The 54,829-nt window shown below is 59.0% G+C and carries 61 protein-coding genes (2 of these 61 only partly in view); 38 read left to right on the top strand and 23 right to left on the bottom strand.

Annotated features, from left to right (window positions below; genetic code table 11):
- Positions 1-559, bottom strand: the start of a protein-coding gene (locus LOY36_RS00555; RefSeq protein WP_019651177.1) for an acyl-CoA dehydrogenase. Its footprint begins 623 nt before the window's first position; only the first 559 of its 1,182 coding nucleotides appear in the window; its start codon is at positions 557-559; its stop codon lies off the left edge, out of view.
- 157 nt (positions 560-716) lie between these two features.
- Here LOY36_RS00555 and LOY36_RS00550 point away from each other — a divergent pair, with 157 nt between their 5' ends.
- From LOY36_RS00550 to LOY36_RS00505, 10 genes are all read left to right on the top strand, one after another.
- Positions 717-1,616 carry a LysR family transcriptional regulator gene (locus tag LOY36_RS00550; RefSeq protein WP_258671843.1) on the top strand — a complete coding sequence of 300 codons (900 nt, stop codon included), beginning with the start codon at positions 717-719 and terminating at the stop codon, positions 1,614-1,616.
- A 433-nt stretch (positions 1,617-2,049) separates the two neighbouring features.
- Positions 2,050-3,171, top strand: a complete 1,122-nt coding sequence (locus tag LOY36_RS00545) for a Re/Si-specific NAD(P)(+) transhydrogenase subunit alpha (RefSeq protein ID WP_018927228.1) — start codon at positions 2,050-2,052, stop codon at positions 3,169-3,171.
- Positions 3,172-3,186: 15 nt separating this feature from the next.
- Complete coding sequence (locus LOY36_RS00540; protein ID WP_007940759.1) at positions 3,187-3,510, top strand: NAD(P) transhydrogenase subunit alpha; 324 nt, start codon at positions 3,187-3,189, stop codon at positions 3,508-3,510.
- On the top strand, positions 3,510-4,958 hold the full coding sequence (locus tag LOY36_RS00535) for an NAD(P)(+) transhydrogenase (Re/Si-specific) subunit beta (protein WP_018927229.1): 1,449 nt from the start codon (positions 3,510-3,512) through the stop codon (positions 4,956-4,958). Before LOY36_RS00540 ends, LOY36_RS00535 begins: the two co-directional genes overlap by 1 nt.
- Before the next feature lie 188 nt (positions 4,959-5,146).
- Positions 5,147-6,640: an acetyl-CoA hydrolase/transferase family protein gene (locus LOY36_RS00530; protein WP_258671842.1), complete on the top strand. Its 1,494-nt coding sequence runs from the start codon at positions 5,147-5,149 to the stop codon at positions 6,638-6,640.
- A 325-nt stretch (positions 6,641-6,965) separates the two neighbouring features.
- Positions 6,966-7,181, top strand: a complete 216-nt coding sequence (locus tag LOY36_RS00525; RefSeq protein WP_018927231.1) for a DUF1127 domain-containing protein — start codon at positions 6,966-6,968, stop codon at positions 7,179-7,181.
- Between the two features lie 340 nt (positions 7,182-7,521).
- Entirely contained in the window at positions 7,522-7,839 is a 318-nt protein-coding gene (locus LOY36_RS00520) for a DUF2388 domain-containing protein (RefSeq protein ID WP_018927232.1), read from the top strand.
- A 107-nt stretch (positions 7,840-7,946) separates the two neighbouring features.
- Positions 7,947-8,264: a DUF2388 domain-containing protein gene (locus tag LOY36_RS00515; protein WP_018927233.1), complete on the top strand. Its 318-nt coding sequence runs from the start codon at positions 7,947-7,949 to the stop codon at positions 8,262-8,264.
- Between the two features lie 27 nt (positions 8,265-8,291).
- Positions 8,292-8,612 (top strand): DUF2388 domain-containing protein, encoded by a 321-nt coding sequence (locus tag LOY36_RS00510; RefSeq protein ID WP_019651180.1) that lies wholly within the window; start codon positions 8,292-8,294, stop codon positions 8,610-8,612.
- Positions 8,609-10,570 carry a DUF4105 domain-containing protein gene (locus LOY36_RS00505; protein WP_258671840.1) on the top strand — a complete coding sequence of 654 codons (1,962 nt, stop codon included), beginning with the start codon at positions 8,609-8,611 and terminating at the stop codon, positions 10,568-10,570. Before LOY36_RS00510 ends, LOY36_RS00505 begins: the two co-directional genes overlap by 4 nt.
- Before the next feature lie 119 nt (positions 10,571-10,689).
- Here LOY36_RS00505 and trpA read toward each other — a convergent pair whose 3' ends face one another.
- Both trpA and trpB read right to left on the bottom strand, forming a co-directional pair.
- Positions 10,690-11,502: a tryptophan synthase subunit alpha gene (gene trpA, locus LOY36_RS00500; protein WP_258671839.1), complete on the bottom strand. Its 813-nt coding sequence runs from the start codon at positions 11,500-11,502 to the stop codon at positions 10,690-10,692.
- Positions 11,502-12,737: a tryptophan synthase subunit beta gene (trpB, locus tag LOY36_RS00495; protein ID WP_007940749.1), complete on the bottom strand. Its 1,236-nt coding sequence runs from the start codon at positions 12,735-12,737 to the stop codon at positions 11,502-11,504. The genes trpA and trpB overlap by 1 nt, the downstream gene beginning before the upstream one ends.
- Before the next feature lie 112 nt (positions 12,738-12,849).
- Between trpB and LOY36_RS00490 the strand changes: the two genes are divergently transcribed.
- The gene (locus LOY36_RS00490) at positions 12,850-13,743 is read left to right on the top strand and encodes a LysR family transcriptional regulator (protein WP_019651182.1); all 894 of its coding nucleotides are present in this window, start codon (positions 12,850-12,852) and stop codon (positions 13,741-13,743) included.
- Here LOY36_RS00490 and LOY36_RS00485 read toward each other — a convergent pair.
- Positions 13,740-14,066, bottom strand: a complete 327-nt coding sequence (locus LOY36_RS00485) for a YqjD family protein (protein ID WP_258671837.1) — start codon at positions 14,064-14,066, stop codon at positions 13,740-13,742. The two genes, LOY36_RS00490 and LOY36_RS00485, sit on opposite strands and share 4 nt — an antisense overlap.
- 156 nt (positions 14,067-14,222) lie before the next feature.
- Here LOY36_RS00485 and LOY36_RS00480 point away from each other — a divergent pair, with 156 nt between their 5' ends.
- Positions 14,223-14,438 carry a dodecin gene (locus tag LOY36_RS00480; protein WP_018927240.1) on the top strand — a complete coding sequence of 72 codons (216 nt, stop codon included), beginning with the start codon at positions 14,223-14,225 and terminating at the stop codon, positions 14,436-14,438.
- Between the two features lie 129 nt (positions 14,439-14,567).
- Positions 14,568-14,792 carry a DUF1161 domain-containing protein gene (locus LOY36_RS00475; RefSeq protein WP_018927241.1) on the top strand — a complete coding sequence of 75 codons (225 nt, stop codon included), beginning with the start codon at positions 14,568-14,570 and terminating at the stop codon, positions 14,790-14,792.
- A 62-nt stretch (positions 14,793-14,854) separates the two neighbouring features.
- Here LOY36_RS00475 and LOY36_RS00470 read toward each other — a convergent pair whose 3' ends face one another.
- Positions 14,855-15,856, bottom strand: coding sequence for an LLM class flavin-dependent oxidoreductase (locus LOY36_RS00470; protein WP_019651184.1), 1,002 nt, complete (start codon positions 15,854-15,856; stop codon positions 14,855-14,857).
- A 238-nt stretch (positions 15,857-16,094) separates the two neighbouring features.
- On the opposite strand from LOY36_RS00470, the gene LOY36_RS00465 reads away from it, so the two are divergent.
- Together LOY36_RS00465 and LOY36_RS00460 are read left to right on the top strand one after the other, a co-directional pair.
- On the top strand, positions 16,095-16,526 hold the full coding sequence (locus tag LOY36_RS00465) for an OsmC family protein (protein ID WP_007940742.1): 432 nt from the start codon (positions 16,095-16,097) through the stop codon (positions 16,524-16,526).
- Between the two features lie 177 nt (positions 16,527-16,703).
- Complete coding sequence (locus tag LOY36_RS00460; RefSeq protein ID WP_019580280.1) at positions 16,704-16,937, top strand: DUF1161 domain-containing protein; 234 nt, start codon at positions 16,704-16,706, stop codon at positions 16,935-16,937.
- Between the two features lie 6 nt (positions 16,938-16,943).
- Here the strand turns inward: LOY36_RS00460 and LOY36_RS00455 are convergent, their stop codons facing one another.
- Together LOY36_RS00455 and LOY36_RS00450 are read right to left on the bottom strand one after the other, a co-directional pair.
- Complete coding sequence (locus LOY36_RS00455; protein ID WP_258671836.1) at positions 16,944-17,363, bottom strand: hypothetical protein; 420 nt, start codon at positions 17,361-17,363, stop codon at positions 16,944-16,946.
- Between the two features lie 40 nt (positions 17,364-17,403).
- Positions 17,404-17,820 carry a hypothetical protein gene (locus LOY36_RS00450; RefSeq protein ID WP_019651186.1) on the bottom strand — a complete coding sequence of 139 codons (417 nt, stop codon included), beginning with the start codon at positions 17,818-17,820 and terminating at the stop codon, positions 17,404-17,406.
- A 59-nt stretch (positions 17,821-17,879) separates the two neighbouring features.
- Here LOY36_RS00450 and LOY36_RS00445 point away from each other — a divergent pair, with 59 nt between their 5' ends.
- A complete protein-coding gene (locus tag LOY36_RS00445) occupies positions 17,880-18,971 on the top strand; it encodes an aminopeptidase (protein ID WP_258671834.1) in 1,092 nt (363 codons plus the stop codon).
- A gap of 54 nt (positions 18,972-19,025) precedes the next feature.
- Here the strand turns inward: LOY36_RS00445 and LOY36_RS00440 are convergent, their stop codons facing one another.
- Together LOY36_RS00440 and LOY36_RS00435 are read right to left on the bottom strand one after the other, a co-directional pair.
- Positions 19,026-19,676 carry an HAD family hydrolase gene (locus tag LOY36_RS00440; RefSeq protein WP_258671833.1) on the bottom strand — a complete coding sequence of 217 codons (651 nt, stop codon included), beginning with the start codon at positions 19,674-19,676 and terminating at the stop codon, positions 19,026-19,028.
- Between the two features lie 45 nt (positions 19,677-19,721).
- The gene (locus tag LOY36_RS00435; protein WP_007940736.1) at positions 19,722-20,267 is read right to left on the bottom strand and encodes a gamma carbonic anhydrase family protein; all 546 of its coding nucleotides are present in this window, start codon (positions 20,265-20,267) and stop codon (positions 19,722-19,724) included.
- Positions 20,268-20,368: 101 nt separating this feature from the next.
- Here LOY36_RS00435 and prlC point away from each other — a divergent pair, with 101 nt between their 5' ends.
- The 3 genes from prlC (at position 20,369) to LOY36_RS00420 (ending at position 24,845) form a co-directional block, all read left to right on the top strand.
- Positions 20,369-22,420 (top strand): oligopeptidase A, encoded by a 2,052-nt coding sequence (gene prlC, locus LOY36_RS00430; RefSeq protein WP_258671831.1) that lies wholly within the window; start codon positions 20,369-20,371, stop codon positions 22,418-22,420.
- Entirely contained in the window at positions 22,417-22,704 is a 288-nt protein-coding gene (locus tag LOY36_RS00425; protein ID WP_019651191.1) for a YheV family putative zinc ribbon protein, read from the top strand. Before prlC ends, LOY36_RS00425 begins: the two co-directional genes overlap by 4 nt.
- Before the next feature lie 107 nt (positions 22,705-22,811).
- Positions 22,812-24,845, top strand: a complete 2,034-nt coding sequence (locus LOY36_RS00420; protein WP_258671830.1) for a M3 family metallopeptidase — start codon at positions 22,812-22,814, stop codon at positions 24,843-24,845.
- A 7-nt stretch (positions 24,846-24,852) separates the two neighbouring features.
- On the opposite strand, the gene LOY36_RS00415 is transcribed toward LOY36_RS00420, so the two are convergent.
- Positions 24,853-25,500 carry a dual specificity protein phosphatase family protein gene (locus LOY36_RS00415; protein WP_258671829.1) on the bottom strand — a complete coding sequence of 216 codons (648 nt, stop codon included), beginning with the start codon at positions 25,498-25,500 and terminating at the stop codon, positions 24,853-24,855.
- Positions 25,501-25,755: 255 nt separating this feature from the next.
- Positions 25,756-26,061 (bottom strand): hypothetical protein, encoded by a 306-nt coding sequence (locus LOY36_RS00410; RefSeq protein ID WP_019651194.1) that lies wholly within the window; start codon positions 26,059-26,061, stop codon positions 25,756-25,758.
- 242 nt (positions 26,062-26,303) lie between these two features.
- Between LOY36_RS00410 and LOY36_RS00405 the strand changes: the two genes are divergently transcribed.
- The 3 genes from LOY36_RS00405 (at position 26,304) to LOY36_RS00395 (ending at position 29,994) form a co-directional block, all read left to right on the top strand.
- Entirely contained in the window at positions 26,304-27,362 is a 1,059-nt protein-coding gene (locus LOY36_RS00405; protein WP_258671828.1) for a PA0069 family radical SAM protein, read from the top strand.
- 243 nt (positions 27,363-27,605) lie between these two features.
- Positions 27,606-28,337 carry a carbonic anhydrase gene (locus tag LOY36_RS00400; protein ID WP_258671827.1) on the top strand — a complete coding sequence of 244 codons (732 nt, stop codon included), beginning with the start codon at positions 27,606-27,608 and terminating at the stop codon, positions 28,335-28,337.
- 130 nt (positions 28,338-28,467) lie between these two features.
- Positions 28,468-29,994 (top strand): SulP family inorganic anion transporter, encoded by a 1,527-nt coding sequence (locus LOY36_RS00395; RefSeq protein ID WP_258671826.1) that lies wholly within the window; start codon positions 28,468-28,470, stop codon positions 29,992-29,994.
- A 154-nt stretch (positions 29,995-30,148) separates the two neighbouring features.
- Here the strand turns inward: LOY36_RS00395 and LOY36_RS00390 are convergent, their stop codons facing one another.
- On the bottom strand, positions 30,149-30,799 hold the full coding sequence (locus tag LOY36_RS00390) for a hypothetical protein (protein ID WP_019580288.1): 651 nt from the start codon (positions 30,797-30,799) through the stop codon (positions 30,149-30,151).
- 372 nt (positions 30,800-31,171) lie between these two features.
- On the opposite strand from LOY36_RS00390, the gene coxB reads away from it, so the two are divergent.
- The 4 genes from coxB (at position 31,172) to LOY36_RS00370 (ending at position 35,618) form a co-directional block, all read left to right on the top strand.
- Entirely contained in the window at positions 31,172-32,299 is a 1,128-nt protein-coding gene (coxB, locus tag LOY36_RS00385; protein WP_019580289.1) for a cytochrome c oxidase subunit II, read from the top strand.
- Positions 32,300-32,381: 82 nt separating this feature from the next.
- Positions 32,382-33,974, top strand: coding sequence for a cytochrome c oxidase subunit I (gene ctaD / locus LOY36_RS00380; protein ID WP_018927258.1), 1,593 nt, complete (start codon positions 32,382-32,384; stop codon positions 33,972-33,974).
- A gap of 165 nt (positions 33,975-34,139) precedes the next feature.
- Positions 34,140-34,697 carry a cytochrome c oxidase assembly protein gene (locus tag LOY36_RS00375; RefSeq protein ID WP_018927259.1) on the top strand — a complete coding sequence of 186 codons (558 nt, stop codon included), beginning with the start codon at positions 34,140-34,142 and terminating at the stop codon, positions 34,695-34,697.
- Positions 34,698-34,730: 33 nt separating this feature from the next.
- Positions 34,731-35,618: a cytochrome c oxidase subunit 3 gene (locus LOY36_RS00370; RefSeq protein WP_019580291.1), complete on the top strand. Its 888-nt coding sequence runs from the start codon at positions 34,731-34,733 to the stop codon at positions 35,616-35,618.
- A gap of 15 nt (positions 35,619-35,633) precedes the next feature.
- On the opposite strand, the gene LOY36_RS00365 is transcribed toward LOY36_RS00370, so the two are convergent.
- Positions 35,634-35,837 (bottom strand): twin transmembrane helix small protein, encoded by a 204-nt coding sequence (locus LOY36_RS00365; RefSeq protein WP_018927261.1) that lies wholly within the window; start codon positions 35,835-35,837, stop codon positions 35,634-35,636.
- 70 nt (positions 35,838-35,907) lie between these two features.
- Here LOY36_RS00365 and LOY36_RS00360 point away from each other — a divergent pair, with 70 nt between their 5' ends.
- From LOY36_RS00360 to LOY36_RS00340, 5 genes are read left to right on the top strand one after another with little or no spacing between them, the layout of a single operon-like run.
- A complete protein-coding gene (locus LOY36_RS00360; RefSeq protein WP_258671824.1) occupies positions 35,908-36,648 on the top strand; it encodes an SURF1 family protein in 741 nt (246 codons plus the stop codon).
- A complete protein-coding gene (locus LOY36_RS00355) occupies positions 36,614-37,207 on the top strand; it encodes a hypothetical protein (protein ID WP_026346030.1) in 594 nt (197 codons plus the stop codon). The genes LOY36_RS00360 and LOY36_RS00355 overlap by 35 nt, the downstream gene beginning before the upstream one ends.
- A gap of 10 nt (positions 37,208-37,217) precedes the next feature.
- Positions 37,218-38,297, top strand: a complete 1,080-nt coding sequence (locus LOY36_RS00350; RefSeq protein ID WP_258671823.1) for a heme A synthase — start codon at positions 37,218-37,220, stop codon at positions 38,295-38,297.
- Entirely contained in the window at positions 38,285-39,184 is a 900-nt protein-coding gene (gene cyoE, locus LOY36_RS00345; protein WP_018927265.1) for a heme o synthase, read from the top strand. The genes LOY36_RS00350 and cyoE overlap by 13 nt, the downstream gene beginning before the upstream one ends.
- Positions 39,181-39,816, top strand: coding sequence for an SCO family protein (locus tag LOY36_RS00340; RefSeq protein WP_019651205.1), 636 nt, complete (start codon positions 39,181-39,183; stop codon positions 39,814-39,816). Before cyoE ends, LOY36_RS00340 begins: the two co-directional genes overlap by 4 nt.
- A gap of 77 nt (positions 39,817-39,893) precedes the next feature.
- On the opposite strand, the gene LOY36_RS00335 is transcribed toward LOY36_RS00340, so the two are convergent.
- The 7 genes from LOY36_RS00335 to zur all read right to left on the bottom strand — a co-directional run bounded on the left by LOY36_RS00335 (position 39,894) and on the right by zur (position 45,474).
- Positions 39,894-40,667, bottom strand: coding sequence for a MetQ/NlpA family ABC transporter substrate-binding protein (locus LOY36_RS00335; protein WP_258671822.1), 774 nt, complete (start codon positions 40,665-40,667; stop codon positions 39,894-39,896).
- Positions 40,668-40,746: 79 nt separating this feature from the next.
- The gene (locus tag LOY36_RS00330; RefSeq protein ID WP_258671821.1) at positions 40,747-41,421 is read right to left on the bottom strand and encodes a methionine ABC transporter permease; all 675 of its coding nucleotides are present in this window, start codon (positions 41,419-41,421) and stop codon (positions 40,747-40,749) included.
- Positions 41,421-42,428: a methionine ABC transporter ATP-binding protein gene (locus LOY36_RS00325; RefSeq protein ID WP_007940716.1), complete on the bottom strand. Its 1,008-nt coding sequence runs from the start codon at positions 42,426-42,428 to the stop codon at positions 41,421-41,423. Before LOY36_RS00325 ends, LOY36_RS00330 begins: the two co-directional genes overlap by 1 nt.
- Before the next feature lie 243 nt (positions 42,429-42,671).
- On the bottom strand, positions 42,672-43,388 hold the full coding sequence (locus tag LOY36_RS00320) for a PA5502 family lipoprotein (RefSeq protein ID WP_258671820.1): 717 nt from the start codon (positions 43,386-43,388) through the stop codon (positions 42,672-42,674).
- A 37-nt stretch (positions 43,389-43,425) separates the two neighbouring features.
- Entirely contained in the window at positions 43,426-44,214 is a 789-nt protein-coding gene (gene znuB / locus LOY36_RS00315; RefSeq protein ID WP_258618619.1) for a zinc ABC transporter permease subunit ZnuB, read from the bottom strand.
- Positions 44,207-44,992 (bottom strand): zinc ABC transporter ATP-binding protein ZnuC, encoded by a 786-nt coding sequence (gene znuC, locus LOY36_RS00310; RefSeq protein ID WP_258671819.1) that lies wholly within the window; start codon positions 44,990-44,992, stop codon positions 44,207-44,209. The genes znuB and znuC overlap by 8 nt, the downstream gene beginning before the upstream one ends.
- Positions 44,992-45,474 (bottom strand): zinc uptake transcriptional repressor Zur, encoded by a 483-nt coding sequence (gene zur, locus LOY36_RS00305; protein ID WP_026286509.1) that lies wholly within the window; start codon positions 45,472-45,474, stop codon positions 44,992-44,994. Before zur ends, znuC begins: the two co-directional genes overlap by 1 nt.
- A 66-nt stretch (positions 45,475-45,540) precedes the next feature.
- Here zur and LOY36_RS00300 point away from each other — a divergent pair, with 66 nt between their 5' ends.
- Complete coding sequence (locus LOY36_RS00300; RefSeq protein ID WP_258671818.1) at positions 45,541-46,461, top strand: zinc ABC transporter substrate-binding protein; 921 nt, start codon at positions 45,541-45,543, stop codon at positions 46,459-46,461.
- 141 nt (positions 46,462-46,602) lie between these two features.
- Here LOY36_RS00300 and LOY36_RS00295 read toward each other — a convergent pair whose 3' ends face one another.
- Both LOY36_RS00295 and LOY36_RS00290 read right to left on the bottom strand, forming a co-directional pair.
- The gene (locus LOY36_RS00295; RefSeq protein ID WP_018927273.1) at positions 46,603-47,553 is read right to left on the bottom strand and encodes a homoserine kinase; all 951 of its coding nucleotides are present in this window, start codon (positions 47,551-47,553) and stop codon (positions 46,603-46,605) included.
- 61 nt (positions 47,554-47,614) lie between these two features.
- On the bottom strand, positions 47,615-47,902 hold the full coding sequence (locus LOY36_RS00290; protein WP_019651211.1) for a DUF2782 domain-containing protein: 288 nt from the start codon (positions 47,900-47,902) through the stop codon (positions 47,615-47,617).
- 74 nt (positions 47,903-47,976) lie between these two features.
- Between LOY36_RS00290 and polA the strand changes: the two genes are divergently transcribed.
- A complete protein-coding gene (gene polA / locus LOY36_RS00285; protein WP_258671816.1) occupies positions 47,977-50,745 on the top strand; it encodes a DNA polymerase I in 2,769 nt (922 codons plus the stop codon).
- 298 nt (positions 50,746-51,043) lie between these two features.
- On the opposite strand, the gene yihA is transcribed toward polA, so the two are convergent.
- A complete protein-coding gene (gene yihA, locus LOY36_RS00280) occupies positions 51,044-51,685 on the bottom strand; it encodes a ribosome biogenesis GTP-binding protein YihA/YsxC (protein ID WP_007940707.1) in 642 nt (213 codons plus the stop codon).
- 191 nt (positions 51,686-51,876) lie between these two features.
- Here yihA and LOY36_RS00275 point away from each other — a divergent pair, with 191 nt between their 5' ends.
- The 5 genes from LOY36_RS00275 to LOY36_RS00255 all read left to right on the top strand — a co-directional run.
- Complete coding sequence (locus tag LOY36_RS00275) at positions 51,877-52,167, top strand: cytochrome c5 family protein (RefSeq protein ID WP_019020904.1); 291 nt, start codon at positions 51,877-51,879, stop codon at positions 52,165-52,167.
- A gap of 46 nt (positions 52,168-52,213) precedes the next feature.
- Positions 52,214-52,825 (top strand): cytochrome c4, encoded by a 612-nt coding sequence (locus tag LOY36_RS00270; protein WP_007940706.1) that lies wholly within the window; start codon positions 52,214-52,216, stop codon positions 52,823-52,825.
- 198 nt (positions 52,826-53,023) lie between these two features.
- Positions 53,024-53,665 (top strand): thiol:disulfide interchange protein DsbA/DsbL, encoded by a 642-nt coding sequence (locus tag LOY36_RS00265; protein WP_019580303.1) that lies wholly within the window; start codon positions 53,024-53,026, stop codon positions 53,663-53,665.
- Positions 53,666-53,679: 14 nt separating this feature from the next.
- On the top strand, positions 53,680-54,540 hold the full coding sequence (locus LOY36_RS00260) for an endonuclease/exonuclease/phosphatase family protein (protein ID WP_007940704.1): 861 nt from the start codon (positions 53,680-53,682) through the stop codon (positions 54,538-54,540).
- Positions 54,541-54,829, top strand: partial view of a GGDEF domain-containing protein gene (locus LOY36_RS00255; RefSeq protein WP_258671814.1) — the start only. 1,760 nt of this gene lie beyond the right edge of the window; the window shows 289 of its 2,049 coding nt (coding positions 1-289); its start codon is at positions 54,541-54,543; its stop codon lies beyond the right edge, outside the window.

Here is a 54,829-nt window from a genome sequence, read left to right as displayed (position 1 = left end):
CGTCCTTGGCCCAAACCACGAATACATCAGCGATCGGACTGTTGGTGATCCACATCTTGCTGCCGGTGAGGCTGTAGCCACCTTCCACTTTGCGTGCACGCGTAATCATCGCGCCCGGGTCGGAACCGTGGTTGGGCTCGGTCAGACCAAAGCAACCAATCCATTCACCCGTGGCCAGCTTCGGCAGGTATTTCTGCTTCTGTGCTTCGGTACCGAATTCATTGATCGGAACCATGACCAGCGAAGACTGCACACTCATCATCGAGCGATAGCCGGAGTCGACACGCTCGACCTCACGGGCAATCAGGCCGTAGCTGACGTAGTTCAAGCCACTGCCACCGTATTGTTCAGGGATGGTCGCACCCAGCAGACCCACTTCACCCATCTCACGGAAAATCGCCGGGTCAGTCTTCTCATGACGGAAAGCTTCGAGAACACGCGGTGCGAGCTTCTGCTGAGCAAACTGCTCGGCCGTGTCGCGAATCATGCGTTCTTCTTCAGTGAGCTGTTGATCCAGCAACAGGGGATCGATCCAGTTGAAGCTAGCTTTACCGCCCATGAGTGAGTCCTCTCGAATCGGGTCAAATAACGTGGATTGATCCTAGGCCGGGTTCGGCGTCCCGGCAAACGAGGTTTTCGCATACTGTTGTGCTAATTTCTCACTCCGAAACGTTGCAAAATCGCCTTTATGCAATGCATTAGTGAGGTTGACGTACATGCGCAGGAAGATCCCCAGCACAACAGCCCTGATCAGCTTTGAAGCGGCAGCGCGCCACGAGAGCTTTACCAAGGCTGCCCAGGAGCTTTCTCTCACTCAGGGAGCGATTTGCCGGCAGATCGCCAGCCTCGAGGAGTTCCTCAATGTCGAACTGTTCCGACGTTCACGGCGCGGAGTGAAGCTGACAGAAGCCGGGCTTTCCTACAGCCGCAGGGTGGCCACCCAACTCGACGCGGTTGAACGGGACACCTTGTCAGTGATGGGCCAACAAGGCGCCAACTCGATCGAACTGGCGGTGGTTCCGACCTTCGGCACTCAATGGCTGCTGCCACGACTCAAGGATTTCCAGCACAAACATCCGGAGGTGACAGTCAACCTCACCAACCGTACACGCCCCTTCCTGTTTGCCGATACCGATTTCGATGCCGCCATTTATTTCGGCGACGCCGACTGGCCAGGTACCGAATCCCACAGATTAATGGGTGAGAACCCGATGCCGGTGTGCAGCCCCACGCTGCTGGGCCAAAAAACCAACCTGAGCCCCGGTGAAATCGCCGAGTTGCCCTTGCTGCAGCAGACCACTCGCCCTTATGCCTGGCGCCAATGGTTCAACTCACAGAACCTGAATATCCCGCGAGACATGACAGGGCCGCGTTACGAGCTATTCTCCATGCTCGCCCAAGCGGCGATGCATGACATGGGGATCGCGCTGATTCCGCCATTCCTGATTCAGCGCGAATTGGTGGAGAAGCGCCTGGTCATTGCCAATGCCCAAGCACTATCGAGCATCAAGGCCTACTACCTGATGATTCCTGATCGAAAGGTCGAATCAGCCTCTTTGAAGGCATTTCGCGACTGGCTGGTAAATCAGGCACATAGCTACAACCTAGAAGGATAAAGGCTCACACTGATTAGCTGACCACGTAGTCAATAAAACAAAAGTACTACAGATATAAGTATTTGTCGCATATCGACAGACTGTACTGAAAACAGTACAAACGTCCCACAAGCGTTTGAGTACGTGGCTTTGAGCCTCTATTGGCAAGCAATGACAACCTATTCACCGTGCGGATGTGTAAATTCTTGAATTTTGGCAAAAAACCTTAGAAGCCACGGCCTGCAAGGGATTTATCAGAGAGGTGCGACATTCGGTCACGGGGTGACTTGTAGTTAATTTTCCGTCACCCGTCATAATCCCTTGAAGGGCACAAAGTTCGCCTGCAAAATGCCGCGCCCCGCCCTGATTTGGCGGGACCGTGCTGATCGGCCGCCCCAGCCGCACCATCCGAAGTGCCTGGGTTTACTCAATAAGATCACGCAGGAGATTTGACGTGCACATTGGTGTTCCTCTCGAAACCCAGACGGGTGAAACACGGGTTGCTGCAACCCCGGAAACCATCAAGAAGCTGATCGGCCAGGGTCATAAGGTCACTGTACAAAGCGGCGCCGGCATTAACGCCAGCGTTGTCGACAGTGCTTATGAAGCTGCAGGCGCAACCATTGGCAGCGCCAACGATGCGTTTGGTGCCGAGCTGATTCTCAAGGTGGTCGCCCCCAGCGACAGCGAACTGACGCTGATCAAGAGCGGCACCGTCGTGGTGGGCATGCTCAACCCGTTCAGCAATGAAACCATCGCCAAACTGGCCGAATGCGGCATTACCGCGTTTGCGCTGGAAGCTGCGCCACGCACCTCCCGCGCCCAGAGCCTGGATGTGCTGTCCTCCCAAGCGAACATCGCCGGTTATAAGTCCGTGCTGCTGGCCGCTCACTACTACCCACGCTTCATGCCGATGCTGATGACCGCCGCGGGTACCGTGAAAGCGGCGCGCGTGCTGATTCTCGGTGCCGGTGTGGCCGGTTTGCAGGCGATTGCCACTGCAAAACGTCTGGGTGCCGTGATCGAAGCGTCCGATGTGCGTCCTGCGGTGAAGGAGCAGATTGAATCCCTGGGTGCGAAATTCGTCGACGTGCCGTACGAAACCGATGAAGAGCGCGAATGCGCCGTCGGTGTCGGCGGTTATGCGCGCCCCATGCCGGCCAGCTGGATGCAGCGTCAGGCCCTGGCCGTACACGAACGCGCCAAGCAGGCTGATATCGTCATCACCACGGCACTGATCCCGGGCCGCAAGGCGCCGACACTGCTCAGCGCCGAAACTGTGGCGCAGATGAAGCCAGGCTCGGTGGTTGTCGACCTCGCTGCAGCCCAGGGCGGCAACTGCCCGCTGACCGTGGCGGACCAGGTCGTGGTCTCGAATGGCGTGACCATTGTCGGCCCGACCAATCTGGCCGGTGCGGTGGCGGCAGACGCTTCGGCGCTGTACGCACGCAACCTGCTGGACTTCCTGAAGCTGGTCTTCAACAAGGAAGGCCAGTTCGAAGTGAACCTAGAAGACGACATCGTCGCCGCGTGCCTGATGTGCCGCGACGGCCAAGTCATCCGCAAAAACGCCTAAGCAGGGATTCAGACGATGGAAGAGCTTATCTCCCCCGGTATCTACAACCTGATCATCTTCGTGCTGGCGATTTATGTCGGTTATCACGTGGTCTGGAACGTTACACCTGCACTGCACACGCCATTGATGGCGGTGACCAACGCCATTTCGGCGATTGTGATCGTCGGCGCGATGCTGGCGGCCGCTTTGACCGTAACACCATTGGGTAAAACCATGGGCACCCTGGCGGTGGCTCTGGCGGCCGTGAACGTGTTCGGTGGTTTCCTGGTCACCCGTCGCATGCTTGAGATGTTCAAGAAAAAAGCCCCGAAAGCCGTACAAGAAGAGGCGCCCAAGTAATGAGCATGAACCTGGTAACGACGCTGTACCTGATCGCGTCGATCTGCTTCATCCAGGCCCTCAAAGGCCTGTCGCACCCGACCACGTCGCGGCGCGGCAACGTGTACGGCATGCTCGGCATGGCCTTGGCGATCCTCACCACCATCGGTCTCATCTATAAGCTGGCGGCGCTCTCCATTGAGCAAGGCGGTGCTACCGCCGGCATCGGCTACGTCATCGTCGGTCTGCTGGCCGGCGGTACCGCCGGTTCGATCATGGCCAAGCGCGTTGAAATGACCAAAATGCCGGAGCTGGTCGCCTTCATGCACAGCATGATCGGTCTGGCGGCGGTGTTCATCGCCATTGCAGCCGTCGTCGAGCCGCAGTCGTTGGGCATCGTCAAACATCTGGGCGATTCGATTCCGGCGGGTAATCGTCTGGAGCTGTTCCTCGGCGCGGCCATCGGTGCAATCACCTTCTCCGGTTCGGTGATCGCGTTTGGCAAGCTGTCGGGCAAGTACAAGTTCCGCCTGTTCCAGGGCGCACCAGTACAGTTCAGCGGTCAGCACAAACTGAACCTGCTGCTGGGTCTGGCGACGCTGGCACTGGGTGTCACGTTCATGCTGACCGGCAACTTCAGCGCCTTTGCCCTGATGCTGATCCTGGCCTTCGTGATGGGCGTGCTGATCATCATCCCGATCGGCGGCGCCGACATGCCCGTCGTGGTGTCGATGCTCAACAGCTACTCCGGCTGGGCAGCAGCGGGTATCGGCTTCTCGCTGAACAACTCGATGCTGATCATTGCCGGCTCGCTGGTGGGCTCGTCCGGTGCGATCCTTTCGTACATCATGTGCAAGGCGATGAACCGTTCGTTCTTCAACGTGCTGCTCGGCGGTTTCGGCAACACCGCGGATGCTGGCCCGGCGGGCTCCAAAGAAGCCCGTCCGGTGAAATCCGGTTCGGCTGATGACGCCACCTTCCTGCTGACCAACGCCGACACCGTGATCATCGTTCCAGGCTATGGCCTGGCGGTAGCACGGGCGCAGCACGCCTTGAAAGAGCTGACCGAGAAACTGAGCCACCGCGGCGTAACCGTGAAGTATGCGATTCACCCGGTTGCCGGCCGGATGCCTGGCCACATGAACGTATTGCTGGCCGAGGCCGAAGTGCCTTACGACCAGGTGTTCGAGATGGAAGACATCAACTCCGAGTTCGGCCAGGCCGACGTGGTGCTGGTGCTCGGCGCCAACGACGTGGTGAACCCGGCAGCCAAGAACGACCCGAAATCGCCGATTGCCGGCATGCCGATTCTCGAAGCGTTCAAGGCCAAGACCATCATCGTCAACAAGCGCTCGATGGCCAGCGGCTATGCCGGCCTGGACAACGAGTTGTTCTATCTGGACAAGACCATGATGGTTTTCGGCGACGCCAAGAAAGTCATCGAAGACATGGTTAAAGCCGTCGAGTAAAAACCTTCGGCAACCTGAACGCCCCGACTCGTCGGGGCGTTTTTGTTTGCGTCTGTTACCGATCCTGCAAAGGTGTTTTGCCTGAAAGCACCGGAATAGACGCCCCGAATGCGACCTTGGTAGCGGGACGGGCGCCGCTCGAATTCACTAGACTGCGCACCTTGCTTCCGTTGCCCGAGATAACAATCATGTACCGTGACCGTATTCGCTTGCCTTCATTGTTGGACAAGGTAATGAGCGCCGCCGACGCTGCCGCTCTGATTCAGGACGGCATGACCGTCGGCATGAGCGGCTTTACCCGAGCCGGCGAAGCCAAGGCCGTGCCTCATGCACTGGCCGAGCGCGCCAAGGTCACGCCGCTGAAAATAAGCTTGATGACCGGCGCCAGCCTGGGCAACGACCTCGACAAACAGCTGACTGAAGCCGGCGTACTGTCGCGACGCATGCCGTTCCAGGTGGACAGCACTCTGCGCAAGGCGATCAATGCCGGCGAAGTCATGTTCATCGACCAGCACCTGTCGGAAACCGTAGAGCAGCTGCGTAACCAGCAACTCAAGCTGCCGGACATCGCGGTGATCGAAGCCGTGGCGATCACCGAGCAGGGCCATATCGTGCCGACCACCTCGGTGGGCAACTCGGCCAGCTTCGCGATTTTCGCCAAACACGTGATCGTCGAGATCAATCTGGCGCACAACCCGAATCTCGAAGGCTTGCACGACATCTATATCCCTACCTACCGGCCTACCCGCACACCTATTCCACTGGTGAAGGTCGATGACCGTATCGGCAGCACTGCCATCCCGATACCGCCGGAAAAAATCGTCGCGATCGTGATCACTAATCAATCCGACTCGCCCTCTACTGTGCTGCCGCCGGACGCAGACACCCAGGCCATCGCCGACCACCTGATCGACTTCTTCAAGCAAGAAGTGGCTGCCGGTCGCATGACCAACAAACTCGGCCCGCTGCAAGCCGGTATTGGCAGTATCGCCAACGCGGTGATGTGCGGCTTGATCGACTCGCCATTCGAAGACCTGACCATGTACTCCGAAGTGCTGCAGGATTCGACTTTCGATTTGATCGACGCCGGCAAGTTGAGCTTCGCTTCGGGCAGTTCGATCACCCTGTCGAGCCGGCGCAATGCCGATGTATTCGGGAATCTGGAGCACTATAAGGACAAGCTTGTGCTGCGCCCCCAGGAAATCTCCAATCACCCCGAAGTGGTGCGGCGCCTGGGCATCATCGGTATCAACACCGCGCTGGAGTTCGACCTGTACGGCAACGTCAACTCCACTCACGTCTGCGGCACGCGGATGATGAATGGCATCGGCGGCTCGGGCGACTTCGCGCGCAATGCGCACCTGGCGATTTTTGTCACCAAGTCGATCGCCAAGGGCGGGGCGATTTCCAGCGTGGTCCCCATGGTCAGCCACGTCGACCACACAGAACATGACGTCGATATTCTCGTGACCGAGATCGGCCTGGCCGACCTCCGTGGCCTGGCCCCGCGCGAGCGGGCCCGCGTCATTATCGATAACTGTGTTCACCCGGACTATCGCCCGGCCCTGAATGACTACTTCACTGCTGCTTGCGCAGTCGGCGGGCATACCCCGCATATCCTGCGTGACGCACTGAGCTGGCACATGAACCTGGAAGAAACCGGGCGCATGCTGGCGGTGTAATTGATACAGATAGCAGCTGACGCAAACACAGTTTCGTCAGCTTGCTATTGCAGCATTCTTTTCAATCAAAAACTGTACTGCTGTACCGGTCTTTTCCTACCGTAATTGCCTACATTTTCCAGTCAAGCGCCATGAAATGCACCATATTGGTGCCGATAGGTACAGTTGCCTCAATTTAGACCAGTACACCACCGTTTAACAGTTAACTGGTCTCTCACAATACAGGTGAACTGTATCTACAGAGACTGGCCAAACGAGAGGATCATTGGCATCAGTCAAAGTTAAACCACTACCTAATCCCGCCATAAGCGGAAGGATGTCAACCATGGAACGTACACTCAGTTCCGAGCTGTTCTTCGAAGACACTGCTGCAAAAACCCAGGCTTCCCTGCCTTTGCGCGTTATCGCCAACCTGATGCTGTGGCAGCGCCGCATCTCCAGCCGCCATCAACTGGCTCGTCTGGATTCGCGTCTGCTGGCTGACGCCGGGATTAGCGAAGCACAACGCTACGAAGAGCTGAGCAAGCCGTTCTGGCGCTAAGTTAGCGTCGCTGGCTCTGACCCACCGGGTCCACCGCCAGCAACCCGAATTGAACAAACAAAACCCGTCGTGGGAAACCACGACGGGTTTTGTCGTTTTAGGGCTTCATATTGGGGGCGTACAGAAGAGAAAATCACCGACAGTGACAGTTTTTAAATATATAAAAACAACCAGTACAGTTTATTCTAAGTGTGTCTGCGCTCGCCTGCATGAACAAGCGGGACTGTTCTAACCGATGTACGCAGGCCTAATATCTGTATAAACCGTGGCGAACGCTTTAAGACGACAGGCGTCTGATCCTGTGCCACCTCTCTATCGGTCTATCCAAAGGAGCTACCTCATGTCCCCCCTTCGCCTGCTCAGCGCTGCAGCCCTGCTTGCCATGGCTGCCAATGCCCACGCCTCCAGTTTTATCGTGACCACCGACTCCATCGTTAATGGCCTGAAGGCTTCCTCCGACGCGACTTCGGATGTCTCGTCCTCCTTTCGCGACAACAAAATCGTCCGCGCTGCCCGTGACGATGCCGCCAGCTTCGTTGCCAGTGATGGTGCCATCCGTGGCGTGAAACTGGAAAGCGCGCTCAACCATATCCGCCAACAGGCTCCACAACTGAATGCGACCGACGCACAGCTGGCCCAGGCCATCCTGACGATCTAGGCCACTGCGCTGAACCGGGACACGCCCGTCGTGTCCCAATGTTTCGGCGCTGGCTCTAGCCCGGGCATTGCGCTAGCCTTGGGGCTCGCTTTCAGCTATCGAGCCTCATGCGTTTTCTTTCAAGTCTGTTGATCACTCCGGTTTTTCTCGCGGCCTGCTGGTCGGGTTCGGCCCATGCCTTCGACGCTTTCAACCTGTCTACACAAGGCACCGTAGCCAGTGGTTACGCCACCAGCATGGTGACCTCCGCGCCCTTCGACCATAAAATGCTGATCGCCGCCCGGGATGACGCTGCAGCGTTCATCGCCAGTGACGGCCAACTGCGAGGAGCACAACTGGAATCGGCCTTGATCTACCTGCGCCGGACCCAGCCAAAACTTCATGCCAGCGACCTTGAACTGGCGCAGGCAATTCTCGTCCAATAGTTATCCTTGTTTCTCCGGAGTCACTCCATGCGTAGCCCGCTGATTGCTGCCACCCTTGGCCTGCTGTTGTTGGCCGACGTGGCCCAGGCCCACACCCTGGTAGCCACCAGTAACATGATCATTCGTGCCTCCCAGCGCACGCTTGATTTCACTTCCGATACCACCACGTCCATCCGCGATTCGAAGATCGTCCGTGAAGCCCACGACGATGCGGCCAGTTTCGTCGCCAGCGACGGTGAAATCCGTGGTGCACACCTGGAGGCGGCCTTCGACACCTTGCGCACCCGCGTACCGGAAGCCCGCGACGCCAGTGATCAGGTTCTCGCCGAAGCCATCCTCGCACTGTGAAATCACTAAGCGCCTGGCTGCTGGCCGGGGTTGTGTTGCTACTTGGCAACACGGCCCAGGCCGGCCTGCAATTACGGCTCAAGACCGACGGCCTGAGCCCCGCGCAACAGCAGGCCAGTCAGGCACTGCTCGATGAAGCCATGCAGGCGTTACCGCCACGCTTCATCGAGCAGCTGGACCGGCACATCGATGTCGGCTGGACCGACAACATGCCGAGCAATGCCTATGGCCAGGCATCGCTGGTGTCTGAGCTCGACCTGAATCGCAACCTGCTCGCCAGCCTCACCGACGGCAGCGCCGCGACCAAAAAAACCTATCGTCCCCACGGCACCGTGCGCCAGGAAATGCTCGCCACGGTGTTGCACGAACTCACCCACATCTACGACCGCGCACGCCTGTGGCCGGACGCCGAGCGCACACTGATCCAGCGCTGCACACAACGTAACAGCAGCTCTGGACTGATCGGCATCCCGGATCAGTGCCGCGGACAGACCGACCGACGCTGGACCCTCAGCGACGACCCTCGCCTGCTCGATCTGGCCGGCTGGCCGCAATACGTCGGTCGGCGCGGTGAGCGCGAACAGCACAACCGGCAGATTGCCCGCAGCCCGGACATCTACGAGACGAGCAGCCCGAAGGAGTTCGTCGCGGTCAACATGGAGTACTTCCTCCTCGACCCAAGCTATGCCTGCCGTCGCCCTGCGCTGTATCGCTACTACAAAGAACACTTCGGCTGGGCGCCAGCCGCCAAAGACACCTGCGCCCGATCATTCGCCTTCCTCAATGCGGGTAACGATTTCGCCAAACAGCCCTTGGGCCAGGTCGATCCGGAACGGGTGTATGCCGTCGACTATCTGCTGGCAGAAGCCAACCAGAACTGGGTCAGCCGCTGGGGTCACAGCATGCTGCGACTGGTGATCTGCGCGCCCGGTCGGCCTCGCGGGCCGGATTGCCGCCTCGATCTGGATCAACATCTGGTGCTGTCCTACCGCGCCTTCGTCGGCGACGTACAGTTGTCGAGTTGGGATGGGCTGGTGGGCAAATACCCATCGCGCCTGTTTGTGTTGCCGCTGGCCCAGGTGATCGACGAATACACCAAGACCGAACTGCGCAGCCTGGCCTCGGTACCGCTGAACCTGTCGCGCAGCGAGATCGAAGACGTGGTGGAGCACGCCGCCGAGATGCACTGGAGTTACGACGGCAATTACTTCTTCCTGTCCAACAACTGCGCCGTGGAAAGCCTGAAACTGCTGCGCAGCGGCAGCAATAATGCCCAGCTGACAGGGCTCGACAGCATCATGCCCAACGGCTTGCTGGAAGTACTCAAGAGCCGCGGACTGGCGGATACCAGCGTGCTCGACGACCCTCGCGAAGCGTTACGCCTGGGCTATCGCTTCGACTCCTTCCGCGAGCGATATCAAGCGATGTTCGAGGTGCTGAAAAAGCACTTGCCGATCAAGCAGGAAAAGGTCGAAGACTGGCTGGCATTGAAAGCTGATGAGCGCCGCAAATGGATTGACCAGGCGGACCTGCGCACCAGCGCGGCATTGCTGTTACTGGAGCAGGCGAGCTTCCGCCAACAATTAGTGTTGGCTCAGGACGAAGTCAAACAGCGCTATCTGGGTGCTCGGGAATTGAACAACGGCGGCATGGATAAAGCCAACGCGACCTTGCAGCAGATTCTCGCCAATAGCGGCTTCCTCAGCCGTCCGGCCGAACTGCTCGCCACCGGTGGCTATGGTTTGCCGCAGCCGAACGAATGGAAACGCCTGGAGTCGGAAAGCAGCCTGCGCCAGAAGCAGCTTCAGGTGCTGACCGGGGACCTCGACAAGGAAGTGCGAGCGCTGCTCGAGCCGAGCCGCGCTGCTGAAATGGCCGCCAACGAAGAGAACCTGAAACAGGTTGGCGAACATTTGAGGAAATTGCACAAGGCTGCAGGTGGGTTGGAGTTGCCCTGAAAGCAAAAGATCGCAGCACATACAGCAAAAAGGGCTTCAGAACGTAGTCCTGAAGCCCTCGGTCTTGCTGTTTAGTCTGTGCCGCGAAGCGCTAATTCCTCTGTATCAGGAACTTACCTTCAGCTGACCCGCGCCTTACGCACGCCCTCGGACAAGGCCGCGCACAGGCTGAGTACGCCCTCCACAGCCTGATCCGGGGTCGAGGCGTTGGCGATGTGATCGATCAGCGCCGACCCCACCACCACACCATCAGCCAGACGCGCGATGGCCGCTGCCTGTTCCGGTGTGCGAATACCGAAGCCGATGCTGATCGGCAGATCGGTATGGCGACGCAGACGGGTGACGGCCTCTTCGACATGTTCCAGAGTCGCCGCGCCCGCACCGGTCACACCCGCCACCGACACGTAGTAAACAAATCCGGAACTGCCATTCAGTACGGTCGGCAGACGCCCATCGTCAGTCGTCGGAGTGGTCAGACGGATGAAGTCCAGGCCCGCCGCCTGTGCCGGGTCGCACAATTCAGCGTTATGTTCTGGCGGCATGTCGACCACGATCAGGCCATCGACACCGGCTTCTTTGGCTTCAGCGATGAAACGCGGCACGCCGTACATGTGAATCGGGTTGAAGTAACCCATCAACACCAGCGGAGTCTCGCTGTTGCCTTCGCGGAACTCGCGGACCATTTGCAGGGTTTTCGCCAGGTTCTGTTTGGCGCCCAGAGCACGGATATTGGCCAGCTGGATCGCCGGGCCGTCGGCCATCGGATCGGTGAAGGGCATGCCCAACTCGATCACATCAGCACCAGCACCGGGCAAACCTTTAAGGATCGCCAAGGACGTGTCATAGCTTGGGTCACCGGCGGTCACAAAGGTCACCAGGGCGGCGCGGTTCTGTTCCTTGAGTTCGGCAAAACGCGTTTGCAGGCGGCTCATCAGTGTTTCTCCTGCTTGGACTGCACTTGTTGAGAGTTTTCCATGTGGTGCATCACGGTTTGCATGTCTTTGTCGCCACGGCCGGACAGGTTGACCACCATCAGGTGATCTTTCGGCAGGGTCGGTGCGCGCTTGAACACTTCGGCCAGGGCATGGGCGCTTTCCAGTGCAGGAATAATCCCTTCCAGGCGGCAGCACTTATGGAATGCGTCGAGGGCTTCGTCGTCGGTCACCGAGGTGTACTGGACGCGGCCGATGTCATGCAACCAGGCGTGTTCAGGGCCGATGCCTGGATAGTCGAGACCGGCTGAAATCGAGTGCGCGTCAATGATCTGGCCATCATCGTCCTGCAACAGGAACGTACGGTTACCGTGCAGCACGCCCGGTACGCCGCCGTTCAGGCTGGCCGCGTGCTTGCCGGTTTCGATGCCGTAACCGGCCGCTTCGACGCCGATGATCTCGACGCTCTTGTCATCGAGGAACGGGTGGAACAGGCCCATGGCATTGGAACCACCGCCGATGCACGCCACCAGGCTGTCTGGCAGACGACCTTCCTGGGCTTGCAACTGCTCGCGGGTTTCCTTGCCGATGACGGCCTGGAAGTCGCGAACCATGGCTGGGTACGGGTGCGGACCGGCCACGGTGCCGATCAGGTAGAAGGTGCTGTCGACGTTGGTCACCCAGTCACGCAGGGCTTCGTTCATTGCGTCTTTGAGGGTGCCGGTGCCCGCGACTACCGGGATCACTTCGGCGCCCAGCAGCTTCATGCGAAACACGTTGGCTTGCTGACGTTCGATGTCAGTGGTGCCCATGTAGATCACGCAATCGAGGCCGAAACGCGCGGCCACGGTAGCGGTCGCCACGCCGTGCATGCCGGCGCCGGTCTCGGCGATGATGCGTTTCTTGCCCATGCGCCGCGCCAGCAGGATCTGGCCGATGCAGTTGTTGATCTTGTGCGCGCCGGTGTGGTTCAGCTCTTCGCGCTTGAGGTAAATCTTCGCGCCGCCGCAGAACTCTGTCAGGCGCTCGGCAAAATACAGTGGGCTTGGACGTCCGACGTAATCACGCTGGAAGTAGGCCAATTCTTCTTTGAATGCCGGATCTTCCTTGGCCGCTTCGTATTCGCGGGCCAGATCGAGGATCAACGGCATCAGGGTTTCGGCGACGTAACGGCCACCGAACGCGCCAAACAGGCCGTTGGCGTCGGGGCCGTTGCGCAGATTAGTCTGGGTCATGGGTCGCTCCAGTTGTATTCGAGAGGTGACGATGGGGTTCACTCTACCCCTGACATCCCACGCTGAAAACCGATAAGATCGCCGCAACCTGTCAGGAAAACTCACAGATCCCATGAGCCATGACCTCCCCCCGCTGAACGCGCTTCGCGCCTTCGAAGCCACTGCCCGCCTGAACAGCGTCAGTCAGGCTGCCGAACAGCTGCACGTCACCCATGGTGCGGTCAGCCGGCAACTCAAGGTGCTGGAAGAACACCTCGGCGTGAGCCTGTTCATCAAGGATGGACGCGGCCTTAAACTCACAGATGCCGGCGTTCGTTTGCGCGATGCCAGCGGCGAAGCCTTCGAGCGTTTGCGCAGCGTTTGCGCCGAGCTGACCCAAAGCACCGCCGATGCGCCGTTCGTGCTCGGCTGCTCGGGCAGTCTTTTGGCGCGCTGGTTCATTCCGCGTTTGGGGCGCCTGAATGCGGACCTGCCGGATCTGCGTTTGCACCTGTCGGCTGGCGAAGGCGATCTTGATCCACGACGGCCCGGCCTGGATGCTTTATTGGTATTTGCGGAGCCGCCGTGGCCGGCGGATATGCAGGTCTACGAATTGGCCAGCGAACGAATCGGTCCGGTCATGAGCCCTCGATTTGCCGGTTACGAAAGGCTACGAGACGCACCGGCAAGCACACTGTTGAGCGAACCATTGCTGCACACCACCTCACGCCCGCAAGCCTGGCCGAGCTGGGCACAGCAAAGCGGCCTCGATGACAAGGCGCTGAAGTACGGTCAGGGATTCGAGCATTTGTATTATTTGCTGGAAGCAGCAGTGGCCGGGTTGGGCGTCGCCATCGCGCCCGAGCCGCTGGTGGCCGAAGACGTGAAGGCCGGTCGCCTGGTTGCGCCATGGGGCTTCCGTGAAACCCCGGCGCAACTGGCGTTGTGGCTCCCCAAGCGCGCCGCGGACGGGCGCGCCCGGCAGTTGGCGCAGTGGCTTAAAAACGAACTGCGCCAGACACCTTAATGACCGCGCTTGAACAATAAATAGGCCGCGAGCAATCCCAGCGCACCAACGGCAACACCGGCTGTAGTCCAAGGGTGTTCCTGGGCGTAGTCACGAGTCGCGATCCCGGTCTCACGGGTTTTGACCTTGACCTCTTCATAGGCATCGGCGAGCAGATGGCGTGAGTGTTTCAGCGCGTTCTCGGCGTTGCTTTTCAGCGTTTTAAGGGTTTTACGCGACTCGTCCGAGGCGTCGTCCTTCAGGTTTTCCAACGATTTCAACAGACTCTCGATCTCGGCTTCCATGCTTTGCAATGAGGCGTTGCGTAACGACGTGTTGGCCATGATGGCTCTCCTGCATTGTTGATGAGTGACGTGTGTTGGTTGGGACTTCAGGGGTTCGAGAAAGTGCAGTAAATCTGAACGTCGCTACGGATTGGTCGACAGAAGAAATAAGAAAAATCACTGCTAGGCTGTATTTCACACCTCAAGGAGAACGCCATGTCTGACCATCACACCTACAAGAAAGTCGAACTGGTTGGCTCGTCCACCAGCAGCATTGAAGACGCCATCAACAACGCCCTGGCCGAAGCCAACAAAAGCCTCAAGTACATGGAATGGTTTGAAGTGACCGAAACTCGCGGGCATATCAAGGACGGCAAAGCTGCACACTTCCAGGTGACACTCAAAGTCGGTTTCCGGATTGCCAGCAGCTGAGTTTGAGCCAGCCGTCTGAACTTGCACGCCGACCGCATGCCATAGGAAACAGCAAAGCGCTACAGGGAGAGCGCATCCAGTCGATAGCTGGATGCCCTCCCTCTATTGATCCGACCAAGGAGTGCACCCATGAAGAAGTTTATTCTGGCGGTAGGTTTGTTGAGCCTTGCGGGAACAGCCTTTGCCCAGGTCAAGTCGTGTGAAGAGCTGAAAGCCGAAATCGCTGCAAAACTGGACGCCAAGGGTGTTTCCAATTACACGCTGGAGATCGTCGACAAAGGCACTGCTGCCGGTGGGAAAGTCGTCGGAAAATGTGAGAAGGGCTCCAAGGTAATCGTCTACAAACAGGGCTGACTTCCCTCAATAACGAAAAGCCGACGCCAGGGCGTCGGCTTTTTGTGGATGCCGTTCAAGTGTCAGCCCTTCATGACCTGCGCCAACAGTTCATAGGAGTGCACGCGATCGGCATGTTCATACAGGTCACAGGTGAAAATCAGTTCATCCGCCTGAGTCTGTTCGATCAGCACCTCAAGCTTGGCGCGGATTTTCTGCGGGCTGCCGACCATGGCCAGCCCCAGGAAATCACCGACCGCTTCTTTCTCATGGGGTAGCCATAAGCCGTCCATGGTCTTCACGGGTGGGCGTTGCACCAGGCTCTGGCCACGCATCAACGCAAGAATCCGCTGGTACACCGAAGTGGCCAGGTAATCGGCCTGCTCATCGGTGTCTGCCGCCACCAGCGGCACGCCGAGCATCACGTAAGGCTTATCCAACACCGCTGAAGGCTTGAAGTGGTTGCGGTAGACGCGAATCGCTTCATGCATGAAGCGCGGTGCGAAATGTGAAGCGAAGGCGTAGGGCAAACCGCGCTCACCGGCCAGCTGCGCACTGAACAGGCTCGAACCCAGCAACCAGACCGGGACGTTGGTGCCGGTACCCGGCATGGCAATGATCCGCTGATCCGGCGTGCGTGGGCCGAGGTAGCGCATCAACTCGGCCACGTCTTCCGGGAAATCGTCGGCGCTGCCGGAACGCTCGCGACGCAAAGCGCGGGCGGTCATTTGATCGGAGCCGGGCGCGCGCCCCAGGCCCAGGTCAATCCGGCCTGGATACAGGCTTTCCAGAGTGCCGAACTGCTCGGCGATCACCAGCGGCGCGTGGTTGGGCAGCATCACGCCACCCGAACCGACACGGATGGTCGAAGTGCCACCGGCCAGATAGCCCAGCAGGACCGAGGTCGCCGAACTGGCTATCCCGTCCATATTGTGGTGTTCGGCGACCCAAAAGCGGTTGTAGCCGAATTTTTCGACGTGCTGCGCCAGGTCCAGGGAATTGCGCAGAGACTGGGCCGCACTGCCGTTCTCGCGCACGGGCACCAGATCGAGGGTCGAAAACTTGATCTCAGACAGTTGTTTCATAACCTGCTTCTCCAATGGGTAAGCAGGTTCTTTCAGGAACGAAAACCTGCCGAGTCTATAAGCGTGTTCTCTGCAATGAGGGCATATACCCGAGTTTCAATAGGAGAGACAAAATTCCTGTGCAATTAGAGGACTGATCAGATGAGGTGAACTTTGCCCGACGGTCTATCCTCAGAACCCTGGCAACCGAAAAACCACGAAGGCGCGACGTTTAGCGCCGGATCTTGAGGAGGCAGACATGGCTATTACAAAGAAAGCATCGGCTCATTGGGAAGGTGATCTGAAGACCGGCATCGGCTCGATTTCCACGGAAACCGGTGTACTCAGAGAAGCGCCCTACGGCTTCAAGGCCCGTTTCGAAGGCGGTAAAGGCACCAATCCCGAGGAGTTGATCGGCGCGGCCCACGCTGGCTGTTTCTCCATGGCGTTTTCAATGATTCTCGGTGAGGCTGGCCTCAAGGCCGACAGCATTGACACCAATGCCGAAGTCACCCTGGACCAGGTGGACGGCGGCTTTGCAATCACCGCGGTGAAACTGATCCTCAAGGCGAAAATCCCCGGGGCGACCCAGGCGCAATTCGAAGAACTGAGCAACAAGGCCAAAGAGGGCTGCCCGGTGTCCAAGGTACTGAATGCGAAAATCAGCCTGGATGCGACGTTGGTCAGCTAAACCGATAAAAGATCGCAGCCGTCGGCAGCGCCTGGATTATTGATTGATCGGTAGGCGCTGTCGAAAACTGCGATCTTTTTTGCGTTGAAACAAAACCTGGCTGGCGTAATTGTGGTCGAATAAATGACAGCAGCTTTAGCGCATCACCGTGCGCGCTGCCTCAAGGGAGCTTCAACCATGAAACGTTTTGCCTTGGCGGTTATCTGTTGCACGCTGGCCACATCGGCTCTCGCGGCACCGAAATCCTGTGAAGAACTCAAGGCCGAGATCGAAGCCAAGATCCAGGCCAATAACGTTTCGTCCTACACCCTGGAAATCGTCACCAACGACGAAGTGCACGATCAGAATATGGTGGTCGGCACGTGCGAAAGCGGCACGAAGAAAGTCATCTACCAAAAAAATGACAGTTGATTCGCCTCACATGAGGCAGTAGCTCTCGCGATCTTCGGCGACAATCTCCCGCTTGGCGTTATACAGCCGGGCGCTGGGGGTGAGCGCTATGGAGCGAGCTTCCAGCAAATAACGCTGGCCGGCCTCGAAATGGTCGTAATTGATGGTCAGGTAGCACAACCGCTCGAGCGGAGCGTTCATCAAGCCCAAGCCCCCGCTAAATACTTCAAAATCGAAACGCACTATCAGCTCATGGCTACCCGGGGTGACCTGGAAGTAACGACCATCGCGCAACCGCTGGTTGTCCAGCCGTTCGGCCATCAGTAGTTTCCCGCCGGGGCTTGGCGTGGCGAAGTCGACCCAGGCCATTTGCGGATTGACCGCCGGCAACGGGCTCGCACAGCCAACAAAGGCACCTGCAGCGAGCAACAGCAACAACCTGCGCATGATGAATATCCCAAGGACTGGTCATTCAGCATAGCGCCGATCAGGTGCGTTGGCAGCCCGCTGGCTTACCCTGCCCAATCACTTTTCGCTGCTGGTCATAGAGCTTTGCCCACGGCCGAAAGCCGATATTCCCCGCTTGCAGCTGATACCGCTGCCCGGCGTTGAAGTCCTTGAATTTCACATTCAACTGGCAGTCGCGCCACAGCGGCTCTGCGTCGGGGCCAATGTTGGTCGGCTGGACCGCGAACAAGTAGCGAACCTTCAGCTCATGGCTGCCGGGCTGCACCTGGAAGTAGCGCTTGTCGATGGAAGTCTTGTTATCGACTTCCAGCGCTTGCAGCGCGGTATCTTCCTGCCGTGAGTCCAGATCGATCCAAGCCTGGGAAGGATCAGGGGTAGGCAATCCGGCACAGCCGGCCAGCATCAGCAGGCCTCCCGTCAGCATCAATTTGCGCATAGCGGAGCTCCAATAGGCGGGATAGTCTTGCGGGCAGACTTTCCAGGGATTTTTTTATTTTGATCAGGCCGCGTCCAAGCCTTGGGTTACTTGATCGCGTTTTACGCATTTTGTTTCCGGGTGTGATTCTTTTGTTGCTCAACGGCTGCGCGAGCGTCAGCTATTACGGCCAATTGGCCAGTGGTCAGCTGCACTTGCTGCGGGCTCGGGAGCCGGTTGCCAATGTGATTGCCGATCCCGCCCGCGATCGGCAATTGCGTGCGCATCTGGCCCAGTCACAAAAGGCCCGAACGTTCGCCAGCCAACACCTGCATCTGCCGGACAACCAGAGCTACCGCTTGTACGCCGACATCGGCCGGCCATATGTGGTCTGGAATGTCTTCGCCACGCCGGAGTTTTCGCTGAAGCCACAGAACCATTGCTTCCCCGTTGCCGGCTGCGTCGCTTATCGCGGTTTTTACAGTCAGAGCGCTGCTCGCGGCGAGGCCGCCTTGCAACGCCTGCAAGGTATGGACGTGTCGATCGGCGGCGTCGAGGCCTATTCGACGCTCGGTTGGTTCAACGATCCGATTATTAGCTCGATGATGGCGTGGGGCGACGAACGGTTGGCCACGCTGATTTTTCACGAACTCGCGCACCAACGTTTTTATGTGAAAGACGACACCGAGTTCAACGAGTCCTTCGCCACGTTCGTCGAACAGGAAGGCACTCGCCAATGGCGCGCATTCCGAGACATGCCGCCGGATAATGGAGCGTTGGTACGCCAACGCGACCAGTTCATCCAATTGATTCTGGACACCCGCACCCGGCTTGAACGGCTTTACGCCCTGCCGCTGCCGGCCGACCAAATGCGTGAGCGAAAAGCGGCCGAGTTCGAACAATTGCGCCGTGAGTACAGGACCCTGCGTGACAGCCAATGGGCTGGCAACAATCGCTACGATGCATGGATCAACGCCCCGATGAACAACGCCCGATTATTGCCGTTTGGTTTGTATGACCAGTGGGTGCCAGCGTTTACCACACTGTTCAGGCAGGTCGATGGTGATTGGGTGAGGTTTTATGCGGCAGTGGAGAAGGTGGGCACGTTGCCGGTTGGGGAGCGCAAGGCGGCGTTGAGGGCGTTGGCAGGATCAGCGAATTCCGGTGGCTGAACGGGCCCCTTCGCAGGCGGTGCGGCGATCCGACTTGCCCGCGAAGGGATTTGATCAGCGCTGCAGAAACGCCTGATGCAACTCACCCAGCGTCTCGAAGTGATACGCCGGTGCTTCGGCGCTCAATTCTTCCCGGCTGCCAAACCCATAACCCACCGCTGCCGCGTCCAGCCCATTGCTGCGGGCACCGATCAGGTCGTGCTTACGGTCGCCGATCATCAGCGTATTGGCCGGGTCGAGACCTTCTTCGGCCATCAAGTGTGCAATCAGCTCGACCTTGTTGGTCCGCGTGCCATCCAGCTCACTGCCATAAATCATCTTGAAATGCTTGGCGAAGTCGAAGTGCCGGGCAATTTCCCGGGCGAAAACCCATGGCTTGGAGGTCGCGATGTACAGCTGCCGCCCTTGGCCACCGAGGGTTTCCAGTAGAGGCGTGACGCCGTCGAACACGCGGTTTTCATACAGGCCGGTGACCTTGAAGCGTTCACGATAGAAGTTCACTGCCTCCCAGGCCTTGGGTTCGTCGAAGTCATAGAACTGCATGAACGCCTGCAACAATGGCGGGCCAATGAAATGTTCGAGCCTGGTCAGGTCCGGTTCATCGATACCCAGTTTGCTCAGGGCGAACTGGATGGAGCGGGTGATGCCTTCGCGCGGGTCGGTCAGCGTGCCATCGAGGTCGAACAATACGGTTTGGTAATGCATGGAAATTCCTGAGCAATAGCGAGACGCTTTCCGTTATCAAGAGGCTTAGAGCTGGTCGTAGCCTTCGGCCAGATGCAGGTCCTTGAGCTTCACGTAATTCGCCGCGCTGTAGGTGAAAAAGGCTTTTTCCTTGTCCGTCAGCGGCCGGATCTGCTTCACCGGGCTCCCGACATAAAGAAAACCGCTTTCCAGGCGCTTACCCGGTGGCACCAGGCTACCGGCGCCGATGATCACATCGTCCTCGACCACCGCACCGTCCATGACGATGCTGCCCATGCCGATCAGAATCCGGTTGCCCACGGCGCAACCATGAAGCATGACTTTATGCGCGATGGTTACATCGTCACCGATCAGTAACGGAAAGCCATCGGGGTTGAATGGCCCTGCATGGGTGATGTGCAACACACAGCCGTCCTGCACGCTGGTACGCGCACCGATCCGGATGCGATGCATGTCGCCGCGGATCACCGTCAGCGGCCAGACGGAGCTGTCTTCGCCGATTTCGACGTCGCCGATCACCACTGCCGAGCCGTCGACAAAAGCGCCTTTGCCCAGCAGCGGCGTGTAGTTCTGATACTTGCGAAGGGTCACGATAGGGTTTCTCTCTGTTGCCGATAGCTGCGGTGAGCGTCGATTGTAATTAAGATGGGCGCATGTTTCTTCCCGCATGTTTTCCAGCCAAGGTGCCAACCGTGAGCGTGAACAACCCTCTTCTGCAGTCCTACGACCTGCCGCCGTTCTCGGCGATCCGTGCCGAACACGTGCAACCGGCCATTGAAAAAATCCTGGCTGACAACCGCGCCGCCATTGTCGAAATCCTCAAGACTCAGGCCAAACAACCGACCTGGGCCGGCTTGGTGCTGGCGATGGACGAACTCAACGATCGTCTGGGCGCCGCCTGGAGCCCGGTCAGCCACCTCAATGCCGTGTGCAACAGCGCTGAGTTGCGCGAGGCTTACGAGTCCTGCCTGCCGGCCCTGAGCGCCTACGCCACCGAGCTGGGCCAGAACCGTGAACTGTTTCAGGCCTATGAAGCGCTGGCGAACAGTCCTGAGGCCGCCGGTTTCGACGTGGCGCAGAAAACCATCCTGGAGCATGCCCTGCGTGACTTCCGCCTGTCGGGTATCGACTTGCCTGAAGCCGAACAAAAACGTTACGCCGACGTGCAGAGCAAACTGTCGGAGCTGGGCAGTCGCTTCTCCAACCAGTTGCTCGACGCCACCCAGGCCTGGACCAAGCACATCACTGACGAGGCCGCCCTCGCCGGCCTGACCGATTCGGCCAAGGCGCAAATGGCCGCCGCCGCGCAAGCCAAAGACCTCGACGGCTGGCTGATCACCCTGGAATTCCCGAGTTACTACGCGGTGATGACCTACGCCCAGGACCGTGCCCTGCGCGAAGAAGTCTACGCCGCCTACTGCACCCGTGCGTCGGACCAAGGCCCGAATGCCGGTCAGAACGATAACGGCCCGGTTATGGAAGAAATCCTCGACCTGCGTCAGGAACTGGCAAAACTGTTGGGCTTCACCAGCTTCTCGGAGCTGAGCCTGGCGACCAAAATGGCCGAATCCAGCGATCAGGTACTCAGTTTCCTGCGCGACCTGGCCAAGCGCAGCAAGCCGTTCGCCGTCCGAGATCTGGAGCAGCTCAAGGCCTACGCCGCCGAACAGGGTTGCCCGGACCTGCAAAGCTGGGACAGCGGTTTCTACGGTGAAAAACTTCGCGAGCAACGCTACAGCGTCGCCCAGGAAACCCTTCGCGCGTACTTCCCGATCGACAAGGTTCTGGGTGGGCTGTTCGCCATCGTCCAGCGCCTGTACGGCATCGAGATCGCCGAGCTGAAAGGCTTCGATACCTGGCACCCGGATGTTCGCCTGTTCGAAATCAAGGAAAACGGCCAGCACGTCGGCCGCTTCTTCTTCGACCTCTATGCCCGCGCCAACAAGCGTGGCGGTGCCTGGATGGACGGCGCCCGCGATCACCGCCGCACAATCAATGGTGTGCTGCAAAGCCCGGTGGCGAACCTGGTGTGCAACTTCACCCCAGCCGACAGCGGTAAACCAGCCCTGCTGACCCACGACGAAGTGACCACCCTGTTCCATGAATTCGGTCACGGCCTGCATCACCTGCTGACCCGTGTCGAGCACGCTGGCGTATCCGGCATCAACGGCGTGGCCTGGGATGCGGTCGAGCTGCCAAGCCAGTTCATGGAAAACTGGTGCTGGGAGCCGGAAGGTCTGGCACTGATTTCCGGTCACTACGAAACCGGCAAACCGTTGCCTCAGGATCTGCTGGAGAAAATGCTCGCGGCGAAGAACTTCCAGTCCGGCCTGATGATGGTCCGCCAACTGGAGTTCTCGCTGTTCGACTTCGAGCTGCACGCCACCCACGGCGACGGCCGCAGCGTGCTGCAAGTGCTCGAAGGCGTGCGTGATGAGGTTTCGGTCATGCGTCCACCGGCCTACAACCGTTTCCCCAACAGCTTCGCTCACATCTTCGCCGGTGGTTACGCAGCGGGTTACTACAGCTACAAGTGGGCTGAAGTGTTGTCGGCCGATGCCTTCTCGAAGTTCGAAGAAGACGGCGTGCTCAATGCCCAGACCGGTCGTGCCTTCCGCGAAGCGATCCTGGCACGAGGTGGTTCCCAGGAACCGATGGTGCTGTTCGTCGACTTCCGTGGCCGTGCGCCATCGATTGACGCACTCTTGCGCCACAGCGGCCTGACCGAGGACGCGGCAGCATGAGTGAGGGACCTGTGATTACCAAAAAACGCTTTATCGCCGGGGCGGTCTGCCCGGCCTGCAGCGAGCCGGACAAATTGATGATGTGGAACGAAGACACCGTTCCGCATCGCGAATGCGTAGCCTGCGGTTATTCCGACACGCTGAATGAACAAGGTCTGTCGGTGCCCAAGGAATTGGGCACCCGGGTTAACACCTCGGCACTCAAGGTGCCGGACGCCAAGGTTCAGGCCGTACAGTTTTTCCCGAACCCGAAGCTGAAGAAAAAGCCTGACGAGCAAAACTGACTGGAACACCACCTTTCACTCCCGTGGAAGGTGGTATCTATCTACCACCTTTCCCCTGCGCTTCCTTTTAGGCTGAGCACATTCAGCCTCCAGTCAAGGAAGACACCATGCCAGATACCAATCCGCTTCTGCAGCACTGGGACCTGCCGCCCTATTCGCACGTTCGCGCCGAGCATCTCGTGCCGGCCATCGAAAGAATCATCAGCGACAACCGTCAGGCCATTCCCGACATCATCGCCACCCAATCAACATTCCCGACCTGGGACGACCTTGTGCTGGCGGTCGATGACACCGATGCACGCTTGGCTGAAGCCATGGGCATCATCGAAACCCTCGCCATGGTGAAGCACGAAGGTGACACCTGGGAGCTGGCAATCGATGCATGTCGTGATGCCATGGCGCAGTACAAAACCGAAAAAATGAGCAATCAGGCGCTGTTCCGAGCCTATCAAAAGCTTGCACAAAGCCCGATCGCCGCAAGTTTCGATGAGTCTCGCAAAGCCGTGCTGAACAAGATTCTGCGCAGGTTTCGTTTCTCTGGAATCGAGTTGCCCCTCGATCAACAGCAACAACTTGCTCACCTGAATCGCGAAATCAGCGCGCTCGAGAGCCTGTTTCTAAAGAACCTGGAGAATGCAAGTTCGGCCTGGAGCAAGCGTATCGACAATGTCGCTCAACTCAACGGTTTACCCCTGGCGACCAAAGATCGTCTGGCACTCAACGCACGGCAGGCTGGGCATGAGTGCTGGCTGATAACCCTGGATCAGGACACCTGCAATCAAGTCATGGCCTATGCCGAAGACCGCCCCCTGCGTGAAGAGTATTTCGTTGCCTTCAACACTCGAGCCTCCGATCAGGGCCCGCACGCCGGACAATTCGATAATGGACCGGTATTGAAATCGCTGTTGGTTCAGCGTCATCGCAAAGCCCAACTGCTAGGGTATGAAAACTTTGCCCAATTGAGCCTGGCGAACCGGATGGCGGACTCAACCGCACAGGTCAGCGGATTCCTGCGTCGACAAGTGGCGCTGAAAACATCGAGTTTCGAGGAGGATGCGCAAATGCTCAAGACTTTCGCAGCCAGCCAGGGTATCGCTGAGGTACAGCCCTGGGACCACGAGTTTCTCGCCGAAAAGCTGCGTCAGCAATACCTCGATACGCCCCTGAAAAGCCTGCGCGATTATTTTCCCCTGGACGCAACCCTGCGCCGAATCTGCCTGTTCAGCGAGCGCATGTTCGGAATTCGGATCGTTGAACAAACAACGTTCAGCCGCTGGCATGACAGTGTCCGTCTGTTTGAAGTCAGCGAGCACGGGCAGGTGGTCGGGCATATTTACCTCGACCCGTTCCATCGCAAGGAGGCTCCTGACTTTCCATGGACCGCAACACCGCGCAACCGGCGAGTGGACGCCGAAGGCCGGTTGACCCTGCCAATTGCCGTTATTCACGCCAACTTCACGGAGGTCTTGGCTGATCAACCTTGTTTGCTGACCCATCTGGATCTGCGGGTACTTTTCCATGAATTTGGCCACTGCCTGCACCACACCCTGACTCGTTCACCGCATTACACCCTTTCAGGCATCTCCCAGCTGGGACGCGACACGGCGGAATTTGCCGGCCAACTATTCGAACGCTGGTGTTTCTCACGAGAGTTTCTACAGTGGCTGGCGGCCCACCACCGCACCGGTGAACGCTTGACCGAGGCTCAAATCGATAAAGCACTGACATCGCTTCAAGCCCATAGCAGCTGGCAGACAGCCCGATTGCTGATGGCTGGCTTATTTGATTTCCAATTGCACCGCTCTCAGGGTGATGGCCGTAGCGTTCAGCGGGTATTCGAAGACGTACAGCGGGAAATTCCTCACTTGAAACTGTCTTCCTATAGCCGGCTCGCCAACAGTTTCGATTATATGGTGACCGGTTACGGCGCCTCGGTTTACGCCTACAACTGGTCAGATGTACTAGCCACCGAAGCCTTCAAACGCTTTGAGCGAGATTGGGTTTTCAATATCCAAACAGGTAAGGCCTTTCGCGAAGCCATTTTTTCACCTGGGGATTCACACTCTCTGCTGTTATCTCTAGAGGCGTTTCTGGAACGGCCACTTGCCGAGGATCTTTTCCCAGTCGCAGTAGGTAGCTGAGGCGCGATTACTCGATGTGAGCCGAGTTGAACCAACTCTTCATCGAACACATGGCAAACGGACTTGTGCTGCACTCACCATTGGCCAGCGCCGTACGAAGTTTGTCGACATCGGCCTGCATCATGTAGCGAATGCCGTCCTTGAAGTGGGTGCTATCGCCAAAACCGCCCTGAGTCATTTCACTCAGCGCATCTTCCTTACTCCAGCCCTGCACCACCACCCGGTACATCGCCGCCATCAGGCCGGTGCGATCCGAGCCGTGTTTGCAGTGCATAAGCACAGGGCCTTTGGCCTCGGCGGTCTGAATCGCGCGAATGGCCTTGAGCACATCACTGTCATCTACGTGATTGGTGCGGTAGGGCAGCTGTATCTGGGTGATTCCGGGGTTGGACAACCAGCTTGAGTCCGGTTCAGGCAGGAAGTTGATGACGGTAGCGACCTTGAGTTTTTCCAGCAACGGCACCGCCCCCTTGTCCGGCAACGCACTGCGATAGAGAGTCGGGGACATCTGATAAAGGTTGTACTGAACCTCCACCGATTGAGCCCAGTCCGCAGGCCGGGATAGAGCAGCGTCATCAGCGTGGGCCAGCGTCAGGTTGAAAAGTGCGGCCAGCGACAAAAGAAACGTCGCAGGTAGAAGGCGCAGTAGGGACATGCTCAGGCGACCGTGAAGTGATGGATAAGTGATCGACAGCCTGAACTCGGGACAGTCAAAGACCTGTGAGGGCACTGTCAAAGAATCGTGAATAGAACAGCAAATGCCCGAGGCTGGTTGTCATTCAGATCAGCCGGACTGTCCGACATCGCTAGTTGACTGAGAGACACTATCCGGCAAGACCTTGAGTTAATAGACACCGATAAAACCAGGCCTGCATGGAGTCTCATGCAGGCCTGGCAACAACTATCAACTTCAGGGATTTACGATACTGGAATAAGCCTTGGCCAAGGCCAGCAGTTTTGCCTTGTCGTCACCATCGATATCGCCATCACCGTCCACATCGCTGTTAATGGTCTTGATCGTGAAGGACTGACCACCATCGCTGGAAACCGCTGTCACATAAACGGAATCGACCAGTGCCTCTGTCTGCACTTCATTTACCGCATCCCATCCCAGCTCTTTACGGGCAAGCTGCATCGATACTTGTGCTTCGCGAGGATTGGTTATGCTGGGCGCCAACAGTTGCAAAAAAATACCACGCTGATTAAAAAACGACATGACTAAATCCTTTTAATTAATAATTCACGACAACTTCGTGTGACGAGGATAGTACTAACAGCCTTTGTAATTGCGCTACTTGATATATATTTCCGGTGATGACAGTTGCGCGATGCGCTTGATCCATAAACTTGTCTTGTTAGTTCCTTTATATAATCTCCGACATTCACTCGCCGAACGGCACTGGCTTGTCGCTTGCCCCCTTGATACTGTATGCACATACAGTCAATGGGTTTTTATCGATGAACACGCCTCTGCCACCCCGCGGTCGCGGCACCGCCACCAACCCGCACAACCGTTTCGCACCGAACCGTTCGGTGGCCGAGGATGACGGCTGGTATCAGGAAGCGCCGATCACCCAAGGCACCGAGGTGCGCATCGAGACGGCGAAGACCATCATTACCCGCAACAACTCGCCGGACTTGCCCTTCGACCGCTCGATCAATCCCTATCGTGGCTGCGAGCATGGCTGTATCTATTGCTACGCTCGGCCCAGCCACGCCTACTGGGACATGTCGCCAGGGCTGGATTTCGAAACCAGACTGATCGCCAAGACCAACGCCGCCGATGTGCTGGAAGAGCAACTGTCCAAACGCGGCTATCAATGCGCGCCGATCAACCTGGGCTCCAACACCGATCCTTATCAGCCGATCGAGCGTGAATACAAAATCACCCGCAGGACCCTCGAGGTGCTGCTGCGCTATCGTCATCCGGTGACCATCATCACCAAGGGCTCGCTGATTCTGCGCGATCTGGACTTGCTGACCGAACTCGCCGAACAACGACTGGTGGCGGTAATGATCAGCCTCACCACTCTGGACGATGAGCTCAAACGCATCCTCGAACCCCGTACGGCTGCGCCCAAGGCACGACTGCGGGCGATCCGGGTAATGCGTGAAGCGGGGATTCCGGTGGGTGTCTTGTGTTCACCGATGATTCCGATGATCAACGACAGCGAACTCGAAAGCCTGCTGACTGAAGCCCATGCGGCCGGAGCGCAAACTGCGGCTTACATGATGTTGCGCCTGCCGCTGGAAGTGGCGCCGCTGTTCGAAGAGTGGCTGGCCGCCCACTATCCTCAGCGTGCAGCTCATGTGTTGAGCCTGATCCGCCAGAGCCGTGGTGGGGAGCTTTACGACAGTCGGTTTGGCGCCCGTATGCGCGGTGAAGGACCATTTGCCGATATGCTGGCGCAGCGTTTTGCCAAAACCATCAAGCGCCTGGGGCTCAACCGTCGGGAAGGTTTCGATCTGGACTGCAAAGCCTTTTGTCCGCCGGGTCGCCAGATGTCATTGATTTAAGGACCATTGGACCTATGGTGGAGTAGTGAAAAAAGTACGTCGCGTTCAAGCTGGTCATATTTCTTATGACCTGGAACGCACGTTCTAGAGCGCTTGATTCAGTTTGAGTTAAGCTTCGGCCGCTACCTTGTTCATCGAGTGACTGATGGGTCTGCTTTTCGACCTGGATGTTTTTTATACAGCCACTGGCTTCACATCGGACAAAACGGGAAAATTCCCTTACTCCGCCAAAGAGGATGAATCATGAGTGACAAGGATAAACAGCCTTTGGCTGCGTCGGCTTCAGCCCAACCCGAGGCGGAAACCGCCGATGCAGCGCTGCAGCATATCGTTGACGGCTTTTTGCATTTTCATCACGAGATCTTTCCGCAGCAGGAAGAACTCTTCAAAAAACTCGCCACGGCCCAGCGGCCTCGGGCGATGTTCATCGCGTGCGCCGATTCGCGCATTGTTCCCGAGCTGATCACCCAAAGCGCCCCCGGCGACCTGTTCGTCACCCGTAACGTCGGCAACGTCGTGCCGCCTTATGGGCAAATGAACGGTGGTGTTTCCACAGCCATCGAATACGCAGTGCTGGCGCTCGGCGTGCAGCACATCATCATCTGCGGCCACTCCGACTGTGGCGCCATGCGCGCAGTACTCAACCCGCAGGGCCTGGAAAAGATGCCTACGGTCAAAGCCTGGCTGCGCCATGCGGAAGTGGCGAAAACCATGGTTCAGGACAACTGCCATTGCTCGAATGAAAGCGAGAGCATGCACATCCTTACCGAAGAGAATGTGATCGCTCAGTTGCAACATTTGCGCACGCACCCGTCGGTGGCCTCGCGCATGGCCAACGGTCAGCTGTTTATCCATGGTTGGGTGTACAACATCGAAACCAGCGAAATCCAGGCTTACGACGCGGATCAGGGTTGTTTCCTGCCGCTCGATGGCAGCCATCCGATTCCGGTGGCGACGCCCAAAGCGCGCTTCTAAATCCTCTTCGTAGCCTGTCTCACAACAACGTTTGCGAGACAGGTCAACAGATCCCTGTGTGGTTTAGCCGAGGCTGCTGATCAGGCAGCCCGGCTTTGCCATGCCTGAAGAAAACTTCGGGAGAGTCACCATGCGTGCCGCTCAATTAAAAGCTGTTCTGCCACGGGAGCTGCTGGCTTCGGTGGTTGTGTTTCTGGTTGCCCTGCCTTTGTGCATGGGCATCGCCATCGCCTCCGGGCTGCCACCGGCCAAAGGCCTGATCACCGGCATCATCGGTGGGCTGGTAGTTGGCTGGCTTGCCGGTTCACCGTTGCAAGTCAGCGGCCCGGCGGCGGGTCTGGCGGTATTGGTGTTCGAACTGGTGCGCCAGCATGGTATCGCCATGCTCGGGCCGATCCTGCTGCTGGCGGGTTTTCTGCAATTGGTGGCCGGGCGTTTGAAACTGGGTTGCTGGTTTCGGGTCACGGCGCCGGCTGTGGTGTACGGCATGCTCGCCGGTATCGGTGTGTTGATCGTGCTGTCACAGGTGCACGTAATGCTCGATGCCGTGCCCAAGCCCTCGGGGCTGGATAACCTGGCGGCTTTCCCCGCTGCGGTGATTCAGGCTTTGCCTTCGTTTGGCTGGCAGGCGGGCTTGCTCGGGCTGTCGACCATTGCCGTGATGTGGCTGTGGGAAAAATTCCGCCCGCATTCCCTGCGTTTCGTTCCCGGTGCATTGCTCGGGGTCGGCCTGGCAACGATCGTCAGCCTGGCGCTCGCCTTGCAGGTCAAACGTGTGGAGGTCCCGGCTAACCTCGCGGAGGCCATCGATTGGCTACGTCCGGCGGATCTGCTCAACCTGGCTGACCCAACCCTGCTGATCGCCGCCTTCGCCGTGGCCTTTATCGCCAGCGCCGAAACCCTGCTCTCGGCCGCCGCCGTGGATCGCATGCACAGCGGTCAACGCTCGGACTTCGACCGCGAATTGTCGGCACAAGGTGTGGGCAACATGTTGTGTGGTCTGCTCGGCGCGCTGCCGATGACCGGGGTGATCGTACGCAGCTCGGCCAACGTTCAAGCCGGCGCCACCACCCGTCTGTCGACAGTGTTCCATGGCCTGTGGCTGCTGGCTTTCGTGCTGCTGCTATCGAGCGTGCTGCAAAGCATTCCGGTGGCGAGTCTGGCGGGCGTGCTGGTTTACACCGGTTTCAAACTGGTAGACCTCAAGGCCTTTCGCGGCCTGGGCCGTTATGGCCGGATGCCGATGTTCACCTATGCGGCGACCGCACTGGCAATCATCTTCACCGACCTGCTGACCGGTGTGCTGATCGGCTTCGGCCTGACGTTGGCCAAACTGGCCTGGAAGGCTTCGCGACTGAAAATCAGCCTGATCGATCTGCCGGCGGACGGCGAGATGGAACTTCGACTGGTGGGGGCGGCGACCTTCCTCAAGGTGCCGGCGTTGACCCAGGTGCTGGGGAGCATCCCGGCAGGCGCGACGGTGCATGTGCCGCTCAATAACCTGAGCTACATCGATCACTCGTGCCTTGAGTTGCTGGAGGAGTGGGGCCGGGCCAATGCGGCCAAGGGTTCGAAGCTGTTGATTGAAGCGCGGGGGTTGAAGCGCAGATTGGAAGGACGGTTGCGGACCACGACGGGCGTAGGTTCCGCCGGATAGATAACAGTGTGGGAGCGAGCTTCTGTGGCGAGGGGGCTCGCCCCCGTTCGGCTGCGAAGCAGTCGCAAAGCTTTTGGGGCCGCTCCGCGGCCCAACGGGGGCAAGCCCCCTCGCCACAAGCTCGCCACACAGGTATTCGGTTCTTACCGTTGGATCAAGCCGCTGGCTGATCCAGCTCCAGTTCCACGCCCAATTGGCGCGACAGGCACGGCCAGCGCTTCCACGCGGCGCCGGTGTCCGGGCTGTTGAGTTTCTCGCGGTAGGCCTCCACCGACTCCAGCGCGAAACTTTCATCGTCAAGCATCTCGTCCACGGCGTGATGCACCGCCTCATCCAGTTGGTTGGCAAATTCCTCGCCAATCAATTGGTGGGCAATCAGGTTGGCGACAGTCATGTCCAAGGGGATCAATGGCTGGCCAAAATGCTTGATGTACAGGTCGTTGACCTCTTCGACCAGGCGGTGCGCCAGATAAGCTTCGTCCAGCAGGCTGTCCAGGCCAACGTGACCGGCCATGATCGCCGGCGGCTGGAGGAAGAACTGCTCGGCGATTGTCAGCACCGGCTTGATCTGCGATTCGATGCCCGCTTCCCTGGCGACTTCATTGGCTGCATCCAGCAGGTCTGGCACTTGTTCTATATACGCGGCCACAAAACGCGTCATCACGCCGTTGGCGTCGACATCCGGCAATTGGATGGCGGAGTGAAGGTGCGGCAGTTGGGTTTCAAGCTGACGAGTCAGCAGGCCGGTCTCGGCCTCGTGTTGCAGGGCTTTTTGGATCTGCTCGCGCAATGCGGCGGTGTTCATGAAAACTCCAGGAAACAAAGGCAATGAAATAGGGAAGACATAACTTAGCTGGCTCAGGAAAAAGGCTAAGACGCATTTGTCATAATTATTTCATTCTTGAGACGCCTGCGTTATATCGATTTGCCACCACTCGTCTGCATCCTTCTCCATTCGTGACCTGGAACGCAAGTCCAACCTGTTTCAGCTGATTTACCCCATCGCGTTGCGAGGTGGCACTCGCTGTCTATACTCGGTTCTGAATGGAGTTAGCTGATGACACCCGACTGCATATGCAGCAAGGCTCGGCGATTCAAGTTCGTGGTCTGAAAAAGCCGCTCCCTTGCCGCAGGCGTTACGCCTACGGGATAACAAGAACGATAAGGGGAACCCGCAATGATGCGACATCCACATGTCTGGATGGGCCTCCTGTTGTGGTCGATTTTCAGTCAGGCGCAAGCGGCCTGGACTGTCAATATGGCGCCTGGAGCGACTGAGATCAGTCACGCAGTATTCGATCTGCACATGACCATTTTCTGGATCTGTGTGGTGATCGGCATCATCGTCTTCGGCGCCATGTTCTGGTCGATGATGATCCACCGCCGCTCGACCGGGCAGGTGGCCGCAAAATTTCATGAAAGCACCACCGTTGAAATCCTCTGGACCATCGTGCCCCTGCTTATTCTGGTGGCCATGGCGGTCCCCGCAACCGCCACACTGATCAAGATGTACGACAACACTGAGCCGGATATCGATATCCAGGTCACCGGCTATCAGTGGAAGTGGCATTACAAATACCTGGGTCAGGACGTCGAATTTTTCAGCAACCTGACTACCCCCGCCGATCAGATCCACAACAAGGAAGCCAAGGGCGAACATTACCTGCTGGAGGTCGACAAGCCACTGGTGCTGCCGATCGGTGCCAAGGTGCGTTTTCTGGTGACCTCCGCCGACGTCATCCACTCTTGGTGGGTGCCGGCCTTCGCAGTCAAGCGCGATGCGATTCCGGGCTTCGTCAATGAATCCTGGACCCGTGTCGACAAGCCCGGCATCTACCGTGGCCAGTGCGCCGAGCTGTGCGGCAAGGACCACGGCTTCATGCCGATCGTGGTCGAGGTCAAGGAAAAGGCCGACTACGAAAAATGGCTGGGCGAGCGCAAGGCGGAAGCCGCGCAACTCAAAGAGCTGACCAGCAAGGAATGGACCCTCGACGAGCTCAAGGAGCGCGGCGACAAGATTTATCACACCACTTGCGTGGCCTGTCACCAGGCCGAAGGCCAGGGCCTGCCGCCGATGTTCCCGGCACTCAAGGGCTCGAAAATCGCCACCGGGCCGAAAGAGGCTCACCTGAGCCTGGTTTTCCATGGCAAGCCCGGCACCGCGATGGCGGCGTTCGGCAAGCAGCTCTCGGAAGTCGATATCGCGGCGGTCGTGACCTACGAACGTAACGCCTGGGGCAACAACAAAGGCGACATGGTCACCCCTAAAGAAGTGCTGGAGCTGAAACAGGCGGAAAGCAAATGACCCGGTCTATTGCGTACTCAAGGAATCGGTCGGGGCATGACGTCCCGGTTCGCCCAGCCCAGCCGTTTGCAGGAGACAGGACATGACTGTTGTAGTCGATGACCATGTTCATACCGATACCGCCCACGCCCACGGCCCTGCCAAAGGCCTGATGCGTTGGGTGTTGACTACCAACCACAAGGATATCGGCACGCTGTACCTGTGGTTTGCATTCACCATGTTTCTGCTCGGCGGCTCGTTCGCCATGGTGATTCGCGCCGAGCTGTTCCAGCCGGGATTGCAAATCGTCGAACCGGCGTTCTTCAACCAGATGACCACCATGCACGGTCTGGTGATGGTCTTCGGCGCGGTGATGCCGGCCTTCGTCGGCCTCGCCAACTGGATGATCCCGTTGATGATCGGCGCGCCGGACATGGCCCTGCCGCGAATGAACAACTTCAGCTTCTGGCTGTTGCCGGCGGCGTTCCTGCTGCTGGTATCGACCCTGTTCACCCCCGGTGGCGGGCCGAACTTCGGCTGGACCTTCTACGCACCGCTGTCGACCACCTACGCGCCGGAAAGCGTGACGTTCTTCATCTTCGCCATCCACTTGATGGGGATCAGTTCGATCATGGGCGCGATCAACGTGATCGCGACCATCCTCAACCTGCGCGCCCCCGGCATGACGTTGATGAAAATGCCGCTGTTCGTCTGGACCTGGCTGATCACCGCGTTCCTGCTGATCGCGGTGATGCCGGTACTGGCCGGCTGCGTGACCATGATGCTGATGGACATCCACTTCGGCACCAGTTTCTTCAGTGCCGCCGGTGGCGGAGACCCGGTGCTGTTCCAGCACGTGTTCTGGTTCTTCGGTCACCCCGAGGTGTACATCATGATCCTGCCGGCCTTCGGTGCCGTCAGCTCGATCATTCCGGCGTTCTCGCGCAAGCCGCTGTTTGGCTACACCTCGATGGTCTATGCCACGGCCAGTATTGCCTTCCTGTCATTCATCGTCTGGGCGCACCACATGTTCGTGGTCGGCATTCCGCTGGTGGGCGAGTTGTTCTTCATGTACGCCACCCTGCTGATCGCGGTACCGACCGGCGTGAAGGTGTTCAACTGGGCCAGCACCATGTGGCAAGGCTCGCTGACCTTCGAGACGCCGATGCTGTTCGCCGTGGCGTTCGTGATCCTGTTCTCCATTGGCGGATTCTCCGGGTTGATGCTGGCCATCGCCCCGGCGGACTTCCAGTACCAGGACACCTACTTCGTGGTCGCGCACTTCCATTACGTGCTGGTGCCGGGGGCGATCTTCGGGATCTTCGCCTCGGCTTACTTCTGGCTGCCAAAGTGGACCGGCCACATGTACGACGAAACCCTCGGCAAGCTGCACTTCTGGCTGTCTTTCATCGGCATGAACATGGCGTTCTTCCCGATGCACTTCGTGGGCCTGGCGGGCATGCCGCGGCGGATTCCGGACTACAACCTGCAGTTCGCCGATTTCAACATGGTGTCGTCGATCGGCGCGTTCATGTTTGGTGCCACGCAGATCTTCTTCCTGTTCATCGTGATCAAGACCATTCGCGGCGGCGAGCCGGCACCGGCCAAGCCGTGGGATGGTGCCGAAGGGCTGGAATGGAGCATTCCATCGCCCGCGCCGTATCACACCTTCACCACACCGCCGGAAGTGAAATGAACGCCCTGGCCTTTGTGGAAGCGAGCTTTTGTGGCGAGGGAGCTTGCTCCCGCTCGGCTGCGAAGCAGACGCAAAACTTTTGGGGCCGCTTCGCGACCCAGCGGGAGCAAGCTCCCTCGCCACAAGGGCCTGCTCCTAGCGGGTTATGCGTAAAGGTTCGAAGCCATGGCTGACTCGATCTCGATGAAGAAGCTGGTCACCCGCCTGTTGCTGGTGGTGGCGGCGATGTTTGTCTTCGGCTTTGCCCTGGTACCGATCTACGACGTGATGTGCAAGGCATTCGGCATCAATGGCAAAACCGCCGGGCAGTATGAAGGCGAGCAAACGGTCGACGCCTCGCGGCAGGTTCGCGTGCAGTTTCTGTCGACCAACGCCGCTGACATGCCCTGGGATTTCTATCCCAAGACGGATGAGCTGACCGCGCACCCCGGGGCGGTGAACGAGATGATTTTTATCGCCCACAACCCCACCGACCGGCCGATGAGCGCCCAGGCGGTGCCGAGTATCGCGCCGAGTGCAGCCGCGGCGTACTTCCACAAGACCGAATGTTTCTGCTTTACCCAGCAAGTGCTGCAGCCCGGTCAACGCATCGAGATGCCAGTACGGTTCATCGTTGACCGCGACATGCCCAAGGATGTGAAGCACCTGACGCTGTCCTACACGCTGTTCGATATCACCGCACGTCATCCGCCTGTAGCTGTTGCAGCAAGCACAGGTGGCTAGGCGTTAAAGCGTGCCCGATAAGGAGAACAATAAATGGCAACTCATGAACATTATTACGTTCCAGCCCAGAGCAAATGGCCGATCATCGCCACGGTCGGCATGCTGGTCACGGTGTTCGGCCTGGGCACCTGGTTCAATGACCTGAAGGCTGCGCGGCCGGAATCCCATGGCCCGCTGATCTTTTTCGTCGGCGGACTGCTGCTGGCCTACATGCTGTTCGGCTGGTTCGGGACGGTGGTCAAGGAAAGTCGCGCGGGGTTGTACAGCCCGCAACTCGACCGCTCGTTCCGCTGGGGCATGAGCTGGTTCATTTTCTCGGAGGTGATGTTCTTCCTGGCCTTTTTCGGTGCGCTGTTTTATGTGCGCAACATCGCGGGCCCGGCACTGGGTGGTGAAGGCACCAAAGGCATCGCCCACATGCTGTGGCCGACGTTCGAGTTCACCTGGCCGCTGCTGAACAACCCGGACTCGAAACTCTTTCCTCCCCCCAAGGAAGTCATCAGCCCCTGGGGCCTGCCTCTGCTCAACACCGTGCTGCTGGTGAGTTCCAGCGTCACCGTGACCATCGCTCACCACGCCTTGAAGAAAGGCCATCGCGGGGCGCTGAAAATCTGGCTGGCACTGACCGTGTTGCTCGGTTGCGGCTTCCTGGGCTTTCAAGCCAAAGAATACCTGCACGCCTACCACGAGCTGGGCCTGACCCTGGGTTCCGGTATCTACGGCGCAACGTTCTTCATGCTCACCGGTTTCCACGGTGCCCACGTGACCATCGGCACCATCATTCTGTTCGTGATGCTGATGCGCATCATGCGCGGGCACTTCAATGCAGACCACCATTTCGGCTTCGAGGCGGCGACCTGGTACTGGCACTTTGTGGATGTGGTGTGGATCGGGTTGTTCGTTTTCGTCTACGTACTTTGAGCCTGGTACTCATGACTACCAAGGCACGTGGGACACCAGCTGGCCGCTGAAAAAACCCCAGGCGATCAAGCCGACAGTAATGGCGGCCAGCGCAACACGAATACTCAAGGCGATGACCAGGCGATTCGAGCTGCTGTCGTCCTTGACCAGAAAAAACAGGCCGCTGAACAGGCTGACAACCGTGGCAATCAGCATCAGGACGATGGCTGCTTTGAGCATGGTGACACTCCGGGGGACAGGCGATGCATGTGAGTATAGCTATCGCGATGACCGACTTTCTGGCGACGCCATGAAGCGCTTCCGGCTGGGCCTTGTGCCGACTCTGGTGGTCGCGGTGCTGCTGCCCTTGCTGGTGTCGCTCGGGTTCTGGCAGTTGAGCCGGGGCGCGGAAAAAAGCGCGCTGCTGCAAAATTACGCCGAGCGCCGGGCCGCCGAACCGATGGCCAGCACCGAACTGCAACACACCGCAGATCCGGCCTTCCGCCGGGTTCGCCTGCACGGCCAGTTCGATGCCGAACACAGCCTGCTGCTGGATAACCGGCAGCGCGACGGCAAGGTCGGGGTCGAGCTGTTGCAACCGTTTCAGGATCAGGCCACCGGGCTCTGGTTGCTGGTCAATCGCGGCTGGCTGCCGTGGCCGGATCGGCGCACACCGCCGTCATTCACCACACCAACTCAGGTGTTGAGCCTCGACGCCTGGGTCTATGTCTCCCCCGGCGCAACGTTCCAGTTGCACGCTGACCCCAACGCCACGACCTGGCCACAACTGATCACCGCCGTTGAACCGGCCAGGCTGTGGACGGCGCTTGAACGTGACGGTTTCGCCTACGAATTACGCGCGCAAAGTGGCCCTGCGACCTACCGGGCCGATTGGCCGGTGGTGGCCATGGGGCCGGAAAAGCACCTGGCTTACGCCGTGCAGTGGTTCGCCCTGGCGATCGCGCTGTTCGGCCTTTATCTCTATCTCGGATGGCACAACGCAAAGGAGAACAATAATGGGAGTGGCCATGAATCCACCCGGCATGTCTGAGGCGAAAACACCGGTGAATCGGCGGCGCGGACGCTTGCAGTTGCTGCTGATCCTATTGGGGGTGATCGGTCCGATGATCCTCGCCACCGGCATGTACAAATTGCAGTTCTGGGTACCCGAAGGCCGCAGTTATCACGGTGAACTGATCGGCAACGGCCAGACTCGCGCCGACATTGGCGTACAGGTGCAGGAAGACCGCTGGCAGTTGCTGGTGACGGCGCCCAAGGACTGCTCGGTGGATTGCCAGCAGCTGGTTTATCTGGCGCGGCAGATCCAGATCGGCCTCGGTCGCGATGCCGCCCGTGCCAGCCATGCGCTGGCCATCGCGCAGCCGCTGAACAGTGATTACGAGACTAAACTTCAACGCGAGTACCCACAGTTGCAACGCTATTCATTGGACCTGCCGTCCTACATCAAAGGCGCGCAGAGCAATGACACGCCGCACCTGTGGATCATCGACCCTCACGGCAATCTGGTGCTGCGTTACGACCCGACGGTGAAGGGCAAGGATCTGCTCAACGACCTGCGCCACCTGCTGAAACTGTCGAACATCGGATAAGGGCATCGTCATGGCCAAACCTGGATTTCGCCTCGCGCTGTTTGCCACCTTGCTGGCACTGATTGTGGTGTTGCTCGGCGCTTACACTCGCCTGACCCACGCCGGCCTCGGCTGCCCGGACTGGCCCGGCTGCTACGGTTTTATCAGCGTGCCGCAAAGCGAAGCCCAGCTGGCTCATGCCGAACTGCATTTTCCAGACACCCCGGTGGAAGCCCACAAGGGCTGGAACGAAATGGTCCATCGCTACTTCGCCGGCACGCTGGGGCTGCTGATCGCGGTGCTGGCGGGCCGCGCCTGGGTCCATCGTCATCATCCGGGGCAGCCGGTGAAGTTGCCGCTGTTCTTGCTGGCGTTGGTCATTGGCCAAGCGGCTTTCGGCATGTGGACGGTGACGCTCAAGCTTTGGCCGCAAGTGGTCACCGGACATTTGCTCGGTGGTTTTGCGACCTTGAGCCTGTTGTTTCTGCTGACCTTGCGCCTGTCCGGCGTATTGCCGGCGCTGACTGTGCCTCGGCGTTTGCAATACTGGGCAACCGCCGGCTTGCTGCTGGTGATCGGGCAGATCGCCCTCGGTGGCTGGGTCAGCTCTAATTACGCAGCAGTAGCCTGCATTGACTTTCCGACCTGCCACGGCCAATGGCTGCCACCGGCTGATTTCGCCAACGGCTTTCACCTGACCCAACACATCGGTCCGAATTATCTGGGCGGGCAACTGGACAGCGATGCCCGCACCGCGATTCACCTGACTCACCGCATCGGCGCGTTACTGGTCACCTTTGTTCTGCTCGGTCTGGCCTGGCAACTGAAGGTCGTCGGCATGACGCGCCTGGCCGTCATGGTGCTGATCGCCCTTGCCGCACAAATCACCCTGGGCATCAGCAACGTGGTGTTCCACTTGCCGCTGCCGGTGGCCGTCGCCCACAACGCCGGCGGTGCGGCGCTGTTGCTGACGATGGTGCTGGTCAATTATCACGCGCGAACCAGCCTGGTTCGGGTCAAGCATCAGCCCCCTCGGCGCTGGCGTCTACGCCTGCGTAAACACTCGGCCGGGCCCATAACAATAAAAGGAGAGATGCCATGGCGACTCTGATCGGCGAACGTCACAGTCAGGCCATCTGGCGAGACTACCTGGAACTGACCAAGCCGAAAGTGGTGGTGCTGATGCTCATCACCTCGCTGGTCGGCATGTTTCTCGCGACCCGCGCCGGGGTGCCATGGACGGTGCTGGTGTTCGGCAATCTGGGGATCGCCCTGTGTGCCGGCGGTGCCGCGGCGGTCAATCATGTGGTGGACCGGCGCATCGACGCGGTCATGGCCCGGACCCACAAACGGCCCCTGGCCGAAGGCCGGGTATCTCCAGCCGCCGCGCTGACCTTCGCCCTGATACTGGCGATGCTCGGCCAGGCCTTGCTGCTGACCTTCACCAACCCGCTGACAGCGTGGCTGACCCTCGCCTCCTTGCTCGGTTATGCCGTGGTCTACACCGGTTTTCTGAAACGCGCGACGCCGCAGAACATCGTCATCGGTGGCCTCGCCGGAGCTGCCCCGCCACTGCTCGGTTGGACCGCCGCCACCGGTCATGTCGGCGCCGAACCATTGTTGCTGGTGCTGATCATCTTCGCCTGGACCCCGCCGCACTTCTGGGCGCTGGCGATTCACCGCAAGGAGGAATACGCCAAGGCTGACATTCCGATGCTGCCGGTGACCCATGGCGAGCACTACACCAAAGTCCACATCCTGCTTTATACCTTTGCGTTGCTGGCCGTCAGCCTGATGCCCTACGTGATCCACATGAGCGGCGTGCTCTACCTGATGTGTGCCCTTTTACTGGGCGCCAGGTTTCTGCAATGGGCCGTGGTGCTGTACCGTGGCACTCGACCGCACGCGGCGATCAACACGTTCAAGTACTCTATCTACTACTTGTTCCTGCTGTTTATCGCGCTGCTCGTAGACCACTACTTACTGTTGATCCTATGACTCGAACCCAGAAAACCGTCTTCATCCTCGTTGCCCTGATTGCGCTGATCCTGGGCCTGACCGTCAATAAAGTACTGACCGGGAAAAACCAGGGCGACCCGACGGCGCTGATCGATGCAGGGATCATCTTGCTGCCCCAAAGCCGCAATCTGCCGGACGTGAAGATGACCGATCAGGACGGCAAGCCAGTGGCGATCAACGAACTGAAAGGCAAGTGGAGTTTGCTGTTCTTCGGCTACACCTTCTGCCCGGACATCTGCCCGACCACCCTCGCCCAGCTGCGGCAGATCAAGAGTGAACTGCCGGCGGATGCGGTGAACAAGTTGCAGGTCATCCTGGTCAGCGTCGACCCGAACCGCGATACGCCCAAGCAACTCAAGCAGTACCTGGGCTACTTCGATCCGCAATTCATCGGGCTGACCGCAGCCTCGGTCGAAGACCTTCAGAAAATGGCCAACGCGGTGAGCATTCCGTTCATTCCGGCGGACACCAGCAAGCCGAACTACACCGTCGACCACAGCGGCAACCTGGCGGTGATCGGACCGGACGGGACTCAACGCGGGTTCATTCGTGCACCGCTGAATAACCAGAAACTGGTGGCGCAGTTGCCGGTGATGCTCAACCGTCAATAAGCACCATAGCTGCGGTGTTTCAGGCAAAAAAATGGGGCGCATTCAATGCGCCCCATTTTTTTCGTTAAAGCTTCAGATCAGAACGCCGGCAATACCGCGCCTTTGTACTTCTCGAGAATGAAGGCTTTCACTTCCGGGCTGTGCAGGGCAGCAACCAGTTTCTGCATTGCCGCGCTGTCCTTGTCGTCCGGACGGGCAACGAGGATGTTCACGTACGGCGAGTCGCTGCCTTCGATGACCAGCGCGTCCTTGGACGGATCGAGCTTGGCTTCCAGCGCGTAGTTGGTGTTGATCAGCGCCAGGTCGACCTGAGTCAGCACGCGCGGGATGGTCGCGGCTTCCAGTTCACGGAATTTCAGGTCCTTGGTGTTCTCAGTGATGTCCTTGACGGTCGACAGGATGTTGTTCGAATCCTTCAACTTGATCAGGCCAGCCTTTGCCAGCAGCAACAGCGCACGGCCGCCGTTGGTGGCGTCGTTCGGGATCACCACGTTGGCGCCGCCTGGCAGCTCTTCCAGTTTCTTGTACTTGCTGGAGTAAGCGCCCAGCGGCTCCAGGTGCACACCGGCAACGCTGACGAGGTTAGTGCCCTTGGCCTTGTTAAATTCATCCAGGTACGGTTGGTGCTGGAAGAAGTTGGCGTCCAGACGCTTCTCGGCCACCTGCACGTTCGGCTGGACGTAGTCGGTGAAGACTTTGACTTTCAGGTCCACGCCCTCTTTGGCCAGGGCTGGTTTAACGAACTCGAGGATTTCCGCGTGGGGCACCGGGGTGGCCGCAACGGTCAGGGTGTCGGCAGCGTGGGCGGAAAAGGCTGCAATGGCAGCGAATGCGACGAGTAGTTTTTTCATTCAGCTAACTCCTTGTGAGGCGCCAGTCTTCGGCGCCTGCCAGCGAATGGCCGGCTCATGTCTTGGTGACGAGAACTGTTTATTTGCGGGAGAAATGAACCACCAGCTTGTCGCCGACGGTTTGCAGCACTTGAACCAGCACCAGCAGCAACACCACGGTGACCACCATCACGTCGGTCTGGAAACGCTGGTAACCGAAACGGATCGCCAGGTCGCCCAAGCCGCCAGCGCCGACCACACCGGCCATCGCTGTGTAGGACACCAGTGTAATCGCTGTCACCGTAATCGCCGCGAAGATGCCCGGACGGGCCTCCGGCAGCAAGGCGTTGGTGATGATCTGACGAGTCGTCGCGCCCATGGACTGGGTCGCTTCGATGATGCCGCGATCCACTTCACGCAGGGCGGTTTCCACCAGTCGCGCGAAGAACGGCGTGGCGCCCACCACCAACGGTGGGATCGCACCGGCGACACCAAGGGAAGTGCCGGTAATCAACACAGTGAACGGAATCATCACGATCAGCAAAATGATGAACGGCAGCGAACGCAGAATGTTCACCACCAGCGATAGCATCGCGTAGACGCCTTTGGCTTCCAGCAACTGACGCGGGCTGCACAAGAACAACAGCACGCCCAACGGCAACCCCAGCAGCACGGTGAACAACAGCGAACCGCCAAGCATCAGCAGGGTGTCGCCGGCGGCCAGCCAGATTTCGTACCAGTCGATATTGGCAAAGAAACTCATCAGGACTTCCATCAGCGCAGCACCTCCATGTGGACATCAGCTGCGGTGAAGTGAGCAAACGCCGCTTCCATGTCGCCACCGGTAACGGCCAGGGTCAACTGGCCGTAGGGAACCTCTTTGATGCGATCGATACGACCGGCCAGGATGCTGTAGTCCACGCCCGTTTCCCGGGCGACGGTACCCAGCAATGGTGCGTAGGTCGCTTCGCCCTGGAAGGTCAGACGCACGATACGGCCCGGCACATGAGCGAAGTCGTCGCGCTGTTCGTTCTCGTCGATCTGCTCGTCTTCCTGGACGAAGCGCTTGGTGGTCGGGTGCTTGGGATGCAGGAACACCTCGGCCACCGAACCTTGCTCGACGATCACACCGGCATCCATCACCGCCACCTGATCGCAGACCCGACGGATCACGTCCATCTCGTGGGTGATCAGGACGATGGTCAGCTTCAGCTCGCGATTGATCTCGGCCAGCAGTTGCAGAACCGACGCCGTGGTCTGTGGGTCGAGAGCACTGGTGGCTTCATCGCACAGCAGGATTTTCGGCTTGGTTGCCAGGGCACGGGCGATGCCGACACGCTGCTTCTGACCACCGGACAGTTGCGCCGGGTATTTTTTCGCATGGTCGGCCAGGCCAACCCGTGCCAGCAATTGCGCCACACGCTGGTCGATTTCGCTACGCGACAGCTCACCGGCGAGGGTCAGCGGCAGCGCGACGTTATCGGCCACGGTCTTGGACGCCAGCAGGTTGAAGTGCTGGAAAATCATCCCGACCTGCTGACGGAAACGCCGCAGGCCATTGGCATCCAGCGCCGTAACTTCTTCGCCATCGACGATGATCTTGCCGCCACTGGAGTTTTCCAGGCGGTTGATCAGGCGCAGCAGGGTACTTTTTCCCGCACCGGAATGGCCGATCAGGCCAAAGACCTGACCGTTCTCAATCGTCAGACTGGTCGGATGCAGGGCGGGAATATCCTTACCGGCGACGCGGTAAGTTTTGTGGACGTTTTGAAACTCGATCACGTAGCGAACCTTGTGGGGCGCGTTAGAAAAGGATCAGCGGTTAGCCGGGCGCGCATTTTAGCCTGTCCGTATAGAGGTTCTTAGCATTTATTTCGCCTTCAACCAGCGATTTGGCAATAAGGCGATCAAAGGTAGGAACCTGGGCCAAGGCAATTGCGGCCTGATGCATCTAGAAAAGCAAAAGATCGCAGCCTGCGGTAACTCCTTCACGGTCCGGAGCTGCTGCAGGCTGCGATCTTTTCTTTATGGCTTGCGAGGACTCAAAACCATCTGCGCCGGAATATTGCGCAGAATCTGTTTCTCCAGCTTCAGATCAAACTCCGAATCCAGCTTCTTCACCCGTTTGGTCAGCAAGGTGGCCAACCATGGGTAATCCTGGGTACGGGGAACCTGAATGCTCACGTCGCACTGATAATTCACCACATCAGCGGCGATAGCATCGAGTTGACGACGAAGTTTGCTCATATCGGTGAGGTTCAATGCCACCGTCGTGCTTTCAGCCGTCGGGTCGATCACTTTGGCCTGCGGTTTGGCTTCGGCAGCCTTGAGGGCCGCTTCGGCTTTATCCAGTTCAGCCTTGCGTGCATGAACGATGGCATTGTTAACGCCACCGGTCAGCGCCGGGGCCTTGGGCATCAATACCCGGGCACGGCTGAGGGCAGTGGCCGCAGCATTCACATCACCTTTTTGCAACACGATCTGGCTGCGCAGCAAATAGGCTTCGGCCAATTGCCGCTGGTATTGCTCAAGGGATTGATCGTTGGGCGACTCGGCCTGCAAGGCCGCCAATTGATCCTCGGCGGTGGCCAGCTCGCTGCTGGCCAGGCTTTGTTCCAGTTGTGCAATAGCCGTGGCCCGCGCATCGGGGACCTCGGTGGCCGCCGGTGGCGTGCTTTGGCAAGCACCCAGTAGCAGCGAAAATGCGACAAGGAGCAGATAACGGGAGGCGAACGGCTTCATTCCTGCGACTCTCTATTTGCGCAAAAAACGAGCAAGTCTACACCCCTCGACGGGGCAGGACAAAACTCAGCAGAAACAGCGCGGCGGCCGCCACCACTATCGACGGGCCAGCCGGGGTGTCCTTGAACCAGGACAACGCCAGCCCGCCACACACCGCGAGCATGCCCAGCAGGCTCGCGCCCAGTGCCATCTGCTCCGGCGAGCGGGCGTGACGCTGTGCCGCAGCCGCCGGAATAATCAGTAACGAAGTAATCAGCAACACACCGACGATTTTCATCGCCACCGCGATCACCACGGCGATCAGCAACATCAGGACCAAACGCAACGCCGCTACCGGCAAACCTTCAACCTTGGCCAGTTCTTCGTGCACGGTGATCGCCAGCAAGGGACGCCATAGCGTGACAAGCAATGCCAGCACTGCCGCGCTACCGCCGAGGATCCACGCCAGATCGGTCGGGCTGATCGCCAACAGGTCGCCGAACAGATAGGCCATCAGGTCGATCCGCACTTCATGCATGAAGCTTAGTACCACCAGGCCCAGGGAGAGCGTGCTCGGTGCGAGAATTCCCAACAGCGTGTCAGACGCCAATGGCTGCCGCTGTTGCAGCGTCACCAGCAACACTGCCAGCAACAGGCAGCCTACGGTGACAGCCACGGTTGGGCTGACATCCAGCAGAAAGCCTAGCGCCACGCCAAGCAGTGCGGCGTGGGACAGGGTGTCGCCGAAATATGCCATGCGCCGCCAGACCACGAACGAACCCAGCGGGCCCGCGACCAGCGCCAGGGCCAGACCTGCAAGCAGGGCGAAGAGCAGAAAATCAGCCATGCTTGCAGCTATCTCCATGAACGTGGGTATGGGCCGACGGGGCCGCGATGACCACCGAGCCATGCAGGTCGTGAGCGTGGTCGTGATGGTGGTGATAAATCGCCAGGCTTTGTGCGTTCTTTCCGAACAGTTCGACGAACGCGGGATCGCCGCTGACCTGCTCGGGATGCCCGGAGCAGCAGACGTGGCGATTCAGGCACACCACCTGGTCGGTGGTGCTCATCACCAGATGCAAATCGTGAGAGACCATCAATACACCGCAACCATGACGGTCGCGCAGACGTGTGATCAGGCTATAGAGCTCGGCCTGACCGGCCACGTCGACGCCTTGCACCGGCTCATCGAGCACCAGCAACTCCGGCTCGCGCAACAATGCCCGCGCCAGCAGCACCCGCTGCATTTCGCCACCGGAAACACTTTGCACCGGGCTGTCGATCACCTGCTCGGCGCCGACTTCCTTGAGGGCGACCAAGGCCCGAGCGCGGTCCACGCCAGGGACCAGACGCAAGAAACGCAGCACTGATAGCGGCAGGGTTGGATCGACATGGAGTTTTTGCGGCATGTAACCGATGCGCAATTTCGGCTTGCGCCAGACGCTGCCGCTGTCCGGCTTCAACAGACCGAGCACCGCGCGCACCAGCGTGGTTTTGCCGGCGCCATTGGGGCCGATCAGGGTAACGATCTGCCCCGGCTCGACGCTCAGTTCGATGTTATCCAGCACGTTTTGCCCGGCAAAGGTGACGGCCACCTGCTCAAGACGGATCAGCGCATTGCTCATTAAGCCCCCTGGCAACCCGAGCAGAGACCGATGACTTCAACGGTCTGGGCCTCGACGATAAATCCGACGTCCCTGGCGCTGCCGACGATCGCGTCGCTGATGGACTTCTGTTCAAGCTCGATGGCGGCGTGGCATTGACGGCAAATCAGGAACTGGCCTTGGTGAGCGTGTTCCGGGTGATTGCAGCCGACGAAGGCGTTCAGCGAGGAGATGCGGTGTACCAGGCCGTTTTCCAGCAGAAAATCCAGCGCACGATACACGGTCGGCGGCGCAGCTCGGCGGCCGTCCTGCTCGCTGAGCACCGCCAGAATGTCGTAGGCACCCAGCGGTTTATGGCTTTGCCAGACCAGTTCCAGCACCCGCCGGCGCAAAGCGGTCAGGCGTAGCCCCTGACGTGCGCACAAGGCATCGGCCTCAGACAATGCGCTATGGACGCAATGAGAGTGGTCGTGGGGACGACTGGCAATCGGTGTTTTAGGCATGAGCGGCGACGAGTGTTGTGAGAGACGTTATTATGTTACCCGTTCTCGCCTCTTCGAGTGGTCATCGTGTCCCGACTTTTTTCTATCTTTGTCGCATTTGTCGCAAGTTTTCTGCTGATCGGTTCAGCCCAGGCCGAAGTCAACGTCCTTACCAGCATCAAGCCGCTGCAGCTGATTGCTGCTGCGGTGCAGGAGGGTGTGGCGATTCCGGAAGTGTTGCTGCCACCCGGGGCATCGCCGCATAACTATGCCTTGCGCCCATCCGACGTACGGAAGGTGCAGTCGGTGGACCTGGTTTACTGGATCGGTCCGGACATGGAGGGTTTTCTGCCTCGCGTACTGAAAGGTCGTACGCTGCCCAGCGTCGCGGTGCAGGATTTGCCTGGCCTGAAGCTGCGACGTTTCGCCGAAGACAGCCACTCCCACGCTGAAGAAGCCGACGAGCATGACCACGATCATCGCCCCGGCAGCCTGGATGCGCACTTGTGGTTGTCACCGATCAACGCCCGAGTAATCGCCGCCAAAATGGCTGCCGATCTGAGCGCCGCCGATCCGGCCAACGCTGCGCGCTATCAGAGCAACCTCAAGGCGTTCGATGAACGTCTGGATGCCCTGGACCTGCGCCTGAAGGCTCGTCTGGCAGGGATCGCGAACAAGCCTTACTTCGTGTTCCACGAAGCCTTCGACTACTTTGAAGACGCCTACGGCCTCAAACACGCCGGCGTATTCAGTGTCGCAGCCGAAGTCCAGCCCGGTGCCCAGCACGTTGCGGCGATGCGCACGCGGTTGCAGGAAGTCGGCAAAACCTGCGTGTTCAGCGAACCGCCGCTGCGCCCGCGCCTGGCAGAAACCCTGGTGGCCGGGCTGCCGGTAAAACTGGCAGAGCTGGATGCGCTGGGCGGGTACACGCCAGCGACCGCCCAGGGGTATGAGCAGGTGCTGGAAAAATTGGGAAATGATTTGGCCGGGTGCCTGGAGTCGTTGTAAGCATCCCATAGACCCTGTGGCGAGGGGGCTTCCGTCGGGCTGCAAAGCAGCCCCAAACAGGCCTGCACAATGAATTGCAGGGGAGCGCTTCGCACTGGAGCGCCAGCCCGGTCCAACGGGGGCAAGCCCCCACGCCACATTTTAAAGGGCGAAAGGCAGCGGCGTGTCGACCTTCTGCCGCTGCGCCAGCCGCAGCTGAAACTCCATCGGATCGTGAATCAACACGTCCTGCCCGGCGAAAGACTCCGCGGCAATCAACCGCGACAACCAGAACCGCACGCACGCCACGCGCAGCATGGTCGGCCACAGCTCCGCTTCGGCAGCGGTGAACGGTCGCAGCGCGGCATAAGCGCCCAGCAACGCCCGCGCCCGAGCCCCGTCGAGCTGCCCTTGCTCATCCGAGCACCAGTCGTTCAAGGCAATTGCCACGTCATAGAGCATCGGCCCTGAACAAGCGTTGTAGAAGTCGATCAACCCGGTCAGGTGCGTGCCTTCGAACATCGCGTTGTCGCGGAACAGATCCGCATGGATGTTGGCCCGCGGCAGCGCCAGAATTTTCGTCTTTTGCTGGGTGATTTCTTCCAGGGCACGTTGCAGCAAATCGCTTTGTTCGGCGTTCAGGTGCGAGAGAAACTGCGTGCCCTCTTCCAGCATCCAGTCCAGGCCGCGATCGGTTTTGCGCTTGATCATGTTGGCCTGGGTCGCCAGGTGCAGATGAGCCAGCAGCTCGCCGACCTGAGCGCAATGCTGGGCGTTGGCGTCCTTGATGTGCTTACCCGCCAGGCGTGGCTGCAACAGCGCAGGTTTACCGGCCAGCTCGCGCAACGCAACGCCGTCGGTGGTGCGCAGGGCATAAGGCACCGGCAGGTTGGCGTCGTGCAGCACGTCGAGCAGTTCGATGAAGAACGGCATCTCCTGCACCGGACCGCGCTCGACCAGGGTCAGGACAAACTCGCCCTGCTCCAGGCTGATAAAGAAATTGGTGTTTTCGCTACCGGCGGCGATCCCCTGGAAATCAAGCAGGCGGCCGAGCCCGTAAGGGGCGAGAAAGGTTTCCAGCTCGGGCCGAGCCAGGGGGGTGAACACAGACATGGTTAAAACTGCCAGTACGGGCGCCGCTACATAGCAAGCGCCGATTAAAGTTAAGAACCGCTTACCACTTAAAGATTTCCCACGCAGGGATCAGCATATCCGGCTGATCCGAGCGGATATAGTTACCCTCCGAGCCATCAGCGCGCACCAGGAAGTACGGTTTACCGCCCTTCGGAGTGACCTTGATGGCATACAGGAAACCGTTCTGCCGGTACTCCTGAATGGTTTTATCGCCTTCCGTGCGGATAGTGACTTGCGGTTCCGCCGATGGCGAATCATCTGCCGCCATCACTGCCAATGGGGTGATTACAAAGAAGCCAGCCAGCAACAAGCGATTTAGTGTGCGCATGATAACCTTGTCCCTTTGTCGTCAACGGTCCCGCTATTCTAGCGCCGGACCCGCCGAAAAGGTTGATCCTGCTCATGAGCCAAGCCCCCCTCGTCCTGGTGGACGGTTCTTCTTACCTGTACCGCGCTTTTCATGCGCTGCCACCGCTGACCACGTCCAAAGGCCTGCCGACCGGTGCGGTCAAGGGCGTATTGAACATGCTCAAGAGTCTGCGCAAGCAGTACCCGGACAGCCCGTTCGCCGTGGTGTTCGACGCCAAGGGCGGGACGTTCCGCGACGCGATGTTCGCCGAGTACAAGGCCAACCGTCCGAGCATGCCTGACGATATGCGGGTCCAGATCGAGCCGCTGCACGCCAGCGTCAAGGCCTTGGGCTTTCCATTGCTGTGCGTGGACAACGTCGAAGCTGACGATGTGATCGGCACCCTGGCCCGCAGCAGCGCGGCCGCCAACCGCCCGGTGGTGATTTCCACCGGTGACAAGGATATGGCACAACTGGTCGACGGGCACATTACCTTGGTCAATACGATGACCGGTAGCGCGCTGGACGTGGAGGGCGTGAAGGAGAAATTCGGCGTCGCTCCCGAGCAGATCATCGATTATCTGGCGTTGATGGGCGATTCGTCCGACAACATCCCGGGCGTTCCGGGTATCGGTCCGAAGACCGCTTCCGGCCTGCTGGTTGGCGTGAATGGCGGCCTGACCGAGCTCTATGCGCAGCTCGATATCGTCCCGACCCTGCCGATTCGCGGCGCCAAGACCCTGCCGGCCAAGCTCGAAGAGCATAAGGAAATGGCCTTTCTTTCTTACCGATTGGCAACCATCAAGATCGACGTGCCGCTGGACATCGGCCTCGACGATCTGCAGATGGGCCCACCGGATCACGACAAGCTTGCCGAACTCTATTCCCTGCTGGAGTTTAAGAGCTGGTTCGAAGAGAACCAGCGCGACGCCAAGCGTTCGGGTCAGGACATCGTCGAGGTCGCCCAGGAGCAGCCGGGTGCCGCCGAAGCGAAATACGAAACCATCCTCGATCAGAAGCGCTTCGAGGCCTGGCTGGACAAACTCGACAAGGCGCCGCTGATCGCCTTCGTCACCGAAACCAACGGCAGCGATGCCCAACACGCGCAACTGGTAGGCCTGTCGTTCTCTGTCGCGGCCAACGAAGCAGCCTACATTCCGCTGACCCATTCCTACATGGGCGTACCGGAACAACTGGATCGTGACACCGTGCTGCTGGCGTTGAAACCGCTGCTGGAAAACCCGAATAAACCGAAAGTCGGCCAGCACGCCAAGTTCGACACCAATATCCTCGCCAATTGCGCCATCGGTGGCGATCAGAACAACGGGATTACTGTTCGGGGTATTACCTACGACACCATGCTCGAGTCCTACGTACTGGACTCAACAGCCACCCGCCACGACATGGACAGCCTGGCGCTCAAGTACCTGGGCCAAAGCAAGACCGACATCCAGGAGATTGCGGGCAAAGGCGTCAAACAGCTGACCTTCGACCAGATTTCCCTTGAGCTGGCAGGCCCCTATGCCGCCGAAGACGCCGATGTCACCTTCCGCCTGCATCTGGTATTGCAGGAAAAACTGGCCGCGACGCCAAGCCTGGTCAAAGTGCTCAACGAGATTGAAATGCCGCTGATGCCAGTCCTGGCCCGTATCGAGCGCCAGGGCGCGCTCGTGGACGCCAACCTGCTGGGCATCCAGAGCGTCGAGCTGGGCGAAAAACTGGTCGCCCTTGAGCGTGAGGCCTTTGCCATTGCCGGTGAAGAGTTCAACCTCGGCTCGCCGAAGCAACTGGGGGTGATTCTCTACGAAAAGCTTGGTTTGCCTGTACTCAGCAAAACCGCCAAGGGGCAGGCGTCGACTGCCGAAGCCGTGCTGGCCGAGTTGGCCGAACAGGACTACCCGCTGCCCAAGGTGCTGATGCAATATCGCTCGCTGAGCAAGCTCAAAAGCACCTACACCGACCGTTTGCCAGAGCAGATCAACGCACGCACCGGGCGCATTCATACGTCTTACCAGCAAGCTGTCGCAGCCACCGGGCGTTTGTCATCCATCGACCCGAACCTGCAGAACATTCCGATTCGCACCGCCGAAGGTCGCCGGATTCGTCAGGCGTTCGTCGCGCCGAAAGGCTACAAACTGCTGGCCGCGGATTACTCGCAAATCGAACTGCGGATCATGGCGCACCTGGCCAAGGACGAAGGCTTGCTGCACGCCTTTCGCAACAACCTCGATGTGCACCGGGCCACGGCCGCAGAAGTGTTTGGCGTTGAGTTGGGCGCGGTCACCAACGATCAGCGTCGTAGCGCGAAAGCCATCAACTTCGGCCTGATCTACGGTATGAGCGCGTTTGGCCTGGCCAAGCAGATCGGCGTTGACCGCAAACAGTCCCAGGCCTACATCGACCGTTATTTCGCCCGCTATCCCGGCGTGCTGCAATACATGGAGCGCACGCGCGCCCAGGCCGCCGAGCAAGGCTTCGTCGAAACCATCTTTGGTCGTCGCCTGTACTTGCCGGAAATCAACGCGAAAAACCAGGCCCTGCGCAAAGCTGCCGAGCGCACGGCGATCAACGCCCCGATGCAAGGCACCGCGGCGGACATCATCAAGAAAGCCATGGTGGCGGTGGACAACTGGCTGGCATCGTCAGGCCTGGACGCCAAAGTCATCCTGCAGGTACACGATGAATTGGTGCTCGAGGTGCGCGAGGACCTGGTCGACCAGGTACGCGAGGAGATTCGCGTGCACATGAGCAACGCCGCACAACTGGACGTACCGCTTCTGGTCGAGGTGGGCGTAGGCAACAACTGGGATGAGGCGCACTGAGCCGCCTGAAAAGACGTATGTACTGCGGCCTGGCGCCGCAGCACATGACGAAGGGCTATAGAGCGAAAAACGACAGTGATTATTTCCAAAGGATTTTGAAAATAGTCTGAACTAAATCCACGAACCGCCACTCAGAGATACTGAATGGCTGGTGAAGCCCTTCGATGCTCCTATGTTGTGTTAAGTGTTGGCAGATATCTGGACCCCGCCCTAGCGGTCCGGAACTTGAACCCCGGAACTTCTCCCTCCCCATACGAAGTCCGGGGTTTTTTTTGCCTGCCGATTGGTCTCGAGAGCCTTACTCGGCAGCCTCGGCACCCTTGTCCGCCAATTCCATCCAGTCCGCCAGTACGGTGTAGGCTTCTTCCAGCCCCATGCGTTTGGGGGCCGAAAACAGCTGGATAGTGATCGTATCGCCCCAACCCTTGCGGATTTCCGATTGAACCTTGAGCAGCGTGTTTTTTGCCGCGCCGTAGGTCAGTTTGTCGGCCTTGGTCAGCAGAATATGCATCGGCATGCCGCTGGCGACGGCCCAATCGAGCATCAACAGGTCGAAGTCGGTCATTGGATGACGGATGTCCATCATCAGAATCAAACCTTTCAAACTCTCACGGCCACCCAGATAGGCTTCCAAGTGACGCTGCCAGTGCATCTTCAACGGGATCGGCACTTTCGCATAACCGTAACCTGGCAGGTCGACCAGACGGCGTTCATCGTCTAGCTTGAAGAAGTTCAACAGCTGTGTGCGACCCGGTGTTTTCGAGGTCCGCGCCAGGCTGGCGTGCGTCAGAGTATTCAACGCGCTGGACTTGCCGGCGTTGGAACGCCCGGCGAAGGCCACTTCAAAGCCTTCGTCGTCGGGACATTGGTCGACTTTGGCGGCGCTGAGCATAAAGGTGGACTGTTGGCACAGGCCGAGGATGGGATTCTTGAGTTGCATGGGATTTCCGATGTGGGCGGCGCCGGGAATGGACGCGGCAAGCAGTGTCGTTTCCGTTTCAGTGACGCCAGTATATAATGCCGCAGATTTTGTGTGCGCTTTGTCCCAGCGTAGGATGAAGTTCACGAGAGCGATTGACCTTGATTGCGCATTAGAACGCAGCACGCTCTCAACCCTGAAAAGGTCGTTTTATGACGAAATGGCTGCTAGCTGCCGGTGTCTTGATGCCGCTTTACAGCGCTCAGGCTACACAGGATCCGGAAGCTGTGTACAACCGTGTTTGTGGTGCCTGTCATTCCGGCCAACTACCCATGGCGCCCCGCAGGGGCGATCAGGAAGCTTGGACGCCGAGGTTGGCGAAAGGTATGGAGACGCTGGTGCAACACGTGACCCAGGGTTTCAAGGCGATGCCGCCGCGTGGTTTGTGCATGGACTGCAGTGCCGAGGATTACCGAGCCATCATCCAGTGGATGAGCGAGTAAACCCGGTCCATAACTCTTTAACCCTTAGCCGTAGTTGGATTAGCTGATGAACAAATTGATCGTGAGTCTGCTGTTGACCGTGGGGATCTCCGGTATTGCCCATGCTGCAGGTGATGCGACTGCTGGTCAGGCGAAAGCCGCAGTATGTGGCGCCTGTCATGGCCCGGATGGCAATAGCATGGCGCCTAACTTTCCGAAACTGGCAGGCCAGGGCGAGCGTTATCTGAACAAGCAGCTGCACGACATCAAGTCCGGCAAACGCACGGTACTGGAAATGACCGGCCTGCTGACCAACCTCAGCGATCAGGATTTGGCCGATATCTCCGCCTACTTCGCCAGCCAGAAAGGCAGCGTCGGTGCCGCCGACCCGAAAATCGTGGCGCGCGGTGAAGCACTGTTCCGTGGCGGCGACCTGGCCAAAGGGCTGCCAGCCTGCACCGGCTGCCACTCGCCCAATGGCGCAGGCAACGCAGCTGCTGGCTTCCCGCACCTGGGCGGCCAGCATGCTCAGTACGTCGGCAAGCAACTGACCGAATTCAGAAAAGAAGAAGGTGGCCGGACCAACGACGGCGACACAAAACCAATGCAGAGCATCGCTAAAAAGCTGAGCGACGAAGATATCGCCGCCGTCTCCAGCTATATTCAAGGCTTGCACTAAGGCCTGTGATCGAGCGTCGTGAGTGATGTACATCTCTTGCAACGTTAACTCTCGATTAATCCGTCGATGCAAACATAAAAAGGGTAGCTTTGGCTGCCCTTTTTTGTGGCCGCTGCCGTTACACTACAGAACTCAAGCCCGCCGGAATCTGTCTGAAAACAGGTCGCGCGAGGCGCCCAAATTGTCCAGGAGTAAAGCATGCGTAATCTGATCATCAGCGCCGCACTCGTCGCTGCCAGCCTGTTCGGCATGACTGCCCAAGCCGCCGAAAAACCTGAAGCGCCCTATGTCGAACTGAGCAACCCGGTCCCGGTGGCCGAGCCTGGCAAGATCGAAGTCGTGGAGCTGTTCTGGTACGGCTGCCCGCACTGCTATGCCTTCGAACCCGTCATCAACCCATGGGTTGAAAAGTTGCCCTCCGACGTGAATTTCGTGCGTATCCCGGCAATGTTTGGCGGCCCTTGGGATGCCCACGGCCAGATGTTCCTGACGCTTGAGGCCATGGGTGTCGAGAGCAAGGTTCACGCTGCGGTGTTCAACGCAATCCAGAAAGAACACAAGAAGCTGACCGACAAAGAAGACATGGCGGACTTCCTGGCGACCCAAGGTGTAGACAAGGACAAGTTCCTGGCCACCTTCGACTCCTTCGCCATCAAGGGCCAGATCAACAAAGCCAAAGAGCTTGCCAAGAAATATGAAATCACCGGCGTGCCTACCATGATCGTCAATGGCAAGTATCGCTTTGACATCGGTTCTGCCGGCGGCGCCGAACAAGCGTTGAAACTGGCTGACCAACTGGTCGCCAAAGAGCGAGCGGCAACCAAGGCCGTTGCCAACTAAGCGCGGCACCTGCCATGCGCCGCTGGGGAACTGAACGCATCGTTGGCCTGCACGACCCGCGGGTCAACGAGCATCACCTGGAATCGACGGGGTTGCCCGTGGACAGCCGTCTGCGTTTGCTCAGTTTCAATATCCAGGTCGGCATCAGTACCGAGCGTTATCGGCACTATCTGACCCGCGGCTGGCAGCATCTGTTGCCGCACACCGGGCGTGCCGACAACCTGCAAAAAATCGGCAATCTGTTGGGCGACTTCGATCTGGTCGCCTTGCAGGAAGCCGATGGCGGCAGCCTGCGATCGGGCTACGTCAATCAGGTCGAACACCTGGCGCAGCTCGGCGCCTTCCCTTATTGGTATCAACAACTCAATCGCAATCTCGGTCATCTCGGCCAGCACAGCAATGGCGTGCTCAGCCGCCTGCGCCCGTGGGCGATCGAGGATCATCCGCTGCCGGGGCCCAAGGGTCGCGGGGCCATTCTGGTGCGCTTCGGCGAAGGTCCGGAGGCGCTCGTGGTGGTGATGATGCACCTGGCGCTGGGCGCTCGCGCCCGTAGCATGCAACTGGCTTACATCCGCGAGTTGATCGGCGGTTATAAGCACCAGGTGCTGATGGGCGATATGAATACCCACGCCGGTGACTTGCTGCAACATTCCCCGCTGCGCGATTTAGGCCTGCTCGCGCCGCAGATGGAAGCGACCTTTCCCAGCTGGCGCCCACAGCGTTGCCTGGACCACATTCTGCTCAGCCCCACCCTGACGCTTGAAAAGGTCGAGGTGCTGGCACAACCCATTTCCGATCACCTGCCGGTCGCGGTAGAAATTCGTCTGCCGGGCTCGCTCACGGCCGATGCATTCCCCGCGTTGAGTCCTGCCTGAATGAGCGACGAAGCACAGCGCTGGAAAGAGAAATACCTCAAAAGCATCGAACAACAGGAAAAGCTCGAACGTCGATGGGACGCCCGGCTCGACCTGCTGCGTCGCGGGCTGGTGCGCAGCACCCTGGCTGCCGAAGGTACCGATCGCGCCGTTGACCAATGCATGAAGGAAATGCGCGAAGTCGTACGCACAGACGATATGGACGCCGGCCTGGCAGCCTTGCTGCCGCGCCTGGAAAAAGCCGTGCTCGACTCCGAGCAGCGCCGGGAAACCCGGGTTGATCAAGTCA

Source organism: Pseudomonas sp. B21-019, from assembly GCF_024749225.1.
In the GTDB taxonomy this organism is placed as follows: domain Bacteria; phylum Pseudomonadota; class Gammaproteobacteria; order Pseudomonadales; family Pseudomonadaceae; genus Aquipseudomonas.
Note: the sequence above shows the minus strand (reverse complement) of the source record. Positions and strands in the feature narration are given on the sequence as shown.

Excerpts from the sequence above, each read along its gene's own strand:
- LOY36_RS00550 (WP_258671843.1), top strand. The coding sequence starts at position 717 with ATGCGCAGGAAGATCCCCAGCACAACAGCCCTGATCAGCTTTGAAGCG.
- LOY36_RS00540 (WP_007940759.1), top strand. The coding sequence starts at position 3,187 with ATGGAAGAGCTTATCTCCCCCGGTATCTACAACCTGATCATCTTCGTG.
- LOY36_RS00535 (WP_018927229.1), top strand. The coding sequence starts at position 3,510 with ATGAGCATGAACCTGGTAACGACGCTGTACCTGATCGCGTCGATCTGC.
- LOY36_RS00530 (WP_258671842.1), top strand. The coding sequence starts at position 5,147 with ATGTACCGTGACCGTATTCGCTTGCCTTCATTGTTGGACAAGGTAATG.
- LOY36_RS00525 (WP_018927231.1), top strand. The coding sequence starts at position 6,966 with ATGGAACGTACACTCAGTTCCGAGCTGTTCTTCGAAGACACTGCTGCA.
- LOY36_RS00520 (WP_018927232.1), top strand. The coding sequence starts at position 7,522 with ATGTCCCCCCTTCGCCTGCTCAGCGCTGCAGCCCTGCTTGCCATGGCT.
- LOY36_RS00515 (WP_018927233.1), top strand. The coding sequence starts at position 7,947 with ATGCGTTTTCTTTCAAGTCTGTTGATCACTCCGGTTTTTCTCGCGGCC.
- LOY36_RS00510 (WP_019651180.1), top strand. The coding sequence starts at position 8,292 with ATGCGTAGCCCGCTGATTGCTGCCACCCTTGGCCTGCTGTTGTTGGCC.
- trpA (WP_258671839.1), bottom strand. The coding sequence starts at position 11,502 with ATGAGCCGCCTGCAAACGCGTTTTGCCGAACTCAAGGAACAGAACCGC.
- trpB (WP_007940749.1), bottom strand. The coding sequence starts at position 12,737 with ATGACCCAGACTAATCTGCGCAACGGCCCCGACGCCAACGGCCTGTTT.
- LOY36_RS00490 (WP_019651182.1), top strand. The coding sequence starts at position 12,850 with ATGAGCCATGACCTCCCCCCGCTGAACGCGCTTCGCGCCTTCGAAGCC.
- LOY36_RS00485 (WP_258671837.1), bottom strand. The coding sequence starts at position 14,066 with ATGGCCAACACGTCGTTACGCAACGCCTCATTGCAAAGCATGGAAGCC.
- LOY36_RS00480 (WP_018927240.1), top strand. The coding sequence starts at position 14,223 with ATGTCTGACCATCACACCTACAAGAAAGTCGAACTGGTTGGCTCGTCC.
- LOY36_RS00475 (WP_018927241.1), top strand. The coding sequence starts at position 14,568 with ATGAAGAAGTTTATTCTGGCGGTAGGTTTGTTGAGCCTTGCGGGAACA.
- LOY36_RS00470 (WP_019651184.1), bottom strand. The coding sequence starts at position 15,856 with ATGAAACAACTGTCTGAGATCAAGTTTTCGACCCTCGATCTGGTGCCC.
- LOY36_RS00465 (WP_007940742.1), top strand. The coding sequence starts at position 16,095 with ATGGCTATTACAAAGAAAGCATCGGCTCATTGGGAAGGTGATCTGAAG.
- LOY36_RS00460 (WP_019580280.1), top strand. The coding sequence starts at position 16,704 with ATGAAACGTTTTGCCTTGGCGGTTATCTGTTGCACGCTGGCCACATCG.
- LOY36_RS00455 (WP_258671836.1), bottom strand. The coding sequence starts at position 17,363 with ATGCGCAGGTTGTTGCTGTTGCTCGCTGCAGGTGCCTTTGTTGGCTGT.
- LOY36_RS00450 (WP_019651186.1), bottom strand. The coding sequence starts at position 17,820 with ATGCGCAAATTGATGCTGACGGGAGGCCTGCTGATGCTGGCCGGCTGT.
- LOY36_RS00440 (WP_258671833.1), bottom strand. The coding sequence starts at position 19,676 with ATGCATTACCAAACCGTATTGTTCGACCTCGATGGCACGCTGACCGAC.
- LOY36_RS00425 (WP_019651191.1), top strand. The coding sequence starts at position 22,417 with ATGAGTGAGGGACCTGTGATTACCAAAAAACGCTTTATCGCCGGGGCG.
- LOY36_RS00420 (WP_258671830.1), top strand. The coding sequence starts at position 22,812 with ATGCCAGATACCAATCCGCTTCTGCAGCACTGGGACCTGCCGCCCTAT.
- LOY36_RS00415 (WP_258671829.1), bottom strand. The coding sequence starts at position 25,500 with ATGTCCCTACTGCGCCTTCTACCTGCGACGTTTCTTTTGTCGCTGGCC.
- LOY36_RS00410 (WP_019651194.1), bottom strand. The coding sequence starts at position 26,061 with ATGTCGTTTTTTAATCAGCGTGGTATTTTTTTGCAACTGTTGGCGCCC.
- LOY36_RS00405 (WP_258671828.1), top strand. The coding sequence starts at position 26,304 with ATGAACACGCCTCTGCCACCCCGCGGTCGCGGCACCGCCACCAACCCG.
- LOY36_RS00400 (WP_258671827.1), top strand. The coding sequence starts at position 27,606 with ATGAGTGACAAGGATAAACAGCCTTTGGCTGCGTCGGCTTCAGCCCAA.
- LOY36_RS00395 (WP_258671826.1), top strand. The coding sequence starts at position 28,468 with ATGCGTGCCGCTCAATTAAAAGCTGTTCTGCCACGGGAGCTGCTGGCT.
- LOY36_RS00390 (WP_019580288.1), bottom strand. The coding sequence starts at position 30,799 with ATGAACACCGCCGCATTGCGCGAGCAGATCCAAAAAGCCCTGCAACAC.
- coxB (WP_019580289.1), top strand. The coding sequence starts at position 31,172 with ATGATGCGACATCCACATGTCTGGATGGGCCTCCTGTTGTGGTCGATT.
- ctaD (WP_018927258.1), top strand. The coding sequence starts at position 32,382 with ATGACTGTTGTAGTCGATGACCATGTTCATACCGATACCGCCCACGCC.
- LOY36_RS00375 (WP_018927259.1), top strand. The coding sequence starts at position 34,140 with ATGGCTGACTCGATCTCGATGAAGAAGCTGGTCACCCGCCTGTTGCTG.
- LOY36_RS00370 (WP_019580291.1), top strand. The coding sequence starts at position 34,731 with ATGGCAACTCATGAACATTATTACGTTCCAGCCCAGAGCAAATGGCCG.
- LOY36_RS00365 (WP_018927261.1), bottom strand. The coding sequence starts at position 35,837 with ATGCTCAAAGCAGCCATCGTCCTGATGCTGATTGCCACGGTTGTCAGC.
- LOY36_RS00360 (WP_258671824.1), top strand. The coding sequence starts at position 35,908 with ATGAAGCGCTTCCGGCTGGGCCTTGTGCCGACTCTGGTGGTCGCGGTG.
- LOY36_RS00355 (WP_026346030.1), top strand. The coding sequence starts at position 36,614 with ATGGGAGTGGCCATGAATCCACCCGGCATGTCTGAGGCGAAAACACCG.
- LOY36_RS00350 (WP_258671823.1), top strand. The coding sequence starts at position 37,218 with ATGGCCAAACCTGGATTTCGCCTCGCGCTGTTTGCCACCTTGCTGGCA.
- cyoE (WP_018927265.1), top strand. The coding sequence starts at position 38,285 with ATGGCGACTCTGATCGGCGAACGTCACAGTCAGGCCATCTGGCGAGAC.
- LOY36_RS00340 (WP_019651205.1), top strand. The coding sequence starts at position 39,181 with ATGACTCGAACCCAGAAAACCGTCTTCATCCTCGTTGCCCTGATTGCG.
- LOY36_RS00335 (WP_258671822.1), bottom strand. The coding sequence starts at position 40,667 with ATGAAAAAACTACTCGTCGCATTCGCTGCCATTGCAGCCTTTTCCGCC.
- LOY36_RS00330 (WP_258671821.1), bottom strand. The coding sequence starts at position 41,421 with ATGGAAGTCCTGATGAGTTTCTTTGCCAATATCGACTGGTACGAAATC.
- LOY36_RS00320 (WP_258671820.1), bottom strand. The coding sequence starts at position 43,388 with ATGAAGCCGTTCGCCTCCCGTTATCTGCTCCTTGTCGCATTTTCGCTG.
- znuB (WP_258618619.1), bottom strand. The coding sequence starts at position 44,214 with ATGGCTGATTTTCTGCTCTTCGCCCTGCTTGCAGGTCTGGCCCTGGCG.
- znuC (WP_258671819.1), bottom strand. The coding sequence starts at position 44,992 with ATGAGCAATGCGCTGATCCGTCTTGAGCAGGTGGCCGTCACCTTTGCC.
- zur (WP_026286509.1), bottom strand. The coding sequence starts at position 45,474 with ATGCCTAAAACACCGATTGCCAGTCGTCCCCACGACCACTCTCATTGC.
- LOY36_RS00295 (WP_018927273.1), bottom strand. The coding sequence starts at position 47,553 with ATGTCTGTGTTCACCCCCCTGGCTCGGCCCGAGCTGGAAACCTTTCTC.
- LOY36_RS00290 (WP_019651211.1), bottom strand. The coding sequence starts at position 47,902 with ATGCGCACACTAAATCGCTTGTTGCTGGCTGGCTTCTTTGTAATCACC.
- polA (WP_258671816.1), top strand. The coding sequence starts at position 47,977 with ATGAGCCAAGCCCCCCTCGTCCTGGTGGACGGTTCTTCTTACCTGTAC.
- yihA (WP_007940707.1), bottom strand. The coding sequence starts at position 51,685 with ATGCAACTCAAGAATCCCATCCTCGGCCTGTGCCAACAGTCCACCTTT.
- LOY36_RS00275 (WP_019020904.1), top strand. The coding sequence starts at position 51,877 with ATGACGAAATGGCTGCTAGCTGCCGGTGTCTTGATGCCGCTTTACAGC.
- LOY36_RS00270 (WP_007940706.1), top strand. The coding sequence starts at position 52,214 with ATGAACAAATTGATCGTGAGTCTGCTGTTGACCGTGGGGATCTCCGGT.
- LOY36_RS00265 (WP_019580303.1), top strand. The coding sequence starts at position 53,024 with ATGCGTAATCTGATCATCAGCGCCGCACTCGTCGCTGCCAGCCTGTTC.
- LOY36_RS00260 (WP_007940704.1), top strand. The coding sequence starts at position 53,680 with ATGCGCCGCTGGGGAACTGAACGCATCGTTGGCCTGCACGACCCGCGG.